This window comes from Planctomycetaceae bacterium (genome assembly GCA_039680605.1).
Lineage (GTDB): Bacteria > Planctomycetota > Phycisphaerae > SM23-33 > SM23-33 > JAJFUU01.
The window spans coordinates 57,672-115,342 of the sequence record JBDKTA010000039.1; the positions used below are offsets into that span (position 1 = coordinate 57,672).

Sequence of the window (57,671 nt, forward strand, 5' to 3'; positions counted from 1 at the left end):
GGCATCCCGGTCGTCGCCGGCACCGAGCACAACACGCTGGACCTGATCGGCATGTGGCCGACGTGCAAGGGCGGCAAGGCCATGCCTGCCGAAGTCCTCGACATCCTCTGGGAAGGCACCTGCGTGATGGCGGGGCATCAATTTCTGGCCTCGCACGGCCGGGCAGGATATGTTGACGCCGCCGGCAAACCCAACGCCGGTTACGCCGACGCTGAGGCACGCATCACGGCGTTCGCTTCGCTGGGTGCGGCTGTCATCGAACTGTATTTCCGGTCCGGCACGGGCCGATGAGGAGCAGCGCTGCGATGGACAAGACCGAACTGATCAACGTGATCGCCCCGGCGATGCGGGCGCTGGCCGCACAGGACAACCGCCTCAAGCTGGTGCGATTCGACGAGACCGCCACCACGCACGGCGGCATCGCGTTTGACCCGCCCGCCGGCGGCGACGCCGCGGCGATCATCGCGGCGCTTTCGGGCGTTATGACCACCCACGGAAAGAAGATCACCGCCGTGGCCGTCGACGGCTTGGGCATGTTCAGCGTCTACGATCATCCTGCCGGCGGGGCTGGGCGCGTGGCGGGCAAAGTCGCCCTGGTGACCGGGGCGGCGCAGGGCTTCGGTCTGGAGATCGCGCAGAACCTGGCCGAGCAGGGCGCGTGCGTCGTGCTCGGCGACATCAACGCCGCCGGCGCCCAGAAGGCCGCTGCGGATTTGATCTCCAAGCACGGGGCACAGTGCGCGATGGGCCTGGCGATCAACGTCACCGACGGCGCCTCCGTCGCCGCGGCGATTCACCAGGTCGTCCGGACCTTCGGCGGGCTGGACATCCTGGTCTCCAACGCCGGCGTCCTCAAGGCCGGCTCCGTCAAGACCCAGAGCGAAAAGGATTTCGATTTCGTCACGGCCGTCAACTACAAGGGCTTCTTCCTGTGCGTTCAAAAGGTAGCGCCCGTGCTGGCGGTTCAGCACCAGGCTCGGCCGGGGTACACCAGCGACATCATCCAGATCAATTCCAAGAGCGGGCTGGAAGGCTCCAACCGCAACGGGGCTTACGCCGGCAGCAAGTTCGGCGGGCTGGGGCTGACGCAGTCGTACGCGATGGAACTGGTGACCGACGGGATCAAAGTCAACGCGATCTGCCCGGGCAATTTCCTCGACGGTCCGCTGTGGTCGGACCCGGATAACGGCCTCTTCGTGCAGTACCTCCGCACGGGCAAGGTGCCCGGGGCCAAGAGCATCGCCGACGTGCGGAAGTTCTACGAAGGCAAGGTGCCCATGGGGCGCGGCTGCACCACCGGCGACGTGATGACGGCGGTGTACTATCTGATCGATCAGCAATATGAAACCGGCCAGGCCCTGCCCGTCACGGGCGGGCAGGTCATGCTCAAGTAAGCGGGCCTATGCAACGATTGGCTGTCATGGTGATCGCAGTGTCGCTGGCGGCGGCCGCTTTGTTCGCCGCGGGCGACGCCGTCGCGCCGGTCAACCGGCAGGCCAATCCATACGCGCAGTGGCGCCGCGGGCCCGTCGCGCCAGCCGCTGCCAACAACTACTTTCCCATCGCTGTCTGGTTGCAGCAGCCCAAGAACGCCGCCAAGTTCAAAGCCGCAGGCATCAACCTATACATCGGCCTGTGGAAGGGCCCGACGGACAAGCAGCTCGCCGAGCTGACAGGCGCGGGCATGCCGGTCATCTGCGACCAGAACGCCGTGGGGCTCAAGCACGTCAATGATCCGATCATCGTCGGGTGGATGCACGGCGACGAGCCCGACAATGCCCAGGCGCTCCCCGGCGGCAAGGGGTACGGCCCGCCGATCAGGCCCGAGAAGGTGCGGGCGGACTATCAGCGCATGATCAAGGCCGACCCCACGCGGCCGGTGCTGCTGAATCTCGGCCAGGGCGTCGCGTACGACGACTACATCGGCCGCGGCGTCCGCCGTGGGCGAATGGAGGATTATCCCCAGTACGTCCGCGGCTGCGACATCGTCTCGTTCGACATCTACCCGGCTGTGCATGACAAGCCGGCTATCGCCGGAAAGCTCGAGATGGTGCCCAGGGGCGTCGACCGCCTGCGGACCTGGGGCGGCGACGGCAAGGTCGTCTGGAACTGCATCGAGTGTACGCGCATCAGCAACACGCGCGTCAAGCCCACGCCCGCGCAGGTCCGCAGCGAAGTCTGGATGTCCATCATCCACGGCAGCCGCGGGCTGATCTATTTCGTCCACCAGTTCAAGCCCACGTTCATCGAGGCCGGGCTGCTGGCCGACGCGGAGATGCTCGCGGCCGTGACGAAGATCAACGCCCGCATCGCCGCCCTGGCGCCGGTGCTCAACAGCCCCAGCGTCGAGAAGCTCGTGACGGTCACGTCGTCGGACGCGGCCGTGCCTATCGACATCATGGTCAAGAAACTCGGCAAGCGCGTGTACGTGCTGGCCGCGGCCATGCGAGGGCGCGAGACGACCGGGGCGTTCAGAATCGAAGGCCTCGGCGCCGCCAGGGCGACGGTGCTGGATGAAGAGCGCACCGTCAATGTCACTGGCGGCGGTTTTTCTGACGAGTTCAAAGGCTACCAAGTGCATCTGTATGAGATAGAATGACGCGTCGCGCACTGCTGTGCGCGACGGTGCAATCATTAACGACGGAAGGAATCAGCATGGCACGCTCTAAAGCCAAGGCCAAGGCAAAAGAACCGGCAAAGAAGGCTGCAACGACGACCACCCGCAAACCCACTCGGAAGAAGGTGGGCACGAAGAAGGGCATTGGATCGGCCGCAACCAAGAAGGCGGTTCACGCGTCCGTCAAAGCCAAAGCCCGCGTGGTCAAGACGGGCAAGAAGAAAGCGGTTAAGGCTGTGAAGAAGGCGCCCGCCCGCACAACTTCCAAAGCGGCAGCTAAGGCTGCCGCACTCCATAAGAAGCCTGCCGCACGCAAGAAGGCCGCCGCGGCAAAGATTCCATCCCTGCAGCACGCGGTGCAGCTCATCGGGCCCGACAAGCTGACGCTCAACGCCTCCAAGGCGGTGCATGAGGTCGGGCCCTACGGCGTGCTGGCCCGCGTCGAGTCGGTGGGGCTGTGCTTCAGCGACCTCAAGCTGCTCAAGCAGTTCGACCAGCATCCGCGAAAGAGCGGGATCGTCGCCGGGATAGACCAGGCTGCTCTGCCGGCGATGCCCAGCTACGTTCCCGGCGATAAGCCCACCGTCCCCGGCCACGAGGCCACGTGCGTGATCGTGGCGGTCGGACCCAAGGTCAAGCGCCACAAGGTCGGCGAGCGCTGCCTCGTTCAGACCGACTACCGCTGGCTCAAGACCGACAAGTCCAACGCGGCGTTCGGGTACAACTTCGAAGGCGCCCTGCAGCAGTACGTGCTGATGGACGAGCGCGTGATCCTCGATCCCCAGAGCGGCCAACGCATGCTTATCCCCGTCGACCGCCAGCGCAGCGCCTCGGCGATCTGCCTGGTCGAGCCGTGGGCGTGCGTTGAAGATTCCTACGTCACCCCCGAGCGCCGCGGGATGATGGCCGGCGGCAAGCTGCTGGTGGTCGCCGAGGCCGGCTACAAGATCCAGGGCATCGCCGAAAGCCTCAATGCGGATGGCAAACCGGCAGTCGTGCTGGCCAAGCTCGCGCAGGGCGATCAGCTCGCGGATCTGCGGGCGGCCGTGGGCATGACCGTCGTCGATATCGAGTATCCCAAGACGCTCGAACCGGGCGTGTGGAACGATATCGTGTACTTCGGCACCGACCCGGCCGTCATCGAACTGCTCAACGACAAGCTCGCCCCCGGCGGGATCATGAACATTGTGACGGCCGGCAAGACCATTGGCCGGGCGGTCGAGATCAGCGTCGGTCGCGTGCATTACGGCATGTGCCGCTGGGTGGGCACCGCCGGCGCCAATGCGGCTGACGGATACAAGATGATCCCGGCCGACGGCGAGGTGCGCGACAACGACAGCGTGATCGTGATCGGCGCCGGCGGGCCGATGGGTCAGATGCACGTGATCCGCGACGTCTGCTCGGGCAAGAAGAACCTCTCGGTCGTCGGGACCGACTTCGACGACGCCCGCCTGGCGACGCTCGAGGCCAAGGTCGCCCCGCTGGCCGCGGCTAACGGTGTGACGCTGAAAATGATCAACCCCAACAAGCAGGGCAACACGGGGACCCACAGCTACCACGCCATCATGGCCCCCGTACCGGCGCTGGTCTCTGCGGCGATAGCCTCCAGCACACAAGGGGCGCTGATCAACATCTTCGCGGGCATCGCCGCGACGGTGAAGCATCCCATCGACCTCGACGCGATCGTCAGCAAGAGCATCTTCATGTTCGGCACCAGCGGTTCGACCATCCGCGACATGATGATCGTACTGGAGAAGGTGCAGGCCGGCACCCTCGACACCAACGCCTCCGTCGACGCTGTCAGCGGAATGGCCGGGGCTATCGACGGCATTGCGGCTGTCGAAAACCGCACGCTGGCCGGAAAGATCATCGTCTATCCGGAACTGGTGGACCTGCCCCTAACGCCCCTGAGCGAACTGAAGAACAAACTGCCCGCCGTGGCCGCCAAGCTCGACCCGCACGGCCAGTGGACCAAGGCGGCTGAAGAAACGCTGCTGAAGCAGCGGTAATCGATGTCGCTAGCCAGGAGCCTGGAAGAGAACGCCGGGTGCCATGGCGGCCGTTCTTCAGCCGCCATGCTTGCGCACCAAAGCTTCAGGGACATGGCGGCTGGACAACGGCCGCCATGGCACCCCAAGGGCGAAACAATGCCTTCGCTTTCCGTCATCGATCTAGGCCGCGTCTCGTATTCTGACGCTTTGGCGCTGCAGATGCGACTGGTCGAACAGATCAAATCTCGCGGCGACGACTGCGCCGAGGGCTATCTCATCCTCGTCGAGCACGACCCGCCTGTTATCACGCTGGGCAAGGCCGCCAAGCCGCAGAATGTCGTGGCGGACGAGGCGACCCTCGCGGGCGCGGGTATTGAGGTGCATCACGTCACCCGCGGCGGCGACGTGACGTATCACGGCCCGGGGCAGATCGTTGGTTACCCGATCATCAACCTGCGGGCATTGGACTCCGACGTGCGCGCGTACGTCGCGCGCCTGGAAGAAACGCTCATCCGCCTGCTGGGTCGCTTCGGCATCGAAGCGTTTCGCCGCAAGGGTCTCACGGGCGTGTGGGCGTTGGGACAGTCACCACTTTCTCGCGAAAAGCCGCGAGAAACTGGTGACAGTCCCTGTAAGATCGCCGCCATCGGCGTGGCGGTTTCGCGATGGGTTACGTACCACGGCTTCGCTCTAAATGTGGATCCCAACCTCGCGCACTTTGATCTGATTGTCCCCTGCGGCATTGCCGATGCCGAGGTGACCAGCATGGCTGCAGTCCTCGGCCAGCCGATAACCACCGCCGAGGTGAAACCCGTTTTGATAGAATGCTTCCAGGAAGTGTTCTGCGAGCTCCAACGATGACTGACAATGCCCCGACTCGTCGCCTGCCGCCGTGGCTCACGCGCCGCCTCGGGCCTTCGCGCCAGGCCGACCAGGTTGCCGCCCTGCTGGCTGACCTGCATCTGGTCACCGTCTGCGACGGCGCGCACTGCCCCAACCGCCACGAATGCTACAGCCGCCGCACGGCCACCTTCATGATCCTGGGCGAAACCTGCACCCGCAACTGCCGCTTCTGCGCGGTGTCTCCCTGCGCCGGCGCAGCGCCGCTGCCGCCGCGCGAGGACGAGCCCGCGGCCGTGGCCGAGGCGTGCAAACGCCTGGCGCTGCGCCATGTGGTGATCACCTCCGTCACGCGCGACGATCTGGCCGACGGCGGAGCCGGCCACTTCGCCCAGACGATCGCGGCTGTTCGCGGTGCGGTTCCTCATGCGATCATCGAAGTGCTCGTGCCGGATTTTCATGGGGACCACGCGGCCATCGAAACCGTGCTGGCCGCCGCTGGGCACGTGTTTAATCACAATGTCGAAACCGTCGACCGCCTGTACGCGACCGTTCGCCCGCAGGCCAATTACCACCGCAGCCTGGGCGTACTGGCGCACGCCAAGAGCCGCGGCGCGACGACCAAGAGCGGCCTGATGGTCGGCCTGGGCGAGACGCCCGGCCAGGTCGAGCAGGTGCTGCGCGACCTGCGCGCCGCCGGCTGCGACATCGTCACCATCGGCCAGTATCTCGCCCCGTCGAAGCATCACCTGCCGGTGGTGCGATACGTCGAGCCCGCCGAGTTCGCGGCGTATGAAGAGGCCGCCAAGGCAGTGGGTTTCGCCGCCGTGGCTGCAGGGCCTTTCGTCCGCAGCAGCTACCAAGCCGAAGATGTTTTCAACAAACGTTGTGCAAGCTCAAGAGACTTAGCCTAGACTGACGTAGCCGTTTTGCGGCTGACCAGCGAGACCAATAAAGGAGATACGATCGATGGCGCAACTGAAAGGCAGCAAGACCGAACAAAGTTTGAAGGATGCATTCGCCGGCGAAAGCCAGGCCCGCAATAAGTACACGTATTTTGCCTCGGTGGCGAAGAAGGAAGGCCTCGAGCAGATCGCGGCGATCTTCCTGGAAACCGCCGAGAACGAAAAAGAGCACGCCAAGCTGCACCTGAAGTTCCTCGACGGTATCGGCGATACGGCGGCGAATCTGGCTGCCGCGGCCGGCGGCGAGAACCACGAGTGGACGAGCATGTATCCGGGCATGGCCAAGACCGCCCGCGAGGAAGGCTTCGACGACATCGCCCGCCTGTTCGACGGCCTGGCCAAGATCGAGAAGGAACACGAGGCCCGCTACAAGAAGCTGCTGGCCAATTTCCAGGGCGGCCAGGTCTTCGCCAAGCCCGCCAAGACCAAATGGCTCTGCCGCAACTGCGGCTTCGTGCATGAGGGCGAAAAGGCCGTTGCGACCTGCCCGGTCTGCAAGCATCCACAGGCGTACTTCGAAGTGGCGGGGGACAATTTTTGACAGTGCTCTCGGTTGAGTCGCACGATGAAGTACAATATTGGGGCGGGAGTCGAATCGGCTCCCGCCCCTTTTTGTTGACAAGGACTTGTTATGAACATTGGAAAAACCAAGGCCATTTTGGCTGGCGTGGGGATGATCGCAGCTCTTGCCACTATCTACTTGACGAATGTCTGTCGCGGTGAAGTGGCCGCAACCAGGCCGGCCTCGGCGCTGGCGTATACCGTCAAGGACATGGAAGGCAAGGACGTGGTGCTGGCGGACAAGTACGCCGGCAAGGTCGTGCTGATCGTCAACGTCGCCAGCAAGTGTGGGTTCACGCGGCAGTACAAGGGGCTGCAGGAACTGCACGACCAGTACGCCGCCAAGGGCCTGGCGATTGCGGGTTTCCCGTGCAATCAGTTCGGCGGCCAGGAGCCCGGCGACAACAAGACCATCCGCGAGTTCTGCGAAAGCACATACAAGGTGAAGTTCGACCTGTTCGACAAGATCGACGTCAACGGCGACCAGGCCAGCCCGCTCTATAAGTACCTGACCGGCGAGACTGTCCCCGTGGCCGACAAGGGTCCGGTGAAGTGGAACTTCGAGAAGTTCCTCATCGGCAAGGACGGCCAGGTGATCGCCCGCTACCGCTCCAGAGTCAAACCCGCCCAGATCGCCAAGGACATCGAGGCGGCGCTGGCGAAGTAGGCGGGTGCGATGGGCAAACTTGCTTTAGCCCTTGTCTTGACCGGAACAGGCGACGGTTTATAATGTCAATATGAGCCAGGTTGCCAGTCAACTCGATCGTTCCCGCGACGGCGTTGCAAAGCGTCTTGCCCGGGCTCATTTTCGGGTTGATCCGTCAATTCAGGCGATTTACCGGATACTGTCTGACAAAGAAGAGAGCTTCCAGGAGCCCATCAAGCTATTGGAGGTCAATACAGAGACCATCATGTCTGGGATCATGCCCGTCTCGTTCGGGCCTCATTCGGCCAGCGGCATTTTCTATGCCTCCACAATTGTTGAAGTGCGGCCGGAAGAGTTTGAGCGGATTCAACGCGGCGATCTCCAACTTCCCGAGGGCTGGTTTCTTGGAGACCAGTACCTGCCGGAGGAGTGACCATGAGTTGGGCTGCTGCCTATGCGAGGCAGGCAAAGTCGGATCTCGATGCCCGCGAACAATTATTGAGTCTCAATCCCTGCCACCAACTCCATTATCTGCAGATGGCTGCAGAGAAGCTCTGCAAAGCACATCTGTCTTCACAAGGTCAACCTCAGAGCGTCTTGGAGACAAGTCATGCATTCATTGCCGGGCCGTTGCCGGTGATAGTGCGTCAGATCATCGCCCGGGATTCGGGCAGGAGTCGCCAAGGGTGGCTCTTGACCGCAATTCGAAAACTGACAAGGCAGATCGAGTTGCTGCATCCGCAGGTCGACGATGGCGGGCGCACTCCAGCGAACTGCATATATCCGTGGGAAGGGCCCGGCCGAAACGTCATCGCTCCCGTCGATCATCCGTTTGGTCTTAACTTGTTGCACGAGCAAGCCGGTACGACTCTGCTCAAGATAATGAGAACTGCAATAGATGAACTCATTGCCGAAGGCGATGATCTGTCATAGGCGCTCAGGGATGCGGCTGCCCCAAGTAAGCCGGCGTCACCGACAGCAGGTCGGATCCGCGGCGGCCTCGCGTTCGGCCGGCGGCAGAATACGCGAAGGGCTTGAATCCGATCTTCAACGCAGGGGAGTTCTCTTTCAGGTTAAAGTCGCCTTTGTCTGCATCGACGAATAGCGGGTCGGCGATGATGGAATGCGCGTCGCGGCCGGCGGCTTGCCACTGGGCGAAGGTCATGCCGGCGAAGTTCGGCTCGCCGCCGACCTGCCAGTAGCAGTTGTAGTCGAAGTCCTGCCGCCCGCCCCATTCGCCGATCAGCAGCGGGGCGTCTTTCCAGTAGAAGATGTTGTGTGTGTACTCGACGGCTTTGTAGTCTTCCTTGAGCTGGTGGAACATCTGCCCGCGGCGGCCCATCGCCACGATGTTGTTGCGAAAGACGATGTTCTTGCCGAAGTGGTGGCGGTGGCCGCCCTCGAAATTGTCCACCAGCAGATTGTTCTCGATCACCACGTCGGTGGTGGCCTGGTCGGTGTAGACCGCTCCTGCCCCGTGGCGATAGCCCATCACGTCGCGGATGACATTGTTGCGGATCGTCGTGCCCGGCGAAATGCCCCGCGTGTACACCCCGCCCATGTCGTTGAGCAGGTTCTGCCCGATCTTGTGTACGAGGTTGAATGCGAAATCGTTGTGATGCCCGAAGTGCGGGCCATACGTGCCCGACCAGCCCAGGTTCACCCCGCTGTAGTAGTGGTCGTAAATCTCGTTGTTCTCCAGCGTGTTGTGGTGGGCGTGGCCGACCCACAGGCCCACCGCGCCGGGATGCACGCGGCCGCCCTGGGCCAGCAGGCAGTTGCTCAGGACGTTGTGCGAGGCCACCGTCTCGTCGCTGAGCTGCGCCTTGGTGCCGTGGAGCGTGTCGGCGTCCCCGTACGAGCCGATCTTGATCGCCCCCGCGCCGGTGTCGATCACTTCGCAATCGACGATACGGTTGTTCTTGCAGCCCAGCCCCAGCTCGAGGGCGTACTCGCCCACGTGCTGGAAGACGCAGCGATTGAACAGGCAGTCGCGTATGCCCACGGCCATGATGGCGGCGGGGTAGGGCACTTCCGCCTGTATGACGCTGCGGCCCTGCGGTTCGAGCGACCAGTCGGCGTGTTCGAACGTCAGGCCTTCGAACTGCACGTGCTCGACGTCGTCGAGGCGCATGAGCTGCTTCAGTCGCGGGGCGATGACACAACTCCGCTGCGGCGTTTCGCCGTCCATCGGCACATACGTCAGCACGCCGCTGGGGCGGTCGAGATACCACTGACCTCTTTTTCCCAGGGCTTCCTTGACGTTCTCAACCAAGTAGCGGCGGTTGGCCTGCAGCGACATCCACCATTCCTGGATCGCCGTCGGGCCGGTGAAGGTCACGGCGTTGCCCTCGACGGCCGCGATGTGCAGGCGCGAGGTCGTCCACGAATGAAAGACGATCACCTCGATGTCGCCGCGATTGGCCCAGTCAGCTTTGATGTCGCCGACGGCGAAGCCGAAGCGGTCGTAGCCTTTGCCCGCGGCCGCGGGGGTTTCCTTGAGTGTGCGCTCGATGAGATAGAAGCCCTTGCCGGGCAGGCGCGGGCGGAATCGCCGCTGCCCGTCGACGAACAGCTGCATGAAGGCCCACCTGCCCTCGGCCACTTCCGGCAGGCGCGTCTGCCACCACCCGCGCGGGTCGACGGTCCAGCCGCCGACAATGCGGCCGCCGCTGATCCGGACCTTGTCCTGCGGCCAGGGGCAGTAGATCGTTGGTGACTGGGCGGTGCCGCTATCCTGGCGCCCGAGCTCGAGCGTCTGGTCAAGCTCGTATCGCCCCTGGCGGAGCATGACGATGACAGGGGTCTTGCGGGCCGGTTCGGCGGCGCGAAGTTTGCGAACGGCGTCGTGCGCGGCGGCCAGCGTCGCCAGCGGCCCATCGGTGAGATCGGAATTGCGGTCCGGCAGAGTGCCGCTCCACGTGTCGCGCCCGTCGGGGGAAAGGAAGATGTCAGCCGTGGGAGGTTCCTCCGCAATCGCGGCGGCAGTCATTGTCGTCGCCAGAATTAGAGAAATCATCGTCAGGTTGGAACGGATCATCCCACTATTATGCGCTGAAGCCGCAGTCGTAGCACGGGCATCTTGCCCATGCATCCCCGATCCTTCAGCGATCGGGGACACGCACAACGGAGTTGTGCGTGGCACCCGCGCCTCGCCATCGCGCGACCGTGCTACTCACGGCCGAGCCGCCCGTACTCCATACGCGCCAACGGTCTTGCCATCGTCAGTGCGTTTGGCCGTCGAGCAGGGGTGAACATATTCGAAAGTCGGGACAAGGCTCATGCCCTCGACGGCCGGCAGTTGAACGGCTTTGTTGACGCACGGCGAGTCGGCTGCCACGCGCAGGTCCCATGCGGCGCGGTCGATGAATTTCGGATCATCGGTGACGTTGGACTTCAGCTCGGCCTTGGCATAGCTGCACAGTTCTCCGCGACCCCGGAAGATGTTGTTGGCGACCCGCACCGGCGGCTCGATCTTGCCCGGGCGAATATGCACGAAGACGCCCTTGCCCAGATCGTTGATAAACGTGTTGTTTACCACGTATACGGAGTTGTCCGAGTACTTCATGCCCTCCTCGCCATAGGCGAAGATGGCGGAGTTCTGGGTCTTGGCGCCCTGTTGGATCACGTTGCCCAGGATCACGGCGTTGCCGCCGTTGGGTAGGTTGATCTCATAGCTGCCCGATCCGGTCTCCTCTTCGGCGATGCGGTTATACAGGATGTGGTTCACCCGTGCCCGCGACTTGAGCAGGTGCCCTTCCTTGGCGTGGTGCGTGTAGTTGAAGCGGAACGTCAGCTTGCCGATGGCGGAGATGTACAGATTGTGCGACTGCCCGCGCAGCCCGCAGCCGGCAAACTCGCAATGCTCGATCAGCATCTCGCTGCGGGGGTCCTTGCCGCCGCCGAGGACGCCGTTCTCGCAGTCGCTGAACTTGCACCCGCGCACCGTGAGGTTGCGCCCCTCGGCCCGAATGCCCGCGCCGTTGTGATCCTTCACGCGGGCGCCTGTAAAATCGACGTTCTCCACCGTTACATTGTGGCCGCTGATAACCCAGATCGCCTTGCCGTTATTGATGCTGCCGGAGCTCTTGAGCAGCGGCTTGCGGCCCTGATCGTCCACCAAGCCGCGCAGCGTCAGGCGGTCGCGACGGACATAGCACCAGTCGTTTTCGTAGGTGCCCGGGGCGATCTCGACGATGTCGCCCTTGTAAGCCGCGGCGATGGCGGACGAGGGCTTGGCATATTTCTGGCCGGGCCCGACCTTCAGCGTCCGCGGCGGCGCGGGCTGCTCCTGCGGCTGTGTGTCCTGAGCCCAGAGCAAGCCCGCCCCGAACAGTGCGGCCACAACAACGTACACGACGATCTTGATCGGGTTCATATAAGCCTCGCTGGGTATTGTATGCCGCGCGCCCGTGGCGCCCCGCTGAACAACGCGTGTCGCCATGCCGCCCCCGGCGGGAATAAGTCGCGATCCCCCCGTTCTTAAGGCACATTTTCCGCCGGAATTCGCACTCTATTGGTATATTGGATACTGAATGTCCTCTCACAGCAACAGCATGGCCACCGAGATCCGTAAGGCGGTGGTGAAGATGCAGCGCCGCGGGACCAATGTCGGCTCGGCGATGTCGGTGGCCGACATCCTGGCAGTGCTGTACTTCGACGTGATGCACATCCCCTCGCCGGCGGACCCTGCTCGCGACCGGCTGGTGCTCAGCAAGGGGCACGCCGCTTCGGCACTGTATGCGGTCTTGGCGCTGAAAGGTTTTCTGGAGCCGGCGCTGCTGGAGAGTTTTCTGCAGGACGGATCGGACCTGACGGGCCATCCCTGTGCGGCCAACGTTGCCGGCGTGGACGTATCGACGGGGTCGCTGGGGCACGGGCTGCCCATCGCGGTGGGGATGGCGCTGGCAGCAAGGCATGACGGTCTGGCGCATCGCATCTTCGTGGTGCAGGGCTGCGGCGAGATGCAGGAAGGCAGCGTCTGGGAGGGGGCAATGTTCGCCTCGCGGTTGGGGCTGGACAACCTGACGCTGATCGTCGACGCCAACAACCTGCAGGGATACGGGCGGGCGCAGGATATCCAACCTATCGAAACGTTCGCGCCCAAGCTGCGGGCGTTTGGGTGGGATGTGCTTGAGGTTGACGGGCATGATCATGCGGCGCTTTGCGAAGTCCTTAAACGAACGCCAAACGGCAAGCCGGTGGCGGTGGTGGCTCGGACGACCAAGGGTAAGGGCGTGGCGGAGATGGAAGATGTGCTGGGGTGGCATTATTTCTCGGTACCGCCGGAGAAGGTGCAACCGTTTCTGGACGAACTGGATGAAGGACGATGAGGAAGGCGCTGCTGGACATCCTGACGCAGTTGATGCACGCCGACCGGTCGATCTACATCCTGACGGCCGACACGGGCTTTCACGTCTTTGACGAGTTCCCGCAGCGTTTTCCGAATCGTTTCATCAACGTGGGCATCAGCGAGGCGGCGATGATCGGCATGGCGGCGGGGCTGGCCATGGCGGGCAAGCAGGTCTTCACGTACGGGATCGTTCCGTTCGTGACGATGCGATGCTTCGAGCAGATCCGCGTGGACCTGTGCTACCCCAATCTGCCGGTGAAGGTCATCGGCGTCGGCGGCGGGCTGACGTACGGGCCGGCGGGCATGACGCATCATTCCATCGAAGACATCGCCCTCATGAGCTGCCTGCCCAACATGTCGGTGGTCTGTCCCGGCGATCCGGTCGAGACCGGCCTGGCGATCGAGGCGTCGATGGTGCTGAAGGGCCCGTGCTATCTGCGCCTGGGCAAGAGCGGCGAGCCCGCGGTACACCCGCGCAGGCCCGAAGGCTTTGCCATCGGCAAGGGCATTGCGCTGCGCCGCGGACGCGACGTGGCGCTGGTCGCCACGGGCAACATGCTCGCCACGGCCGCCGCCGCGTGTGACCTGCTGGAGCGGCGAGGCCTGTCGTGCGAGCTGATCAGCATGCATACCGTCAAACCTATCGACGCGGACTTGATCGCCGAGGCAGCGTCGCGATGCCCCGTCATCGCCACGCTGGAAGAGCACAGCATCATCGGCGGGCTGGGCAGCATGGTCGCCGGCGTCGCGGCCGACCGCGGGCTCAAGGTCGCCCTGCGGCGCTTCGCCCTTCCGGACCGATATGAACACAAGGCCGGCAGCCAGGAGTATCTCCGCGGGCAGTATGGTCTGACGGCCGAAGCCGTCGCCGCCGACCTGCTGAAGATCGCCGCCGCGGCGGACTGACGAAACCAACGATGTCACAGGTGTACAGCAACGCGAAGATCTTTCACTTTCACCAGAAGCTCTCGGCCATGCAGGCCGGGCGGTTGACGGCGCCGCTTCACGTGCGCCTCAAGCCGACCAACCGCTGCAATCACCGCTGCAACTATTGCTGCTATCGCAGCGAGGCGCTGCTGCTGAGCGAACTGATGCGCGTGCAGGACGAGATCCCGCGCGACAAGATGCTTGAGATCGCCGCCGACCTGTCCGGCATGGGCGTGCGGGCCGTCACCTTCACCGGCGGCGGCGAGCCGCTGGTGTATCCGCACATCGTCGAGGCGATCGAGCAGCTTACCGCCGGCGGCGTGAAGGTGGCCATGCTCACCAACGGGGCGCTGTTGGCCGGCAAGGCGGCGGACCTGCTCGCCCGCCGCGCCGTCTGGGTGCGCGTCTCGATGGACGCCGCCGACGCCGGGACTTACGCCGCCAGCCGCGGCGTCGGCGCCGGCGAGTTCGACCGCGTCTGCGGCAACATCGCCGATTTCTGCCGCATCGACGGCCGCACGTGTACGATAGGGCTCAACCTGATCGTCACCAGCGAGAACAATCGGCAGGTGCTCGATTTCCTCCGCATGGCCAAGGGCCTGGGCGTCGAGCACGTGAAGGTATCGTGCGCGGTCATCAGCACGCAGCCGCATGAGAACGCCCATTATCAGGAACCGTTTTTCGAGTCGGTCAAGGCGCAGATCGCGTTAGGCCAGGCGGAACTGGCTGGCGACGGTTTTGAGGTGATCGACAAGTTTCACCGCCCCGACAGCCGCCAGGAATCGTTTGCCCGCTCGTACACCTCGTGCCCGTTCGCGCAGTGTCTGACGGTAATCGCGGCCGACCTGAACCTCTACACCTGCCAGGACAAGGCATACTCGGCGGCGGGGCTGCTGGGGTCGATCCGCGATCAGAGCTTCCGCCAGGCGTGGTCAAGCGAGGGGCTGCGGCGGAAGTTGGCGGCGATCAACCCCAGCGTCCACTGCCGCCACCACTGCGTGGCCGAGGGCAAGAACCTGGCGCTGCTGGATTACTTTGGGGCCGACCCCGAACACCTGGATTTCGTCTGAGTGGAGAGTCGATGGGTTACGTGGATTTCATTTCGTCGCTGCACAAGAAGACCTCACGGAACTATCTCGAGCGCGTCGCGCGGGGCGACAAGGCCGCCTGCGCCGAAGTGGCGCGGCAGTTCGGGCGCGACTACTGGGACGGCGACCGCAAGCATGGTTACGGCGGGTTCCGCTACGACGGGCGCTGGGCGGGCGTGGCGGCGGAGATGATTCGGCACTACGGCCTGAGGCCCGGCCAGCGCGTGCTCGACGTCGGCTGCGGCAAGGGCTACCTGCTGTACGAGCTGATGACGGCCTTGCCGGGGCTGGAGGTGTGCGGCCTGGACATCTCCGCCTACGCGATCGCCAACGCCAAGGAGGAAGTGCAGCCGCTGCTGACGCAGGGCCAGGCGCAGGCGCTGCCTTATGAAGACGGGCGGTTCGACCTGGTGATCTCGATCACGACGCTGCACAATCTGTACATTTACGACCTGGCCGCGGCGCTGGGGGAGATCGAGCGGGTCAAGGCTCCCGGCGGCGGCAGCTATGTCGTCGTCGAGTCGTATCGCAATCAGCAGGAGAAAGACAACCTGCTGAACTGGCAGCTTACGTGCGAGTGTTTCTTCACGCCGCAGGAATGGCAGTGGCTGTTCGAGCGGCTTGGATATCGCGGCGATTATTCGTTCATCTATTTCGAGTAGGACGGCAAGAGTCTCATGAGCATCGAACGACGCAAGATTCTCATTGTCAAGCTGGGCTACTCCGAGACGCTGCTGCCGATCGTCGGGCAGACATGCAGCCTCGGCGACGTCTTTCGAACCACGGCTATCCTGCACCTGTTCAAGGACGACCACGTCACGTGGTTGACGGACCATGCGGCCGTGCCATTGCTCGAGGGCAACCCGCTCATCCACCGCCTGCTGACGTTCGACCTGTTGAGCGTGCTGCAGTTGCTCAGCGAGCGGTTCGACAAGGTGATCAACCTTGAGAAGGTTCCTGGCATTTGCTCGCTGGTCAACCGCGTTTCGGCCTGGAGCAAGTTTGGGTTCCGCCTCGACGAGGAAAGCGGCGACGCCCAGGCCTTCGAGATGGCACACGAGGCATTTACCCTGGCGACGGTCGAATCGGCAAAGCGGCTCAACGACCGCCCTTGGGTTGACGTGCTTTACAAGCTGTTGGGCGCCACGTGGAACGGCGAGAACTACGTGCTGGGTTACCGCCCGGCCAGCCCGGTGCAGTACGACCTGGGGTTCAACACGCACGTGGGCAAGCTCATTCCGCAGAAGGCCTGGCCGATGCGGCGATGGCAGGAACTCGAGCGCCTCGTCCAAGGCCGCTTCACCTACAGCTATCAGCAACACCTCAACGACCTCAAAGGGTACATGGACTGGATCCATTCCTGCCGCATGCTGGTGACGGGGGATACGCTGGGTCTCTACTTGGCCGTCGCGATGAACAAGAAAGTGTTGGCCTTGTTCGGCCCTACGCCTACCAGCGAGCAATCGCCATGCGAGAATCTGCGGTTGATGATCTCGCCGGCAGCGCCCAAGACGGTCTCGGTCATGCCCGCTCCCGCGCAGGACGACACCTGCATGGCCGCCCTGTCCTCCCAGAGCGTCTTCGACCAGATCACGCAGTGGATGGAACCGTAATCAATAGACGCCTTGCCAAGGAAACAATTGTCTATTTTTGTCTGTTTTTGAGTGATTCAGAAAAAGGCGTGTTATATAAAACCTTTACTGGCAGTAGGTTATAAGAATAACATCATTGTCTGCTGCTGGAGACCGGACAATCCCTCCGGCAGGGCGATTTCGCCACTTACCGGAGGGCGTAGGGGGCTTTGGCTGTGATGGCCGTTGCGATGCGGCGCAGGGCTCCGACGGTGCGCTCCAGGTTCTGCGGCGGTTGATCGGGTCCGCTGGGGAGGATCAGTCCTGCGTCGCTCCAGAACGCTGCGCGGGGGAAGTCGCCCGGGCATTGCAGGTGCGGCGAGAGGCTCAGCGGCGGATGGAACGGCCGCGTCTGGATGCCCTGCTCGGCCAGCAGCGTCATCACGCGCGGGCGGTCGGCGCAGAGGACTTGCGTCCACAGGGGCGCCTCGCCACCGGCTATGTTCGACTCGATCAGGCGCAGGTAATGCAGGTCTTTCAATTCGCGGCGGTAGAACTCATAGACCCGCGTGACGCCGGCGATGCGTTCATCCAGGCGGTCGAGTTGAGGCAGCACCAGGGCGGCTTGCATGTCGGTCAGGCGCAGGTTGAAGCCCGGCTGGGGGAAGACGTTATCGGCGATGGCGAGGGTGCCGTGGTTGCGGAACCGCAGCGCCTGCTCGTGCCGCCGGTCGTCGGCGGTTGCGACGAACCCGCCCTCGCCGCTGGTGATGAGCTTGGTGATGCCCATCGAGAATGCCCCAGCGTCAGCGAGCGTGCCCAGCGGCCCGGAGGGTCCGGCGCTGGCGAACGCCTGGGCGGCGTCTTCGATGACGGCAATGCCGCGCGGCGCGGCGATACTCTTGATGGTGTCGATGTCGCACGCCGCGCCGCCGAGGTGAATCGCGACGATGGCCTTGGTGCGGGGCGTGACGGCTGCGGCAACGGCGGCGGGGTCGACCAGCGGGCGGTCGGCCCGAACGTCGGCCAGGCGAACCGTCGCCCCGGCCAGCAGCGCCGCATGGGCCGGGGCCACAAACCCCAGCGCGGGGATGACGACCTCGTCGCCGGCGGCGACGCCGCAGGCCTTGATCGCCGCCAGCAGCGCAGCGCTGCCGCTACCGGTGACGGTCACGTGCGGCACGCCCAGGCGTGCGGCCAGGCGCGCCTCCAGCTCGCGACAGACCGGTCCGCCGTTGATGTGGCGTCCGCGGATCGCCGCGGCGACCGATTCGATCTCCGGACCGCCCAGGTCCGTCTTCCACCAGGGAACTGTCTGCGTTTCCATCGAGTGCCATTCTACCGGCGCCGCGGGGTTACGGGCAGGTGAAATTCCCGGGCTCATCCCCGTGAGTTTTCATCCGCCGCAGATGATCCTTGCCTTATAATGGCCGCATCGACTTGCCATGTTCGACACCAACTTCGACAACCAGAAGCTGATGTATCATCCCGCCGAGGTGGCCCGATGGCTCAGGACCGGCCGTACGCGCGGGCCGCTCTACACGGAGATGGAATTGTGCAGTTCGTGCAACTGCCGCTGCGTGTTCTGCGCGGTCGATTACCTGGTCAACAAGAGCCACGACCGCATCGACGTGGACCTGGCGCACAAGGTCATCGACGGCCTGCATGCCCTGGGCAACAAGTCCGTGATGTTCTGCGGGCATGGGGAACCGCTGCTGCACAGCCGCGCGGGAGAGATCATCGCCGACTGCTCGAGACGGATGAGCACGTCGCTGACGACCAACGGTCTGGCGCTGACCGCCGATCGCACGGAGATCATTGACGCTCTGGAGTGGGTGCGGTTTTCCATCAACGGTTGCAGCGCGGAGAATTATGCCGCCATCCACGGCGTATCGGCGGAGATGTTCGAGCGGGTGATGGGTAATGTCGCCGCGGCCGTCGAGCGTAAGCGCCGCGATAAGCTGGACGTGGTGATCGGCGCCCAGCTCGTGCTGCTGCAGGACAACGCCGACGGCGCCGTGGACCTGGCGCGTCGGCTCAAAGACATCGGCGTGGACTACTTCAGCGTCAAGCCGTACTCGCAGCATCCCCTTCGCCCGCAGCGCCTGGAGGTCGACTACAGCCGCTTCGAGAGCCTCGGCCAGGAGCTGGCGTCGCTGCAGAACGAGCGGTTCAAGGTGATCTACCGCCGCGGGTCGATGTCCAAGGCCGGCGCCGCCAAGCCGTACCGCCGCTGCTACGGGACGCACTTTCTGTCATTCGTCTCGGCCACGGGCGACGTGTGGGAGTGCAATGTTTTTGCCGGCGACGAGCGGTTCCTGATCGGCAACGCCCAGGCGGAAACGATGAGCGAGATCTGGACGGGTCCGCGTCGACGCCAGGTGTTGGCGTACATCGCTAATGAAATGAGCATCGACGGTTGCCGCGACATCTGCCGCATGGACGAGTGCAACCGCTACCTCTGGCGCCTCCGGCACCCGCGGCCTCACGACAACTTCATTTGATAATCGGCGGGGTCGCCAGGTTATTCAGACGCGGGTTGCTCGGGCGCGCCGCCCTGAGGCGCCGGCGGGGGAGCGTTGCCCGCCGGACCGCCGCCTTGAGGATTATTACCCGGCTTGCCTTTGCGTCGACGGCGACGGCGTTTCTTCTTGCCCTGTCCGTCGGCGGCGCCCGGCGCGGGCGCCTCGGCGCCTTGAGCGGGACGCGGGGCGGCAGCGGGCTGCGTTTCGGCCGGCGCCGGCGCCAGTGCGGGGCGGGGCGGCGGGACCGGTCGCGGCGCCGCGGCGGCGCGGGCGGGCAAACCTGGACCCGGGCGTCGCACGGACCCATGGCCCAACTGCGGACGCGGCGCCAGGTCCTCGGGCGGGGCCTTCATGTTGCGTTCGATGATGCTCTCGTTGGGCACGGCGATCTGCGTACCGTCGGCCAGCGCCAGCAGGACCATCTGGCTGAGAATCTCCCCGTCGAGCACCTTGCCGAACACCTCCGCGGTGCGGACGAAGGTCTTGCGCTTGGGCAGGAGCTTGCGCAGATCTTCATACGTATCGTCCTCGTACCGCATGCAGCACATGAGCCTGCCGCAGCGACCGGAAATCTTCGTCGGGTCCAGCGAGGCCTTCTGCGTCTTGGCCATGCGCATCGAGACGGGCTTGAGTTCCTTGAGGAACGACTGGCAGCAGCACTGCTGGCCGCACTTTTCGTAATCGGCCACCAGGCGCGCTTCGTCGCGCGCGCCCACCTGCCGCATTTCGATGCGGGTGTGGTATTCGCCGGACAGCGCCTGGACGAGCTTGCGGAAGTCGATGCGGTGCTCGGAGGTGAAGTAGAAGATGATGCGGTCGCCGCCGAGGACGTGATCGACGCCGACGATCTTCATCGTCAGGCCCATCTTCCTGGCCTCGGCGCGGCAGAAGATCGCCTCCTGGCGGGACAGGTCCTTGATGCGCTGGGCGTCGACGAGGTCCTGGGCGTTGGCCACGCGCAGCACCCGCCCCTCCTCAGGAATCGCGTACTCCTCGCCTGGGAAAGCCACGTACGCCGCGAGGTCGGCCCGGGTCATGCAGCCGCGACGGCTGTGCTGACCACCGCCGCAGCCCTGACCGCAGAGACCTTCCAGGGCCGCCGGATCGACTCGGTACTCGGGGGCTTCAGTGGATTCGGCGGCCTTAGGGGCGGTGGCGGGCGGGTCGCCCGGCGTCTGGGGCGCCGCGTCGGAGGCCTCGGGCACGACCGCCCCGGTGACCTCGCCGATCTCGATGCCCCGGGGCGTCCGGATCACCACGCGCGTCCCGCACGGCGGCGGCGACGACAGATTGTGACGAAACTGCCCGACGCCCCGCATCACCCCGAACCGAACCACGACCATCGGACCTTCGATGATCGCCGGAACCTTCGTCCGCGGTTTGGCCGCCTGCGCCAGCTTCGCACGCTGCGCCCAGGCCGCGTCCTGCTGCTGGGCCTTGATCTGCTCGGCCGTCAGGACCGGCGCGGCGGGGTCTTGCTCCCACAGCGGGTCCGGCGCGGGCGCGACCAGCGGCTCGGGCGCCGAGACGGGCGCCTCGACCGCGTCCCGCGTGGGCAGGGGTTCCTCCTCGCCGTGAAATATGTCGTCCTCCTGGATATCCACGGCCGCCAGGGCCGGTCGAGAGTCCGAGATCTCGGGCAGGTTTTCGAAAGCGATCAGCGGCTCGTCCGCGGCGTTGTCGGGGCGGTTGGCCGCCTCCGCCTGGGCGCGAATGGCCGCTTCCTTGACCCGTTCCTCAAACGACTTGTCCGCGTCGGGCGGGGCGTCCTGGGGCGGCGCGGGCGGCGGCTGCAGAAGCTGGTTTTCGCTTTCAGCGGGCAGCCCGCCGGCGAGCATCGCCTCCAGCAGCGTAGGCCTGCGGGAGGGCGTTTGGGCGGGTTGATCGGGCGGGGCAGAGGTCTGATCGCCGCGCGGCGCGTGCGAATCGCCTGTCGAAGCCGTTGCATCGGACATGGCAAAATCCAATATCTTCAGCCGCGGCGGCCCGCGGTTACAGTCGGTTCCAGTCTCCGGTCCGTCGCCGGAGTTTCAAACGCCCGCAAGGGCTGATCGGCCAGGCCGATTGTCGCAACACCCGCAAGCGCGGCAGCGGCGACAGGGACATTGTACCGGGGTGGCGGGGAAATTGGAACAGGAGTTTGGCGGTCACGGTCCGATGCGGGTCTTCCAGCCGTCGATGACCTTGAGCCGCTCGGCGCGCGAGGCCTTGATGTCGTAGCCTTTGAGGTGCGGCGCCAGGCGGGCCAGCAGCGCCAGGATCGTCTTTTCCGATTCGGGCTTGGCGCCGTCGTCGGAGATGGATTTGGCCATCGCCTCAACCAGCGGTTTGACCGCCCGCGGTCCGAGGTTCTGCAGTTCGACCTCCGCCGCCTTGGCCGCAGACTCGTCGCCGCCGAGCATTTGCCCCAGCAGTTGACGGACGCGCTGCTGGTCGTCGAGGCGCTGCTTGGCCGAGGCCAGCGCCAGCAGATTCTGCATCCGCTTGAGCTGCTCGCTGGTGAGGCGCTGGGCGAGGCGGTCCACCGCCTGGCGGGCCAGCAGCACCACCAGGTCGAACTTGCCGTCGGCATTCAGGGCCGACATGCGGTGATTCAACTGCTCCAGCGCCGCCTGGAAGGCCTCGGCGTCGGTCTGCTCGGCCATCGCCTTGACCGCCGAGACGTCGTCGGCGAGGATCATGGCCTCGACCCACTGTCGCCAGGCGGGGCGGGCCTGGGCATCGCCGGCGGCCAGCAGCGCCTTGTGCGCCTTCTCGAAGGCGACGGCGGCTTCGGCGGCTCGGGAGGCCTTCATCAGCGCCTCGCCCATCTCGCGTTGAACCGCCCAGGCCTGCGGGCTCTTCGCCGCCACCAGCGCCTGGACCAGCATGTCCAGCACCTTGATGCGCTGGACGAGGGCATCCTCGCGCGCGGCCAGGGCGGTCGCCGTCTCGCGCAGGACTGCGACGTCGGCCTTGGACAGCAGGCTCATCATGGTCGACCAGGCCTGGTCGCGCACGGCGGCGTCGTCTTCGGTCTCCACCCGCGTACGCTGCGAAATGGCGCCGAGATACTTCTGCCCGCCCAGGGTGCCCAGGGCGAGGATGGCCGCACGACGAACGCCGCGGTCGCTGTCGCCCATCAACGGGGCGATCGTCTCGGCGCCGTCGCTGAATCCCTGTTGCGCCATCGCGTTGAGCGCCGCCAGGCGGACGGTGGCCGCCCGGTCGCTCAGCGCCCGAGCGAGGGTCTTGCAGACCGCCGGGTCGTTCAGCGGTCCCATCGCCGTGATCAGTGCCTCGCGCAGCGTTTCGCCGTCGTCGGCCTTGTCGGCCTGGTCATACCGAGCCAGCAGCGTGGCCACTGCCGTGGCGCGCTCCTGACCGTTGAGCGGCTGGCTGCCGGCGATTCGCGCCAGTGCCCCGGCCGCGGCGATCACCGTCCGCTCGTACGTGGAGTCCATCTCCTTCAGGACCGCTGGAAGGGCCTTGGGGTCCCGCAGGCGCCCCAGCGCCGTCAGCAGCCCCTGGCGCACGGTCTGGACCTTCTCGCTGTCCAGTTGCGTCAGCAGGGTCGGGAGAATCTGCGCCTCGCCCAACTGGGCCGCCAGCAGCGCCGCCGAGCGGCGCACCTCGCCGGTGGCGTCGGTCAGCATCCCGCTGATGCGCTTTCGCACCGCGGCGGGTAGTTCCTTGCCGCCGGCGACGCGGCGGTCAGCCAGCGTCAGCCCCGCCAGGCGAACGTCGGCCATCCGATCGCTCAGCAGCGACAGCAGCATGGATTCCTGCTGGGTCTGGCTGGCAGTCTCGTACAGGTCGGTGATGGCCTTGGTCAGGCGCTCGCGAAGTTGGGCGTTTTCGATTTCGAGGGCGGCCTTGGAGCGGCTGAGACTGTCGGCCAGTTCGTTGAGCCACAGCAGTGGGTCTTTGTCTTTGTTTCGCTGCCACCAGGCGGCCCAGGCGGCGCGATCCTTGCCCAGGCTCTGGTTGTTGGTCATCGCCGCCAATGACAGCATCGCCGCGTCGCGGATCACCGCATCGTCGTCGTTGGTCAGGGTGATCAGGGCCTGGGCGGTCTGCTTGTCCAGCAGCGAGCCCATCGCCTCGGTGGCCACCTGCCGCACGGGCCTGTCCTGCTTGACGTCCAGGGCGATAGCCGTCAACTTGCCCGAGGCGCCTTTGGCGCGGTACGTGGCCAAAGCCTTGGCCGCCGGGCCGCGCACCGACGCGTCCTGCCCGGTCAACATCGACACCAGCGGCGCGATGAAGTCCGGATGGGCCGGACCATTCTCGGCAATCGCCTGCGCGATGGCGATCTGCGCCGTCTGGTTCGCACTGTTCTTCAGCACGGTCAGCAGCGCCTCGGCGGCCTGGGGATAGCTGCGCGTCAGCAGCAGCGCAGCGGCTTCCTGCTTGGTCCTGGCGCTGCGCTGGGGATCGTTGAGCTGGGCGGTGTAGGTGGACAGTTCCAGCGACTGGGCATCGGTCAGCGGCGTTGGGGGGCTCTGGGCGCCGGCTGAACCGGCGGCTAACAGGCAGCTCACCAGAAATATGCAGATGTTTCGCTCGTACATCGCCCTAGCACCCATCCTCGGCCTCGGCCGCCACGCCGAGGAAAGAAGGATCCCTTTTATAAACCGCCCTCTGGACCTACTGTACCGTCGGCGTTGGCCAAATGCCAGCAGAAGAAGCTCAAATGCGGGGAAAATCACAGAATTCACGCGCGGCGACTCCTTTTTCGGGACTCCACAGATCGTACTCGCCGGATATGTGCCATGGGGGCGGTAGCGGTTACATGCGTTACGCGAATTCCCACTACGGGGAGGGAAAAGTCGCGGCGGAGGCACTAAATGAAGAAGTAATTCGTTGTGTGAATTACTTCTTCATTTCGGGCCGTGTACCCCTGTTCATCGCAAGTATTCATCAAAGCCGCACAACGGCTTTGATAAATACTTGGTGCCTTCGCCGCGACTTTTCCCGCGCGGCGGAGGCAACGCGAAAAACAACAAGGCGTCTCGCCATGTCACCGCCGCCCGTCCCATTCACGCCTTACAACCCACAACTCACAGCGGCTGCACTGTTGCATTCTCCCGCGCGACTGCTACCATACTGGCCATGACATCATCCGCCGCCATGACCTACAAAGCCGCCGGGGTGGATATCGACGCCGGCGACGAAATGGTCGACCTGATCGCCCCGCTGGTCAAGCGCACGCACACCCCGCGCGTGCTCGACCGCTTCGGCGGCTTCGCCGGCCTCTTCAGCCTGGACTTTCAGGAGGACCTCCTCAAGCGCGACTACCGCGACCCGGTGCTGGTGGCCTGCACCGACGGCGTGGGCACCAAGCTCAAAGTCGCCCTGGGCATGAACGTGCTGGACACCGTCGGGGTGGACCTGGTGGCCATGAACGTCAACGACCTGATCTGCACCGGCGGCGAACCGCTGTTCTTTCTCGATTACCTGGGCGTGGGCAAGCTCGATCCGCAGCGCATGGCCTCGATCGTCCGCGGCATGGTCGACGGATGCATGCAGGCCAGTTGCGCCCTGCTGGGCGGCGAAACGGCCGAGATGCCCGCCTTCTACAAGCCCAAGGAGTTCGACCTGGCGGGCTTCGCCGTCGGCGTCGTCGAACGCAAGAGCATCATCGACGGCAGCCGCGTCGAGGCCGGCGATGTGGCTATCGCCCTGGCCAGCAGCGGGCTGCACTCCAACGGATACGGTCTGGCGCGCAAGGTGCTTCTGGGCAAGGGGCAGTTCAAGCTCACCGATCGCCCGGCCGCTTTGGGCGGCGCCAGCGTGGGCGAGGAGATGCTCCGCCCGACGCGCATCTACGTCAAGAGCGTGCTGGACATCCTGCACCGCTACCGCGTCAAGCGCCCCGTCAAGGCGCTGGCGCACATCACCGGCGGGGGCATCGAGGGCAACCTCCTGCGCGTGATCCCGCCGGGCCTGGGCGTCCGGGCCAAACGCGACAGTTGGACTGTCCCGCCGATCTTCAGTCTCATCGCCGAACGCGGACCGGTCGATTCGCTGGAGATGTTCCGCGTCTTCAACATGGGCGTCGGGTTCGTCCTGGTGGTCTCGCCGGCCTTTGCCGAACCGATCATGAACCGCCTGGCCGCACTGGGCGAACGACCCTGGATTCTCGGTCGAGTCCGAAAAGGCCCCAGCGAGTTGCAGTGGTCTTAGAAGCAGCGGTGAGTGGTGAGTGCGGAGTGGTGAGTATGGAGTGCGGCAGCCTTAGCTGCCGCTTTGGTTGTTGTTCGGATGCTGCACAAAGTGGCCAGTCGCGAATGGTAAGTGGCAAGTTCTGATTGTGGAGTTTCTCACTCACCACTCACCACCCACAACTCACCACTACAATAAAGCATGCCTGACAAACCGCAAATCCTGGTCGTCGGTTCCATTGCCATGGACATGGCCATGCACTGCCCGCACCTGCCTTCCGTCGGGCAGACCATCCGCGCCGCCAACTTCGTCACCAGCCCCGGCGGCAAGGGGCTGCTCCAGGCCACCGCCGCCGCCCGCATGGGCGGGCAGGTCCGCCTCATCGGCTGCGTGGGCGATGACGTGCTCGGGCGCCAGCTCATCGACGCCCTGCAGGAAGAAGGAATCGACACCGCCGCCGTCTGCACCCGTTCCGGCTTGCCCACGGGCGTGGCCGTGATCCTGGTGGATTCCAAGGGCGAGAACACCAGCATCGTCTCGGCCGGCGCCAACGCCGCCGTGACGGCCGACGACCACCTCTTCACGCACGAGGATATGTTCAAGACCGCCGATATCGTCCTGCTGCAACTGGAGCTGCCCCTGCCGACGCTTCGGGCGGCCGCCAACCTCGCCCGCAGCCACGGCTGCACGATCGTGCTGGACCCTGCCCCGGGCATGCAGGGGCTGTGCAGCGAGCTGTCGCACGTGGACGTGATCTGCCCCAACGTGATCCAGGCCGAGCTGATCACCGGCAAGCAGACCGGCGAGGAGCGCGGCGACATGAATATCGGGCTGGACCTGATCGCCCAGGGCGCCCAGGCCGCCGTGCTCAAACTGGGCCCGCGCGGATGCCTGGTCGTCACCGGCGGGGGCGAGTTCGAACGCGTACCGCCGTACAAGGTCGACATCGCCGACACCAGCGGCGCCGGCGACGCCTTCACCGGAGCGCTCGTCGTAGCCCTGGCCCGAAAGCACGACCTGGCCACAGCCGCCAAATGGGCCAACGCCGCCGGCGCCCTGGCCTGCACCCGAATCGGCACCCTCGCCGCCCTGCCCACCTACGACGAAGTCCGCCTCCTGATGGCCGACAACAACAAGTAGCAAGTACCCTGGGAGTAATATGAGATTGCGGCCCAAAGTCGTCTCGGAAGATGGTAGAGGTGCCCCTTGGAATCATTGCCGGCGCGATCATCTTGAGCATACTCTTAGTCGCGATCGTCTCCACAAATTATGAGTGGGAGCGATGGACGAGTCAGAAGGTCCGGCGCATCCTGGGGCAAGAGAGAGTGGAGGAACACTGCACGTCTGATCGGGTGCCACGCACAACTCCGTTGTGCGTGCCAATGTGTCTGGTCCTGAGAAGATCGTTGAAGGGAAACAGAAGCGACCTTCAGGATTGCGATGTCCCGAGGTTCCCGGGGACACGCACAACGGAGTTGTGCGTGGCACCCCGTCCATATTGCTCACTTCTCCATCAGGGCAGTTGCGCGAACGTAATCGGCGATGCCGCGGAAGCCTTTGGTGCGGCTGCGGGATTCGAGGATGGCCTTTTCTTCCGGAGTCAGACGCAGATTGACCTGTTCGGAGCGAACATTCTGGCGGGCCGGGACAGGGGGCGTGTTGCCGTCTTCCAGCATCGAGGCCACGCCGGCGATGAGCGACTTGCGCGTTTCCTCCATGCACTTGCCGACGGTCTTCCCGACGCCGATGCCTTCGGGATATTCCAGCGCGTGGCCGACCCAGTCGCCGCCCTCGCGGCGCATCACGATGTCATATGCATCCACGACGCGCTCGGCCCTGACCAGAATGGATTCGTCAAACGGAACTGATTTGAGCTTGGTCTTGGTTGCCATAGTCATGCCTCCAGCTTTTGTATCATCCGCACGTAAGCCGGATGCACCTTGCCGCGATGCACCGGGATGGGCAAGCTGCGGACGCCGGGTTTCTTGAAAATGTGGTGCGAGCCTGAAATCCGCTCCAGGAAGTAACCCTTCCGTTCCAGCATCTTCTTGATTTCCGCGAATCGGACTTCGCTTGCCATTATTGAAGTATAGCGTGGGATATCGAGGAGAACAAAGCATTTCTATCGGGTGCTGCCTTGCCGCAGTTGCCTGGGCGAACGCAGACCAGTGTTCAATCCCATGTTAGTCACTTTTCCATCAAAGCCGTTGCGCGAACGTAATCAGCGATGCCGCGGAAGCCTTTGGGGCGGCTGCGGGATTTGAGGATGGCCTTTTCTTCCGCCGTCAGGCGGAGGTTATAGCGCCTTCTTCGTCCTATCAAGCGGACGCCGCTGCGTGGGTAGCCGCCAAGCGGTATTTCTCCAAGGTGGCGGGCACCTGGTCGGCCGTGATGGGTCCGTGGACGTTGCCGTCGATCATGATGACCGGCGCCAAGCCGCACGTGCCCAGGCAGCGGGCTGGCTCGAGGGTGAACATGTTGTCGGCGCTGGTCTGGCCGAATTCGACGCCCAGTTCGGCCCGCAGCCTGTCGGCGATGGCCTGAGCGCCCTTGACGTAGCAGGCCGTGCCCAGGCAGACGCTGACCTTGTATCGCCCCTGCGGCTGGAGGCGGAAGAAGTGGTAGAACGTCGCCACGCCGGTGACGCTGGAGGTCGGCACGCCCAGCAATTGGGCCACCGCATCCATGTGCTCCCGCGACAGGTACGAGTAGCGTCCCTGGACTCGATGGAGGATCGAGATCAGGTGGCTCTGCGGTCTGTCGCTCTGGGCGCACTGGCTGATGTACGTGACGATGTCGGCCTCGAGGGTGGCCTCGGCGGCGGCGCGAACGTCATTCCAGTTATCGGTATGGGTGCAGGTGCAGGTGTGACTCATCGAATGCCTCGTGGGAGCCTTGCCTTGTAATGGGTGTGGAGCAGGGTGTGCGCGATTTCGCTTCCGGGCTGGCCCAGGAACTCGCTGTAAAGTTCAGCGATGGCCGGATTCTCGTGCGAGCGGCGCATCGTCTTGTCCTGGTCGATGCTGTACAGGGCCGACGCCCGCTGCGCCAGCAGGGCCGGATCGAGCACCTTAACGCCTTTGGGCGGGTACGGCTGACCGCCGCCGCCGATGCATCCGCCGGGGCAGGCCATGACTTCGATCACGTCGTACTTCTCGCCGGCCAGGACCTTGTCGAGCACGATCTTGGCGTTATTGAGGCCGTTGGCCACTGCCAGGCGCACCTCGCGCCCGCCGACCGATAGCGTGGCCTCTCGCAGGCCCTCGACCGCCCGGACTTCAGTGAACTCGATCTTGTCGGCGCGCTGGCCGGTAATCTTCTCGATGGCGGTGCGGAGAGTCGCCTCCATGACGCCGCCGGTGGTGCCGAAGATGTCGCCGGCGCCGCTTGAGACTCCCATCGGCGAATCGAAAGTGTCCTTGGGCATTTCCCAGAATTCCATCGTGGGCAGTTGCCAGTAATCGATCCCGAAACTCTTGATCAGCCAGATCGCCTCGCGCGTGGTCAGCACCGCGTCGGTCAGCGGGATGCCTTCCTGGAGGTAATGCTCGGGGCGGCGAGCCTCGAACTTCTTGGCCACGCAGGGCATGACCGCCACCACAAAGATGTCCTTGGGATCGACGCCGATCTTCCTGGCGTACCAGGTCTTGAGCAGGGCGGACATCATGCCCATCGGCGAGCGGCACGTGGAGGCGTTGGGAATCATCTCGGGGTAAAACTTCTCCAGAAAATTCACCCAGCCCGGCGAGCACGACGTCAGCAGCGGCAGCGGGCCATTGCCAGCCAGCCGCTGCAGGAACTCATTGGACTCTTCCATGATCGTCAAGTCGGCTGTGAAGTTGGTGTCGAAGACAGCCTCAAAGCCCAGGCGCCGAAGGGCGGCGACCATCTTGGACGTCGAAGGCGTTCCCGGCGGCAGGCCGAACCCTTCGCCGATGGCGGCACGGATCGACGGGGCCGTCTGCACCACCACGTGTTTGGTCGGATCGGCCAGCGCCGCCAGGACGGCCTCGGTGGCGTCCTGCTCGAGGAACGCGGCGGTGGGGCACACGTTGATGCACTGCCCGCACTGGATGCAGACCGATTCGTCCATCGGGGCGTCGTGCGCGGGCGCGACGCGCGTGAGGAACCCGCGGCCCTGCTGGCTGAGGTTGTGGACGCCCTGCACTTCGTCGCACACGCGGACGCAACGCCCGCAGAGGATGCATTTGTTGGGGTCGCGGACGACGGCCGAGCCGCTGTCGTCGCAAGGGAAGTCTTTGCGGCTTCCCTCGAAGATCCGGTGCCTCACGCCCAGCGAGTACGCCAGGTTCTGCAGCTCGCAGTTTCCGTCGCGTTCGCAGGTCTGGCATTCCTTGGGATGATTGTCCAGCAGCAGCTCGACGATGTCGCGACGGGCCTGGCGGATCTCCGGCGAGTTGGACCGTACGATCATGCCCTCCCAGACCTTGGTGGCGCAGGCGGCCATGTAGTAGCCCATCTCTTCGACGTCGACCACGCAGACGCGGCAGGAGCCCGAAAGGCTCAGGTCCGGATGGTAGCACAGCCGCGGGATGCGGATCCCCAGCATCTCGGCCGCTTCCATGATGGTCGTGCCGGCCGGGACGGTGACCTTCTGGCCGTCGATGGTGAACGTGACCGTTTTGGTTTCAGTGGTTTGTGTCATGGGTATTTATTCCGCTGGATCAGGCCCTGGCAATAGCATCGAAGCGGCAGGCTTTGAAGCATGCGCCGCAGCGAATGCACCGCTGCTGATCGATCTGGTGAACCTTTTTGGACGAACCGGTAATGCACGCCGCCGGGCACTTGCGGGCGCAGGCGGTGCATCCCACGCACTTGTCAACCACCACGGTGTACCGCAGCAGGGCTGCACATCGTCCCGCCGCGCAGTGCCGCTGGTGGATGTGTGCTTCGTACTCGTGGCGGAAATACTTGAGCGTGCTGAGCACCGGGTTGGGCGCCGCCCGCCCCAGGCCGCACAGCGAACTCTTGCGGATGAGCTTGCCCAACCGCTCGAGCTTTTCAAGGTCTTCGATCACGCCCTTGCCTTCAGTAATGCGCTCGACGATCTCAAGCATGCGCCGCGTGCCTTCGCGGCAGGGCGTGCATTTGCCGCACGATTCGTCTGCCGTGAAGCCCAGGAAAAACTTGGCGATGTCGACCATGCAGTCATCTTCGTCCATCACGATCATGCCGCCCGATCCCATGATCGAACCGAGCTTGCCCAGGGTGTCGAAGTCGACCGGCGTGTCGAGGAACTGTGCCGGAATACATCCGCCGGCGGGGCCGCCGGTCTGGATGGCCTTGAGCTTCTTGCCGCCGGGCACGCCGCCGCCGACATCAAAGACGATCTGCCGCAGCGAGGTTCCCATCGGCACTTCGACCAGTCCGGTGTGGCTGACCTTGCCGGCCAGCGCGAAGACTTTCGTGCCGCCGCTGGCGGGCGTGCCCAGGGAGGCAAACCACTGCGGCCCGTACAGGAACACCACCGGCACGTTGGTGAACGTCTCGACGTTGTTGATGACGGTGGGCTTGCCCCACAGGCCTGCTTCGCTGGGGAAGGGCGGGCGCACTCGCGGCTGGCCGCGCAGGCCTTCGATCGAGTGGATCAGGGCTGTCTCCTCGCCGCAGACGAACGCCCCGGCGCCCAGCCGAATCTCCAGGTCCAGGTCGTACCCGCTGCCGAGGATGTTCTTGCCCAGCAGCCCGTTCTTGCGGCACAGCTCGATGGCGTTCTCCAGGCGGCGGATGGCCATGGGGTATTCGGCCCGCACGTACAGGAAGCCTCGGTGGGCGCCGATGGCAAAACCGCCGATGATCATGCCCTCGATCACGCTGAAGGGATCGCCTTCAAGCATGCTGCGGTCCATGAACGCGCCCGGGTCGCCTTCGTCGGCATTGCAGATGATGTAGCGAGTGGTCTCAGGGCTCCTGGACGCGTTGGCCCACTTGGTGCCTGTGGGGAAACCCGCTCCGCCGCGCCCACGAAGCTTCGCCTGGGAAACCTGCTCGATCGCCCACTGCGGATCGTTCCGCCCGAGCACTGCGGCGGCGGCCTCGAAACCCTTGACCGCCACGTATTCGTAAAGGTCTTCCGGGTCGATCAGGCCGCTGTTGCGCAGGGCGATGCGGCTCTGGCGATGGAAGAACGCCACGTCTCCGTAGAGTGCGAAAAACCGCTGGCTGATGGGCTGGTCGTGAACGACCAACTCCTGCACAACCTGCCCGCCGACAACCTGCTGGCGGATCACGCGCTCCAGGTCTGCCTCGCTGGCCAGACGGTAAATTGCCTGCCAGGGCCGCACCATCATGTGAACGGCGTTTCCCTCATGGTTCGCCGGGCACAGGCCAAAACAGTTGGCATGGACGATGCAGTAGTCTTGCTCGCTGACGCCGGCGGTCTTGAGCTTGGCGGCAAGCAGTTCCGGCAGGTCGGGCAGGACCTTGCGTCCGCAGCGGGCGCCGGAGCAGAAGAGGAACTCGAACTTCCGCAGCCCCGCGGTCTCGACGTCCAGAACTTCCTCCGTCAGCGGCTTGCCTGCCATGACGTGCTGAGTGAAGATGCGGTGGACTATCTCGCGATTCACCCGCTCGTACTTCACCGGAGCTTGGCCGGCCACCAGCAGCGAGACGATCGGCTCGCAACTGCATCGACCGGTGCAGCCGGTTCGGCGCAGGCGGATGTCCGAGCGTCCGGAGGCCTCAATGTGCTTGCGGAACTCGTCAAAGACTTCGTTGGCCCCGGCGGCGTCCTCGCAGGTGGCCGAGCCAACCTGGATTCGGATGAGGTTGCCACTATCGCGCTGGGCGAGAATCCTGCGGGACTCCTCCACCAGGGCTTGATAGTGTATTGAAACCGACTGCTTAGGCATGGACGTCAGGCGCTCCTTTATCGCATCTCCGGTGTGTCTCGCCGAGCCGCTGAGGGGCTCGGCGATCGAGTGGATCATATAGATAACCTACGAACATGCAGATGTCAACCTGATAGTGTGAAAACTTTCACAGAGTGAAACATTTCACAGGCAGCCCCATGGCGACGGGGCAGTGGCTGTCGCCACTTAGCTTAAGTGACCACAGACTTATGATTTACGATCGGTTTATCGGTATGTCCCTGCTCCTGGTTCCCTCTGCCATGGCGGCCGTTGTCCAGCCGCCATGTCGTCCAAGACATGGCGGGTGAGAAACGCCCGCCATGGCACCAGGCTGCCGGTTCCCTTGTTCCCGGCTCCCGTCTACTTCTTCAGCGACTGCGGGCCCACTTTGCGCTGCAGGCCGATGCCCTTCTGGTCGATGGGCACGAAGCCCATCTTCAGGGCGGGGGAGGTCTTCTTCAGGCGGAAGTCGCCCTTCTCCAGATCGACGAACTCGGGGTCGGCCGCGACGGAGTGGCTCTCGATGCCGTACTGGCGTTCCTCGTCCAGCAGGCGCTGGCCCCACTTGGCGTCGGCGGCGTTGAAGTAGAGGTTATAGTCTGCCCGCGTATCGCGCAGCCACACGTTCATGCGGTAGTAGGTCATGCCCTGGCCGATGGCCTTGTCTTTGCGAGACACGGCGTAGTAGATGTTCCGTTCGACCAGCGACCAGTTGATCGGGGCGCACTCCAGCGAGAGCATGCCGCGCATTGGCGGCTGCACGGGCACGGCCATGATGTTGTTGACGACGTCGTTGACGCCCTTGATGGCGATGAAGCTGGCCAGCCCTCCGATGCGCCAGAGGATGTTGCCTTCGATGAGCGTGGCGTGCTGGTCGTCGTCGCAGCGGATGCCCTCGGCCATGTGGATGCTTTCGCAGTGGTGGAGGAAGTTGTTTCGCACCACGTTTCCGCCGCCGGCGCCGGAGATGTAGATGCAGTTGCCGTCCTCGAGTACTTCCATCACGTCGCGGATCTCGTTGCGTTCGATCTGGTTTCGGCGCGAGTGCATGAGCGGCTCGCGGTTGTGCCAGGTGTGCGGCTTGTCGCCCAGAAGAGCGGCGACTTCCTTAGTTCGCACGCTGCGCGAGCACTCGGCGACGCCGTTGGGGTCGGGGCAGATTCGCCCGCTGGCGACGATTCCGGTGTAAGGCATGTTGTGGATGAGGTTGTTGGCGATGACGTTCTCGCCGCTCTGCCAGGCGAAGATGCCGCTGCTGTGCCAGTACGTCTCGCCCACGTGGTGAATGTGATTGTTCACGACGGCGTTGCGCTTGTTGACGTCCTTGGTTCCCAGGCCGTAGCCCGCCAGCAGCACCCCCGCGCCGCCGACGTGCTCAATGACGCAGTCGGTCACCCGGTTGTCCATGCAGTGCAGGTCGAGGCGCACGGCGGTTCCGCCGGAGGCGGTAAAGCGGCAGGCCTCGACGGCGCATTTCTCCACCCCGCGAAACCGCAGCATCGCCGAGGGGGCGTCGTACATTTCCCAGTCATGCTGCAGACCCCAACCGACGTGGTCCTTCGTCCAGGTGAACCGCTCACCGTGGGCGAAGGTGAGCCCGCGCAGGACGATCCCGCGCACGGGCGTGTCCTGCGGCGCGTCGACATCGATCTTGCCTTCGACGCGAACCAACTCCGTCAGACACGGAGCAAAGATGTTCTCAAGGTCTACGCGAGGCTCGGCTTTGGACTTGTCGTTTGGCGTTAGTTTCCCCGATTCCGCCCAGAGATAGACCTTCCTCGCCTTGGAGTCGACGACCCACGTCCGGGGTTTGTTCATGCCTTCAAAAACATTCTCGACGAAGACGCTCCCGCTCTGGAACTTTCCGAAGCGGGGTTTGGTCAGCGCATAGGTGCTCATGAACGCGGTGCGCACGATGTTCTTCTGGGTGTCGATCGACTCGACGGGCAGCACGTTCATCGTCCACGGGGCCGCCGGGACGATCGAGAACTCGACGTCGGCAATGTTCGCCCAGTTCTTCATCGCCCCGGGCGGGAAGGGCATCTGCGTGCGGGCGTCGGCCGTCTCGCCGGTCCATCCCGTCGACTCCACCGGCGGCGTGAAGCCTTCGCAGCGGGCACGCGGCAGGCGGGTCAGGCCGCAGAACAGCGTGTGGAACGTCCCCAGCCCCTGCGGCAGGTCGGCCTGGTACACCTTGCCGCGGGCCTTGGCGGGAAGGCCGGGCAAGTCGCCCTCGACCTTGCGCCATCCTGCGATGCGCACGCCGGCAGAGAGCACCGGCTCCTGCCCCGGAACGGCTGAGTAGACCACGCGCCCGCCGGCGGCGGAGTCTTCCAGACCAAAGACGACCGTCTGGCGAATCGGATACGTTCCGCCGGCGATCCAGACGGTGATGTCGCCTTTAGCGGGCTTCTTGAGCTTTCGCACGGCGTCGCGGGCGGCCGCCAGCGTGGCCAGTGGTTTGCTTTTGGTTCCGGGATTGGAGTCGTTGCCTTGGGGTGAAACGAAAAGCTCGGTGGTCATGGGGTCCTCGGTGCTAGTTTGCGGGGTGGTGGGTCCACAGGTCGTCGCTGCGAAGGTCCAGGGCGGCAAGCAATCGCTCGGCGGGTACGCCCAGGGCGTGATCCCGAGGCCGCAGGCGGAACAGATCGCGATCAGACAGGCGCAGGCGGTCCAGCACCATCTCGATCGCAGAGAAATTCGTGTTGTAGGGATTGCCATGATGGTCGGTCCCTGCCGAGAGCGTGATCCCGCGGCTGCCCAGTTCAACCAGGTAGTCGAGGTACTGGTTGCGGAATGTTTCGCCGTGCGAGGGCGACAGGGCCCAGGGGCTGACCTCGACGGCCTTGCCGTTATCCAGGCAGGTGGCGGCGAACTCGTCGTGGTAATCCTCTGGAATGACGGAGAAGTCGTCCATCCACGGGCCCGGGACGAACGAGCCGTCGGGATAGTAGAAGTGATTATGCCACCACCACGGGTGGGCGATGATCCGCACCAGCGGGTGCTGCGCCAGGTACATGAGCTGGCGGTGGAAGAAGTCGATGATCGCCCGCGGCGTGGGCTCGATGCCCCGCGCCCAGTGTACGCCGCCGATGACGTACTCGATGCCCAGGATCGCCGCGTCGGCCTCGGTCAGGGCGATGGCCGGTTCGCTGACCGGTCCGTCCTGCCCGCGGCCGTAGATCGGCGGCTCGGCGTAGTTGCCCGCGTCGATCTGGTCGAGTTCCCAGCGTCGCATGCAGGTGACCTCGACGCCAAAATGCACGCGCGGCGAGGGATTGGCCGACAGGAACTCCAGGCGGCTGGCCGCCAGGTCCGGCAGGTTATAGCGGCTGTGCAGATGGTCGGAGATGCCCATATCGGCGACGCCCTGCGCGGCCGCGGCGGCGAGGATATCGGCGATGGGGGAGCCCATCTGGTGGCATTCGCAGGAATGTCGGGAGTGTACGTGCCAGTCGGTGGTAATTTTCATAATAGACAAAATCCGAGACGACAAAATCGAGATCCGAAACAAACAGACAAAGAAACAAGGAACAAATCAAGAAGAAAGAACCGTCAAGGCATGGGTACCTGTACCGCAGTCAGTTCCTCCTTTGTGGTTCGCTCCTTGTTTCGAATTTCGTATTTGTCGTTTCGGATTTGTTCTCTATTTGCCTCTGTGCTCGTAGTGATAACGCGTGATGACGGGCCCGGAAAGTCTCCAGAAGGCTTTGTAGTATTTGATGAGCCGCTCGCGCTGAATGGCCGGGTCGGAACTGGTCTGGCCGGGCTCGATCCCGCAAATGCGGGCCAGCGACTTGTGTACCTGTCGCACGACGACCGGCTCGGGGTCTTTCAGCGCGGTGATCAGGTCCGGAACGTGATCGCAATCCCAGGCCTCGCCGATGGCCTTGGCGGCGTCGGCGCGGGCCTCGGGGCTGGAGTCTTTTGCCAGCATGACCGCGGCCGGCCCCATTTCCTTGCCATTATGGACGAACCGCGTACGGCAGGGCGGTTGTCGCTGGCTCGCTCACGAAGCACCTGCAGGGCCAAGGGCGTCCGGACATTGGCCAGCGCTTTGACGGCGCGGCAAGAATCGAGCGTGTCGGCCGATTCGGCGACCTTCGCCAGACCCTCTACGTCATTGCGATCGGCCATGCGGGCGATTTCATCGTGACCGCCGCCCAGGCCAGTTCGAGAGATCCAGACCCCGCCGGCGACCAAAAGGACCAGTGCGATCCAGATCCAGGGTCTGCCAAACGCTCCGTGCATGCTCCAGTTCAATTCCAGCATCTTAAGGCAGCCAATACCGGGCTTCGGTGCCCGGGATCGTGGGATCGATCTCGGTAGGATTCATCATCTTGACGGTTCCGCTGCGCATCAGCACGTTGACGTTGCCGTTGTGGCGGGCGAAGCTGGGATTCGTGTCGGCCCAGTCTTCATCGTTGTTCTGGACGATCAGATGCTCGTAGTCAATCGCCATAATCTTGTCAGCGCCCAGCCCGGCCACGTCCACAAGGTGGGGATTGATGCCGTAGCTGATGGTCAGGCTGTTGGTGTCGCCGGGCGTTCCTTCGCCGCCCGTGCTGCCGGGGGTGCCGATCGACACCTTGGGATATCCTTCGCGATCCGGGGAGTTCCAGTTGGCGGTGGCAAACGCGGGGTTGGATGGGTCGCCGTAACCGTTGGGGATGACGACCACGTCGTCAGGCGTCAGATCGCCCTTCTTGACGAGATTGGGCTGGCCATACATCATCTCCGTGAAGATGCGCACGCCGATGGACGTGGTGCCGTCATCCTTGTGCGTGATCCACAAGCCCACGTTCTGACACGGCGACTCGCCCTGGGGGCCGAAGTACTTGTAACCGGCGCGTCCGCCCCACCACCACGTCTGGCCGGTGCTCTGGTCGACGCCGGTGTCATAGTAGCCGCCGGTATTCTTGAAGCTTTGCCACACTCCGGCGGGGTCCGAGTCCGGAGGGATGACGCCCGATTCGGCATAGATCCAGTTGCAGTAGGGATTGCTGCCAGGATCATAGTTGAACTTGAAGCACCATTGCGGGGCGTTAGCGCCATAGCCCGAAGCGCCGAAAGTATCCAGCAGCATGGTCAGCGGATTTCCATAACGGTCCTTGATGATGGCGCCGTTGTATTCGCCGGCAGGAACCGTCAGCAACGACTCCCGCTCTGGATCATTGATCTTTCGGGCAAAGTAGCTTGTACCGTCAAGGGGGATGTAGACGTCCCGAAACGCCGTCTTCCACAGCACAACCGGGTCGGTCAGCCACGGCGCCCAGCCCGGAATGCCGTTGGTGATCCGTTGTCGATAGTCCCGCAAGAAGGTTCGCATCGCCTCTTCGGCCAGCGACGTGCCGCCCGACGGCGGCGTACCGCCGGAGGTGACCACGACGTTAGCGGCGCTCTCGGGGCACAGCAGGATGCTCTTGGCGTTGTCGGCGTCTTTGAGAACGACCTTGTACCAGTCCTTGGGATCGGCCAGCGTTGCGGCCACGCTCCTGTCCATGTCACGCAATTGCAGCGAGGGGCACTGGCCGATGCGCATGAGATTGCTGCGGCAGACCGTCATGCGGGTGCGAGACAAGACTCCGCTCATGGTGGGAAACAGCAAAGTCACCAGAATGGCAAGAACCGCGACAACGACAAGCAACTCGGTGAGAGTCATTCCTCGATAGCGCAACTCAGCGGAGTTCATTTTCACCATGGCGAATGCTCTCCTGTCCGTCTCACGCCGGCCTGTCTTGACGATCTATTATATGAAATAGATCCAACGGGGCCCCTATTCTATTGCTTCTTGTCATCCCGGCCGAGGTAGTCGCCGTGGTAGCGTTTGAGGATGTCTCCGTAGACTTTCCAGCACCGGTCGTAGAATTTGACGGCCCTGGCACGGCGGGTGGCGAGGTCGGTGGCGGATTCGTATCCGGGTTCCATCCCGCAGATGCGGGCGGCCGAGCGCTGGGCCTGGCGGAAGACCTCTTCATTGGAGTCTTTTTCCATGGCCGTGATCAGCTCGGGCATGCGTTTGAAGTCCCAGCTCTCGCCGATCGCCCGCGCCGCGACGGCGCGGACATCGGCTGATTCGTCATTGAGAAGCTTGTCGGTCAGCAGGGTACCATACTTGCGAGGGGCGGCCCGGGCCACCGCCAGGACTGCGTGCTGGCGGATGACCTGGCGCGGGTCGGCGGTAGCGGAGACGATGGGGGCGACGGCTTCGTGTTTGCCCATCGCGCTCAGGGCCTTGATGGCCCGGCAGGCATCGGTTTCGTTGCCGGCGGCGATAACGCGTGCCAGTCCGCTGATGTCCTGCGCGCGGCGCATCTGCTCGATGTCGTCGCTCTCGCGTGACATGGAGAAAGCCGCGGCTACTGCCGCAATCACCAGCGCACTCACGATCCAGAACCACGGTCGTTTCAGCACTGCCGCATCCTTCATGCAAAACCGCGCCCCTGGTCAGGGACGCCAATACTGCGCTTCGTACAGGTTGGGGTCAATCTCCGTCGGCCACTTCGTCGCGACCGATCCGTCGCGATAGAGGACGTTGACTTTGCCGCTGTGGCGGGCAAAGGCCGGCTCGGGGGCGGTCCAATCCTCGTCGGTCGGCCGCACCACCAGGTGGTCATAGTCGATGGCCAGGATCTTCTGCTGGCCCAGCCCCGCCTGGTCGGTGATGGAGGGATTGATGCCGTAGCTGACCTTGAAGGACGTGGTGGATCCCGGGGGGGTGGTTCCGCCGGTGGCAGAGCCGATCGTCACCGTCGGAAGCGACTCGATCACCGCCGCGTTTGGCGCCCAGGCGTCGTTGTTGGGGTGCCCGAATTTTTCGACCACCAGCACGTCGTCGACGCCAGGGGTGGTGGTGTTGGAATGGCGTACGATATTGGGGATCCCATGGTTGCGGTCGGAGGTGCTCCACATGCGGCGGATGCGCATGACGGTCGTGCCATCCTGTTCGTGGGTCACCCAGAAGGCTACGTCTTGTGCGGGATCGTCGCTGAAGCTCTTATACGTCGCCGATCCGCCCCAGAACGCGTAGATGCCCCAATAGGTGTCCATGTTCTGCTTGAGGCGGTATCCCGAGAACGTCGCGCGGACCATCGCCTCGTTCGAATCCGGAGGCACGGCGCCGGTGCCGGCATAGATCCAGTACGTGTAAGAATCGGCGCCGGGCGAATAGAGGAAGTTGTAGCAGTACTCCGGGCTCCAGGCCCAGTTGTTGGGAAGATCGTGCAGGAGCCTCTGGGGCGTGCCCTGAAAAGTGGGCGTGTTACCGGCCGGGGCGAACTGCGCCACGCTGGGATGGAGGTAGTCGTTGTTCCCGCTGGCGTCTTTGTGGTCCCGCATCACCATGTATTCCGTGTGCGATATCTTGCGGGCGAAGTAGCTCGTCCCGTCCAGCGGGAGATACAGGTAATTTGACGAGCACCCGAAGGCCGTAATCGCATCTTTGCCGTTGAAATTGCACGACATCCGCAGGCGATAGTCGGCCTTGAACGCCTGGAGCTTCTCCTCGGCCAGCGCGGGCCCTTCATGGCCGCCGGAGGTGGTTTCCGTCAGCACCGTTGCGCCTTCGGCGCATTGCAGGATGCTCTTGGCGTCATCGCTGTCTTTCAGGACCGCCTTGTACCAGTCGCCGGCCTCGGCAAAGGCGGGCCGGGCGGATTTGTCCATGTCGCGAGACTGCAGCGAAACGCTTTGCCCAATTCTTTTGAGATTGTTCTGACACATCAGCGCCCGCGTTTTGACCAGGAGGTTGCCTGTCGCGGGTACCAGAAGAGTGACCAGGATCGCCAGGATGGCGACCACAACCAGCAGTTCCGTCAGCGTCATCCCCCGAATTCCACAAGAGGTCCGTGTTTGTGTGCTAAGCATGGTGAATGCTCTCCTTTATTTCACACCGGGCATTCCCTTTGCACGTTTTATTATATTGGATATCTTCCCTATCGGAAATAGGTAATCCAATGATTAATCAAGAGGCGTCTGTCGTCCCAAAGCGCCGGCCAACGCACGTTTCCAGCAGACCATCGGCCAGGACTTGCCGATAAGTTTGGCTTGCGCCTTGGCTTTGGCAGTCAGAGCTTTGCGCGATCTGGCGTCGGCGGCTTTGCCTTCGATCAGGTCGGCGAACAACAGCAGCATCTTGGATAGGTGCGTCGCCAAGGGCGGCGTCCAGTGCTCGGCCGAGTAGTCCTCCAGCAACGCGCGGTGTGTGCGCACGGCGGCCAGGAACTCGTCGATGCGCCCCAGGCGCAGGGTGGTTTCGCAGAGCACGATGGCCTGAAACCGCATCGTCTGGTCGCCGCGCAGATGCTGCAGCACGTCGCGACTGGTGGCGTAGAGCTCTTCAAGGTCTTCTTTGACGCCTTTGGCCTTGCGGAGCGAACTGGAATAGTTGGCGATGGCCCACATCTCAATGCCGTCATGCTCGCGCCAGTCGCACATCCACCGGCGGATCTCGGCGGCCGCGGGAGGTTTGCTGCATGAGAGCATGTACCCGATCTTCTGCCATACCGGCGTCTGGTGGCGGCAGGAGTCTTTGTGGTCTCGCCAGTACTTCATTGCGGCAGGGCGCGAATGCGTGTCGTGCAGGACTTCGAGTACCTGGGCCTTGCAGGCGCCGTTGTCCCAGCCGCCGCGGTCGAGGCCTTCCAGCAGCATCAACAGCTTTCGTGCCGACGCCGACGGAGCCAGACCCAGCGCCTGCCTCAGCCGCAGCGCCAGCGGGGTAGGCACCTTCACCAAGGCCACAGCCGCGGTGAGCTTGACCATCGCCGCCCGCCGCACACGTCGGTTGGAGAGGACCCTGTCGAACAGCGCCTGGGCGGCCATCGGCGCGCGCCGATGTTTCTCGAAGGCCTCCCAGGCGGTCTGCTCTGGCCAGACCTCGTCCTCGCCCGGGGCCTGCCAGACCCGGCAGGCGGTATCCAGGGCCAGGTCCCACTGCCCCGCCTCGGCAAAGCACTGCACCTTGCGGGCCAGGAGGTACGTGGATTGCGGATAGAACCGCTCAATGGCGGTGATGACGCCCTGGGCGCGGTCCAACGACCCGCGCTTCAGGAGCTGGTCGAAACGCCAGATGTGAACCGCCTCGTGGCGCGGGAAATCCTGCAGAAGCTGGTCCCACTGCGAGTCGAGTTCGTCCGACGTCACACCTGCGGCCTCCAGCAGCAACAGGCGCCGCGCGGCCAGGCGCGGGTCTTCCATGATGACGGGGTGGACGCTGTGGAGAATTTCGCGGGCGCGTGTCCAGCTCTGCTGGTTCTCCATCCAGTCCATCAACTGTTCCCAGGCCCACTTGTGGGTGGGCCACTGGGCGACAACCTGGGCCATTTCGTCGATGGCCTGCTGGGGTTTCTCCTGCACCCAGGTGATCCATGCCAGTCGCGCGGCGATGGCCGCGGGCGGTCCATCGAGTTGGCGCTGCTCGGCGATGAGTTGGCGGGCTTGGTCGCAGCGGCGCGTCTGTGCCAGCAGCGTCGCAAGGCGGTCGGCGGCATCGAACAGCGCGGCGTTGTATTCGAGGGCCTTGTTCAGGGCGTTTTCGGCCTCGACCAGGTCGTTGTTGACCTCGCAGCGCAGCAGCGCGTCGCCCAGAAGGTACCAGAAGTACGCGCCGTTTTCCATCAGGGCGGTGGCCTGGCGTGCCAGGTCGAGGGCCTGGTGGTGGTGCTGGAGTTCGAGGGCGAAGTCGATCGCGCGGCGGCGCAGCTCAACGCTCAGGGGCGTTTTGGCCAAGCCGTCGATGCACGTCTGCAGGGCCTGGTCGTACTGCTGGGCGTTCCACTGCATGTCCGCCAGGTAGCCCCAGGCATCCTGGGCGTCGGGGCGGAGTCGCACGCTCTGGCGGAGGATGTCGAAGGCCTCGTCCCGCTGCCCGCGGCGCTCCAGGACGCTGGCCAGGTTCGCCCGGGCCGCCAGGTTCACCGGCTGGCGGCGGATGATCTCGCGCAGGACGGCGATCTCCTTGTCTTCCTGCAGCAGGCTGCGATAGGCGTCGGCCAGCGAGAAGCGCAGGTCGAAGTGGTTGGGGAAGCGGCGGATGGCTTCTTCGAGCACCTCGACGGCCCGCGCCGCATCGCTGCGCCCGCGACCGTAGGTCAACCACAGGTCCACTTGCGCCTCGATGACTTCCGGATCGGAGGCGTCGCGGCTGAGCCATTCCTCCACGCACTGCTGGGCCTGCTGGCAACCGAATTGTTCGGCCAGGCGGAACGCCAGAATGCGCGCATGGTGCAGCGGACCGATGGTCCGCAGAATCTGCTGGCACAACCGCGCTCGGATGCGCTCGACGACGTCGGGCGCCAGGTGGTCGACGCACATCCAGATTCGGTCGTAGCAGTACCCGTTGCCCGGGTCGGTCGTGACGGCCTGGAGCAGCATCTCGGCGGCCGGGGCATGCAGCCCCCGCGCCTGCGCGGCCTGGGCGGTGAGAATCATGGTCGTCGCGTCGTGAGCGGCCAGCCCCTGCACCCGCCGCACGATGGCGTCAACCTCGTCGAACAGCGCCGCCGCGGCAGCGCCTTTGCGCTGGGAGGCCTCGTTGAGCAGGCTGTAGCCCAGTTCGCGCCAGGCCCAGGCGTCCAGGGGGTTGCGCTGGACGCGCCGGCGCAGCACCTGGGTGTACGCCTCGTCCTGAAAATCCGCCCGGAGCTGTTCGAGATAGATCTGCTCGAACATCTCGTGGTTCTGTCGCTGCCCGAGCCATTGGGCCGCCAACTCCACGCACGCCTTGCGCCCGTGTGCCACGGCGTACTGGCGCAGGTACGCCGTGCGCGCCTGGGCGTTCTCGCTCTCCTCGGTCATCCACTGCCCGCTCAGTTCCAGGGCCTGCTCCCATTGGCCGCTGGCCTCGTGCAGATACACCGCCGCCGAAAGGTACAGCCCGCGGTGTCCCGCGCGGGAGGCACATTCCAAAGCCGCCCACGCCCGGTCCCAGTCGCCCATGCGCACCCAGAACTCGGCGGCGAAGGAATGAACCTCGCCGCCGGCGTCGCTGTGCTGCTGCGCTGCGAGCATGGCCGCGATCGCCTCGTCGGCCCGACCATAGTCCTCCAGCGCCATCACCCACGTGCGCCAGGCCCATCCGCCCCGGACCAGCCCCCCGAGGCGCTGGCAGCGGCGGTGCAGCCACTCCAGGGCCTCGCTTTCGCGACCCGCCAGGCGCAGGGCGTCGGCGTAGCTGCGGGCGTAATGGTCGTGCTCGTATTCCAGGCACGCCGCCAGGCGGAAGGGCAGCAGGCTTTGGTCGGCCTGGTTCTGCCAGATGCAGATGTCGCCCAGCACGTGATACGCCCCCGCCGCTGCCGGTTCGTAGCGAACCGCCTTGAGCAGCAGCCGCCGGGCGCGGGCGAACCCTTCGCTGGTGACGCCGAGATAGTCGGCATAGCGGGTGATGATGGCCGCCGGGACATAGCGCCAGAACTGGCGGTCGCCGACGGCGGCGACGCGTCCGCGGTCGACGATCTGTCCCAACGTCGCCAGCACCCGCGCCGTGTCGCGGGTGCCCTCCAGGCTGCCCAGAAACTCCTCCTGCACCGCCGCGCTGTGCGGATAGCGTTCAAGCAGACGCTGCTGGATCTCGATGGCGGCAAAGCGCTCGCCGATGCGGTCGAGGTACATCGCGTGGAGGCGCTGGACCAGCGGCTCGTCGTCTCTCTGGGCCAATAGCGACTCGACGAGCCCGGCGGCCGACCGCGCCCCGCGCGTCTCCAGGAGTTTGGTGAACTCGATCATTCCCTCCATGGCGCGGCATTGGTCGGGGTCGATCACCTCCAGCCGCGCCGCCTGGTCCTGCGGGACCATCGCCACCCCCTGCGGACCAAAGGGCGCCTCTTCACTATGCACGTGCTCCAGCAGCACGCGCGACCATCCGCTCGAGGACGGGTCGTGGATGATCAGCACGCCGGCGGCTTCGTCCAGCCCCACCACCGCCGTAGCGTGGGCCGATCCCATCCGCCGCGTCGAGAGCAGAAACGGGATGCCCGCCCGGATCAGCGCCGAGGCCCGCTCGGGCGTCACGGCGAACGCCCGCGTGGCCCAGCCGTTGGCTTTAAGCCAGTCCACCGCCCGCCAGATGGCCGTTCCACCGTAGGTCAGCGCCTCGGCCAGGGCGTCCTGGTCTACCTGGCGTGCGAAGACCCCTGCCGCCGCGGCAATGCTGGTGGGAAGGCACGTGTTGTGTTTCTGCAGCAGCGGGCGATAGGGCAGCAGGATCAACCGCCCGTCGGGATTCTTCTGCAGATTCTCGTGCGCGAGGCGATAGAACGGGTGGCGGGCCTGCTGGGAATACCGACTCAGACGCCCGCGGTCGCCCGTGGTCATCGCCACGTCGGCTCGCATGTAAGCCAGTTGGGCCTTGGTCTGGCGATCAGCCAGCGGGGTCAGGCGCGTTTCGATGTCTTCCAGTATCGCCCAGGCGTCGGCCGCCAGGCTCTCACGCGCCGAACCGCTCTCGCGCTCGGCCAGGTCTGCCAGGTACGCCACCGTCACCTGGGCGGTTTCGTACGATTGCCCGCCCCGGGCGGCTTCGAGCAGCCGCTCATGCACCAGTTCCTCCAGCCGCCCCAGACGTGTCAGGATCAAACCCAGCACCTGGGCGGTGGCGGGCATGGCCGGACGGCTCTGCCAGGACCGGTCGGCGAAATCCAGCGCCTCGTGCCAGCGGTCCTGGTGGAACAGCACCCAGGCGCGGCAGCAGAGCACCCAGGCGTCGATGGGGGCTGTCCGCTCCGAGGCCGCCAGCAATTCGTGCGCGCGGTCGAAGTCTCGCAGCAGGCTCCACGAGACCGCCATGTTCGCCAGCCAACTGGCTTCGAGATCCGCATCGGCGCCTTCAAGGCGCGGATGGTCCTCGAACTGCTGCAGATCGGCGAAGAAATTGTGCCCGCCCCTGGTGTCCGAACCGACGTAATACCGCACCAGCGGATGTGTCGCGTCGTGCGAGCGGGCCAACCGCAACAACCACCGCCGCAGGCGCTGACCGCCCAGGCGCCCCCCCAGCTTGGCCGCGTGTACAAGCTGCTCGACCGTCATACGGTCCGTCACGTCAGACCGCGACCACCATGAACGCGTCAACTCATAAGCGTCCAGGTACCGCACCTGGTCGTACAGTCGCAGAACCTGCGGCAGATCTACGTCCGGCCCCGGCATACGATGCGCCTTGATTATGAACAGACAGCCCGATCGTCTCGCCGCGCGCGGCGGCAGGTGCAAATCATAATCGCCGCCTTGCGCCGGTCAAGGGCGCGCGTCACCATGTCGGCGCGGCGCTGAGGCGGCGGGCGCTGAAGGTCAGGGCATAACCCTCCAGGACCCGCGCCCGCCCGAGAATGTTGTACTGCGGCATCGCCGCCAGTGGACGCGCCGCCGGCGCCTCGTCGGCGACGTTCCGCGGAGGCACGATCACCGGCACCATGAACGGACGGTCGTCGAGATACACCTGCACCCACCGCCGCAGACCGATCATCGGCGCCCCGCCGGCGTCGCGAACGACCGCCGCCACGTCGCCGGGATGCATCGCCCGCTCGATCCCCAGGTCGTCGGCAGACGACGCCGTCAGCGTGCTCACGTCGGCGCCGGTGTCGACCAGCACCAGCACCTTGCGCGTGACGGAGGTCTGGATATTCTGCATGTCCAGCAGGACCACCGGCATGGCGTTGCGGCTGGCGGCCGCCCAGATCATCCCATAGCGGTGCGGGTCGCGCGCCAGCAGGCCCGCCAGTTCGCCCGCCGGCGGCAGCGGCGGCGAGGGCGCTACCGGCGCCAGGTATTCGTGCGCCCATCGGCGGCGCCGACCGCGGCGGCGCGGAGCGAGTTTGACGGTCTTGCCCTTCATTTGGCAGCCGCCTCCAGCACGTCGAGAATGACCGGCATCGCCCGGCGAAAGGCGGCGCTGCGGAGAATGCGGCGGGTCAACTGGGCGTTATCCGCCGCGGCGAAGACCACCCGCTCGCCTAGGCGCACGCCGCCGGTGAGCTTCTGCCGCCGCGCCTGTGCCGCCTCGACGACGGCCACGCTCTTGCCCGCGAAGCGCCTGGCCAGTTGGGCATAGTGTCGAGCCAGCCAGGTCTGGTTGGGATCCAGCTCGCGGCGGCGTTTTTCTTCGACAAGTCGGGCGCACTGGGCGACGAGCTGGTCAGCGGTGTTGCCCCCGGGAAGGGTCTTGGGCAGGTAGTAGGCCCCCGCGCGGGAGACCTCGATGGCGTCATGCACGCTGGGGTAAGCGGTGAAGACGAAGATCGGCGTGTCCGGGTCGACCAGGCCGTGGCGGCGGATCGAACGGATTTCTGCCAGCGTCCGCAGCACCTGCAGCGCGGCGTCGGGCTGGTCGCGCCCGGACCGCCCGGCGTCCAGGGGCATGCGCATGTCGAGCACGACTACGTCGTAGCGCCGCTGCAGCAGGCGGCGGACGGCCTGGTCGACGTTGGACGCTCCGGCCGGTGCGAACCCCGCCAGGCGGAACAACGTGGCCAGGCTCCGCCGCAGCGCCGGGTCATCGTCGGCGATCAGCACGCGGGGCGGCGACAGGCGGCGGGGGCGGACCTTCATTGCGTCCTCCCGTTGCGCTGGGGCAGGACGATCCGGAACCGCGCCCCGCATCCGGGGCGCCCCACTTCCTGTGCGGTGCCTCCATGGACTGCCGCCACGCGCCGCACGATGCTCAGCCCCAGCCCGAAGTGCCCGCAATCCTGCGAGTGGTACGGGCGGAAGACTTTCCGCTTCATCGCCGCCGGAACGCCCGGACCATTGTCGCAGACTTCGATGACCACATGCGAGCCGGCGCCCCGCCGCGACATGCGCACGCCGATGCGACCGCCGCGCCGCGGCACGAACCGACGCGCGTTCTCGAACAGCTCCACCACCGCCCGCTCGATCAGGTGCGGGTCGCCCCAGATCACCAACCGCCGCGGCAACTGCCACAAGAACCGCCGCCGCGCGTACTGGCGCCGCAACCGCGCCGTCAGATCGGCCAGATCAAATCGCACGAATTGCGGTTTCTGCCACGCCCGACCGTACCACATGGCGCTGGTCGCGGCGCCTTTGAGCATCTCGATCGACCGCGACAACTGCCCCAGCGCGTCCTTGCAGGAGGAGGCGGCTTGGCGCTGCAGGATTCCCATCGCCGCCTCGACGCCGGCGATGCGCCCCAGGAGGATGTGGCCGGCTTCGCGGGAGAACTCCGCCAGCGCGCACTCGATGCGCCCATTGAATGGAGGCTCGCAGAAACCGTCGATGCGCCCGCCGGACCGGCTGGGTCGCCCATCTTTGCACGCCATAATGCACAACCCAAAGATGGACAACAATACCCTGGATAGGAACAATACCTATGCGACCACGGCAGGGCAAGCAAAATGCAACCAGTCGTAGACGCGGCATGTCGGAACTTCGCCCCCAAGGGCGGGTTTTTATAGCAGGTCTTTTACCGGAAAGGTTCTCTATGATCACAATGTTGCTGGCAAAACGTATTCTGTTGGCTGTGGCGATGCTGGTAGCCGCCGCGGCGCTGGTGTACCCCTTCGCCCCCGCGGCCAAGGCCGACGGCGAGGCCAAGGCCCACAAGACTGACTGGCTGTACAAGGCCAAGTGGGGCGTCATGTTCCACTACACCGACCCCTGGCAGGGCGCCGGCACGATCGAGGAATGGAACAAGCGCCTGGATGGTTTCGACGTGGACGGTCTGGCCAAGCAGCTCAAGGAACTCGGCGCCGGCTATCTGATGATCACCAGCAAGCACGGCGGCAAGTTCACGCTGGCGCCCAACGCGGCGTTCGAGAAGGCCAACCCCGGCTGTACGCCCAAGCGGGACCTGATTGGCGACCTGGCCGAGGCGCTGGACAAGCAGGGCATCGGTCTGATGCTCTATTACGCTACGGGCATGGGCATCGACAAACCCAAGGTGGCCAACGTTACCGCCGAGGTGATCGGCGAGTGGTCGAAGAAGTACGGCAAGAAGGTGCGCGGGTGGTGGCTGGACAATAACGTCGGCGACCAGGACCTGCAGAAGCTCATCGCCGACGCCGCCCGCAGCGGCAATCCCGACACCGTCGTGGGTTTCAGCCCGCCCAAGGCCCCCAGCCCGAGGCGCAACAGCCCCCAGGACGATTACACCGCCGGAAATACCCACGCCCCGGGCCCGGCCCGGTGCTCCGGCCGCTTCGTCGACGGCGCCCAGTGGCACATCCTGACGTACCTGGGCAACAACTGGGCCGGCGTTCACAAGAAGGCCGGCATGCGCTTCAGCCCCGAGCGCGCCGCGGGCATGACGGCAGGAGCGCTGTCCAAGGGCGGCGTGGTGACCTGGGACGTCAAACCGCTGGCCAGCGGCCTCATCGACCCGGCGTACCTGCCCGGTCTCAAGGCCATTGGTGAAGCGGCCGCCAAGATCCAGCGATAAGGCCTATTTGGGATATCCCAGGTTTGGCAAGGTCGCCTCGGCCGAAGGCTTCAACGGCCAGACGGTCGCTTGCTTCAGTTGCGCCTGACCGCCTTCGGCGAAGAACGTCACCTCGCTGAAGGGGCCGATCTTCGCCCGCTTGTGCAGGCGGATCAAATTGTTGGCGTAGACGATGACGAAGTCTTTCGAGGCCGCCACGTGCAGGCTGAGCGTGTTCTTCTGCTCGGGCCAGGGCTTGAACGGAATCGCTACGCCGTCGACGGTCAGCGTGTCGCCCTCAAAGACGATCTCACTTTGCCCGATCTTGATGCCGGTTCGCTTGGCCGAGCCGACCTGGATGTCGGCGTCGATCTCCACTGGCGCGCCGCCGGTGGAAACGGTTTCCTTGCCCAGCGGCTTGTCGGCCAGCACCGTGGCCTTGGTCCGCAGCGGCGTCAGCTTGGGCAACACCACCAACCGAAGCTGGCTGTAGGAACAGAGCTTGCTGTGATAGTTGCGATCGGCTTTGCAGCCGGGGCAGCGGTTGACGACGGCAAAATCATTTTCGGTGACCACCGTCACGTTGCTGGACCCGTTGCCGACACAGTTCTTGGCGGTGACCGAGGGGCAACCGTAGTTGTACTCGGCGAAGCGGTGGTTGTGCCCGCCGTAGGCCTGCGTCACGCGCTTGACAACCTGGTGATACTCCCCGACGCCGGTGGGGAAGTGTACGAACTGGAAGATCCGCGCGCCGTCCTTGAGGCGGGCGAAGTCGGCCTTCATGAAGTCCGCCGCCGCCTGAGGCGCCTCGTCACCCCAGAGCCCTTGGGCCTTGGGGTTGCGCCAGTCAACGCCGACGAAATGGCAGCCGCCATAGTTGAACGACCAGCGGTGCGGACCGACGTACTTCGTCCACACGCCGTGACAAAACAGCGGGTGGTCCGGATGGTGCTTGTCCGGCGAAACGGTACAGCCGGTATTGTCGTGGTTTCCGGGGACGGCAAAAGTGGGCACGGGAAAGTTCGCCCGCTTGATGTTGGCGGCCAGGCGTCGGAAACTCATGATCGACTCCGGCGGCTGGGAGTAGTTGGCGTAGAGAACGTCGCCGGTCTCGAAGTGCATTCTGAGCATCGGACCCATCAGGGCGATGTCCCGGGCGACGCCGGGATATTCCCCGCCGGTGCCGTGCCCGTCGGTGGTGTGCATGAACGCGAAGGGCAGCGTCTGCTTGTCCTCCCGCAAACCGAAGTCCACGCCCTTGCCGGTGGGCACCTCGCTGAGGCGATAAAACCACTTGCCCGTCGGCCAATAGTTGCTCGGCCAGGTCATGCTGACGCACCGCGCCGGGTTCCAGGGAATCGCCGGGTCGGGCACGAGCGTCAGGGTGTAGGCCCCATCCTCGCCGGTGACGGCGAAGTGCATGCCGTCATTGACGCCCACGCCGGCCAGGCCCTTCTCGCCCGCATCCCGTTTGCCGTTGGCATTGGCATCGAGGAAGACGACGCCCTCGACCGCGGCGGGGGCTTTCTCGTTGAACGAGGCCTTTACCTCGTCGAGCACGTCTTGGGGAACCACAACCTTCGAGTCATCGACCGGTGGAGCTTCCTCGGCGGCCGGGGCGGCCCATAGCGGCGCGCACAAGACCAGAATGGCCACGATCGTCCATTTTTTCATAGCATGTTCTCCTGCAAACAGTTCAGCGGTGAGCGAGTTCGGCTGAGCGATCGAAGTAACGTTTGATTCCGGCCGGCGTGACATTCCAGGGAATGTGGTTACCGATACACATCATATAACCCCCGGTCATCCGCGCGGTTTCGATCATCGAGTCGACCATCGCGTCGATCTCGTCGGGGTTGTTGCGGGTCAGGACGCGGTTGTCGCCCTCGCCGGCCAGGAACAGGTTCTTGCCGGCGTGGCGGCGGGCGATGGCCTTGTAGTCGGTGTAGGGCTCGGAGATGATCCCGCGGGCGCCGCAGGCGATCACGTCGTCGGCGTAGGCGTCCATGTTGCCGTCGGCCATGAAGATCACTTCCTTACCCGCCGCGCGAACGATGCCCCAGAACTCTTCGTAGCGCGGGAAGACGTACTTGTGCATCCACTTGGGCGAGCAGACCGGTCCGCGCGAGGTGACGATGTCGTCGTGGCAGGTGACGAACTTCACCGGCAGACGCGCGAAGACGCGGAACAGCCGGCGGTTGATCTCGGCAAACTCGTTCATGATCCGCTCGAAGCGGTCGTCCAGGCAGCACTCCAGAAACAGCTCCCATCCGAACGTCAGCAGCGGCCACATGAACATCGTGTTGTAGAACCCGCATCCGGCGTCGGAGCCCTCGGGGGCTTTGTCGCCCCACTCGGCCGGGTAGCCGCGGCGGTACTCCTGGTACAGCCGCTGCTCGTCGCGGAAGTCATGGCCGTCGACGATGGGCCATTTGGAGAAGTCGCCCACCTCGAGCGGGCTGAACTTGAAGACGTCCTCAGCCGACTTGAACATCGATTCGCCGTGGACCCACGAGGCGCTCTCGCCGTCGCCCCAGCGCACGGTGTGGCGATCGGGGTCGGAGCTCTTTCCGGTCAGATCCATCTCGGGGCGCGGGCGTGGGTCGTCCTTGTCGGGAATCCACAGCCCCAGTTGCGGATACAGCTCGGCGAGCTTCTGGCGGCAGAGTCGCGGGTGGTCGTAGTAGTCGATCCCCGTCATGTACGACTCGGCGTCCGGGCACGACCAGTGTTCCCAGTGCGGAATCCGCCGCGGCGCCAGTCCCATCAAGGCCAGATAACGATCGGAGGGTTTATTCTGTTCGCTCATACTCTTCCTGTATCAAAGCCGGCACGGCGCCGGGGCTTTCCGCCGCGCCGGCAGGGCGGGCGAATCGCGCTGCGAGTATAGCGACTGCAGCCGCGGCACGCGACGCAGTTTTGTGCTGAGCATCCACCGCCGGCGCGGCCGCGGCGGCAGCGGCGTCATCGATGTGGCCCCTCGGCGGGCGCGGTTCTATTTCCAGATGACCTTGAACTTGCCCAGCGTCAGGGAGCGTCTGAAGCGCGTCAGGCCCTGGCGGTCGGTCGTGAAATGTTTGAGTTGCCACTCCGGCGACTTGATCTCCAGGTTCGTCCGGTTGTTGATGATCGAGAGCTGGAACTCCAGGCGGTAAGACTGCATCGCCTCGCGGTGGCGGTAAGGGGTGTGGTACACCAGCCGCCGGTTGGAGATGAGGATCCCGCTCATGCCGTCTTCGGTGCGCTGCAGGTCGCGGTCGGGCACGTAACCGATGAACTCCTCGCCGTCCTGGCACTCGAACCATTGCTGGATGCGGTTCTGGACCGTCAGGGGCACCAGCGCCCAGCGCGACTCGCTGGTGTGCTCGATGAACTCGTGCAGCTTGGCGTGTTCGGGGCTGCCGCCCCCGCCGGCGGCGACCATGAACTCCTCCGCCCGGCGCAGGTTGCCGATCTGCAGGCGGCACCAGCCCTGGGCGGTGTCGCTGTTGACCTGGATCTGGGCGGAGATGATCCCGCTGCTGCCGCACATGTCGCACAGCCAGTAGGGCATGGCGTTGTCGGCCGGGCGAGGCACGTTCGGCACGCGTGGCAGGCGGGCCAGCACGTCTTTGGTCGAGACATCTTTCACGTCGTGGCTGCGGAGCACCATTTCGCCGGCGCTGCGCTCGGCTTCGAGTGAAATACTCGTCGTCAGTTGCGGCGCGAAGATGATCACGTGCGCGTCGAGGTGATGGCCGGTGCTGCACTGCAGGCACCGGCGGGGCATCGTGCAGCGGAACGACTCGTCCAGCAGGCGGTCGGCGGGAAACTCGAACAGCGCGCTGGTGCGTTCGAACTGCACCAGCCGCAGCGGTCCGTTGGAGATCGCGTGCGTGGCGGCAGGGGAAGGCTGGTCGAGGTCGATGGGCCTGTGCACCGGCGGCGCCGGCGCCGAGGCGTCGTCTTCCTCGTCCTCGTCGCTGAGCCAGTCGACGATGATGTCCTCGGGCGCTTCGATGACTGGAAGCTGAAATCGCTGGCGGCAGTTTCCGCAGCGCGCGTTCTGGCCGCTGTATTCCGGCGGCACGTTCAGGATTGTTCCGCAGTGCGGACACTGCGCCTGGCGCTGACGAATCAATACGTCTTCGCTCATGGGTAACCCTCCAGCAGGCATATCTTGCGAACCGGTCATAGCCCTCTCCGCGGTCGAACGCCGGCGGTGCTCTTTCGCCCGGACCCGTTATCCGAGGCTGCCGCCGTAACGCGACACTGTCCACGCCCTGGTCTGACACGAAAACCCGGCAAAAAATGCACAATTTCAGGCGCCAGAACTGCCCTCCGAAACGACCGGCCGGCGGCACCTCGCACCGTCTGGGTCGCTCAAGACCCTTCCTTGCCGTCGGGTCTCGACTCACCTTACACACGTGATTCTAGTCTGAAGTCGGAATTCTGTCAATGAGGTAAAACGGCCACTTACCGGTCAGCTTTCCTCGTAAGCCCGCAGACAGGTGATTGCTTCCCACGTCAGATCGACCAGCGCCTCGGCGCGATGTCCGCTCTCGTCGCCCCAGATCTGGCCCATCAGGCGAGCCAGGTTTTCGCGGGCGGCGGGGGCCTGTTCCACCACCGCCCAGGGCAGACCGGCCGAGAGGCCTCTCTGGCGGGCCATCATCAGCACCGCCGCGGCGGCGCCCAGGGCGAGGTTGCGTGGTTTGATCCCCGCCTCCATCGCCAAAACCATCGTGCCATAGAGACGGTCGTGGTATCCCAGTTTGCGCAGCGGGTCCCGCGTGACGCGCGAGACCAGATCGTTGAGATGCAGGCACGCCATCCGCTCCAGCAGGTCTTCGGCGTATGCGCGATACCCCTCGGGCGTGAACAGCGCATCGCCCAGCCCCGCGTGACGCTTCAGCAGGGCCTGGCCGCTCTCTTCCAGGAACGCCGCACGGGCGATGCGCATGATCCACTCGTCCGCACCGGCCGCGGCGATCGTCTGATACCCGCGGAACTGCGCCAGGTACCCGATGAGCGAATGGACGGCGTTGTGCCCGTAGAGCTTGGCTTCCTCGAAGGGCAGCAGGTCGTCCTTCTCGACGAAGACCTCGATGCCCCGCCGCGCCGGCGGGCGCACGCGGGAGACCAGGATGTGGTTGAACTCCTCGACGAGGACGGCCTTGGTCAGTCCCGGCGTCATCGGCGCCAGGTTGAGCCGGTCGATGGTTTCGACGTCGCTGATGACGCCGCTCATTTTCCCGATGACGGTGTTGAGGGTCTGCACCTCGGCCAGCCGCTGCGGCGATCCGTGCCGGGCCAGCGCCTCGGCGAGGCGTTCGGCGGCGTGGTTGTGATTTTCGGCGGCGTAGATCAGCGTGGGCAGGTGGTTTCCCCGCCCGTCGAGCCCGGCGGCGATCATCGCTGCCACGCTGGCCGCTCCGGCGGCGTCATAGAACTTCACGCTGGGAAGGGCGGTGGCCATCTCGCAGGACTCGCGCACGGCTTCGACGATCCGCCGCCGCCCCGCCGACTCGGAAGGGTTGCACAACTCGACGCCGGCCACGGCGATCTTGTCGATCCCGTCGCTGCGGGCGACGTTGATGGTGTAGCAGTTGCCAGCCGCCCGCACCGCCGCGACCAGATCGGCGTCGACCTCGGCGACGACATAGCGCCCGAAGTTGCCCGACAGGTAGGCTTCCAAAAGGAACAAGCCGCTCTGGATCGGTCCAAAGCCGAAGCCGACGAACGTTCTGTTTTCATGGCCGCTCATGATGGTCGCCGCCGAAACGGGTGGGCACATTATACGTTTCCGTATCCCGGCAAGCCCCTTTAGAATACTAGCGTAATGTCTTTTCGAGGATGTGCCATGGCTGTCACGCGCGGAAAATTCGTTCCGGTCAAACTGTCGCTGGCCGAGTTGCTGGGAAAGGATTACGTCCAGGCGGTGGCGGCTGCCCGGTCGGCCCTGACGGGCGAACCGGCGGCGCCGCTGCGGGCGGCGGCGCGGCGCAGGATCGACTTCTTCCCCGTCGCGATGCAGCGGGCCCTGGCGGCCCGCCTGGCCGACGTGGGGCGCCGCGTCTCCAGACCTTGCGCCAGCACTGCCGCCGGGGCCTCGACGGCGACCTTCGAGGCCGTCACGCGAACGCAGGCCTCACCCGCCAGCGGATGGGGGTACTACCGCATCGGCGAGGACGGGCGGTTGTACCTGCTGTCCAAGAGCGAACACTATCACACGCCGCTGGGGCACTCGTTCCCCGGGTACGAGCTGGGGCGGCTGGCCCAGACGCTGGGCATCTGCCAGGCCACCCACAACAACACGCGCGGGCACATCACGCGGCTGCTGGAAGGGGAGTTGCTCCGGGCCGCCAACGGCGCCGCCCGCGGCGGGCTCAGCGAGGTGCTCAACCTCCAGACCGGCTCCCTGGCATGCGAGGCGGGCATCAAGATGATGCTGGCGCGGTTCTACCAGTCTCAGGACGACTCGCCGCCGGCGCCGCAGCGCCGCGTGCCGGTGATGATCGTCATCGGCGACAACGAAGGCGGACGCGGCGCCAACTATCACGGCACGACGATGTTCGGCCAGATGCTGCGCGGGATGTGGCCGGGCCTCGAGCGGCGGCTGGATCGGGCGGACGTCTGGAAGGTCGTCGCCGTGCGGGCCAACAACATGGCCGAACTTGAGGCCGCCTTCGCCAGGTACGACCGCGGGCGGTACAAGATCGCCGGAATGAGCCTCGAACTGGTGCTGATGAATTACGGCGGGCTGCGGTTGACGCCGGCATTTGCCCGAGCGGCCCAGCGTCTTTGCCGCCGTCACGACGCGCCGCTGATGATCGACGAGATCCAGACCTGCCTGTGGAGCCCCAGGCTGTACATGTACCGCGAGTACGGTCTCAAGCCCTCGCTGGTGGTGATCGGCAAGGGCTTTTCCGGCGGTGAATACGCCGCCTCGCGGTTGCTGATCGACAGGAGCCTCGACCGCCTTCCGCAGTTCGGCGCCCTGGTGACCAACGGGCAGGAAGAGCTGGCGTCGCTGGCGTACCTGGTGACGATGCGATGGGCGGCCGCCAACGCCGAGGCGACGGCGGCTGTGGGCGATTATTATCAGTCGCGCCTGCACGAGCTGGCTGCGCGCTATCCGCGGCTGATCTCGACCGTCGAGGGCAGCCGGCACCTGGCGTCGGTCTACTTCCACGATCTGGAGATCGTCAAGCGGTTCGTGGCGACGTTGGCCGGGGGCGGGCTGGATATTTCCGTCCAGACCTACAAGGCCGCCTGCCCGCCCGGAGCGCTGACCAAGCTGCCGCTGATCGTCGACGCCAAGGTCGTCGACCTGGTCATCGCCCGAATGGATGCCGCCCTGAGTTCAGTAGCACGGGCGTCTCGCCCTTGAGGAGCATGGGCGCGACGGGTGCCACACACAACTCCGTTGTGCGTGTCCCCGACCGCAAAGGCGGAGAGCATGGGCGAGACGCCCATGCTACTCACGGGCAGGATGCCCGTGCTACTCTATAACGTCCGTGCTACGCCGGAGAATCCTGATGCCCCAAGACGTGCTGCTGGGAATCGACCTGGGCACCACCGCGCTGAAGGTGGCGGCCGTCGGCGCTTCCAACGGTCGTTTGCTTGGCGTGGCGTCGGCGACACTTCCCGTTGACAGCGCCCCCGACGGTACGCGCGAGCAGCGCCTGGCGGATGTCGATGCGGCGTTGGCTCGCCTGAGCGGCGCCCTGCGGCGCAAGCTCGGCAAGGACTGGCAGCGCGTGGCGGGGGTCGGTCTGGCCGCCCAAGGCGGCAGCGCGATCATCGCCGACGCCGCTACCGGCGAGGCTTTAACGCCCATGCAGCTCTGGAACGACTCGCGTCCGCTGGGCCTGCTGCCAGCCATCGCGGCGTTGAAGCCGGCGCCCTACTGGCGGCGGCTGTCGTATTTGTCCGATCCGGGCGCGGGGCTGGCGCGGATCGCCTGGCTGCGGCGCCGCCGCGGCGGCGAGAGGCTCTTTCGCAAGGGCAACATCTATGTCGGGGCCGGGGAGTACGTCTACTTCAAACTCACCGGTCAGTGGCGCCAGGATGCCGGCAACGCCCTGCAGATCGGCTGCTACGACGCGCGGCGGGGCGAACTGGTGGACGAGCCGCTGTCGCTGGTGGGGCTGGACCGATCGTTCGTGGCCCCGATGCGCCAAGGGCACCAGACCCATCCTCTCGGCGCCGCCGGCGCCAGGCTGCTGCATCTGCCGCCGGGCCTGCCGGTAGCGGGGCCTTACATCGATCAAGAGGGTGGGTATCTCAGCGCAGCGGCGGCATCGTCGCGGCCGTTGCAGCTTTCGCTGGGTACGGCGTGGGTGGGCAACTTCGTCTGCCCGCACCAGGCGGTTCCCCGCGATGGGTTCAATCTCGTGCTGCCCTCGCCGGCGGGGTCCGGTGCGATGGTCATCCGCGTGATGCACGCCGGGGCTATCACCTGGGACTGGGCGGTGCGCACGTGCGTGGGCAGCGGGCGCGGGGCGATGTCGGCCGCCGAGGCGATCTTCCGCCGCCGGCTGCTGGCGCCGCCGGCTCTGACAGCCATGCCGTGGCTGACCGCGCCCAATGCGATCGACCGCGCCGCCGCCGGCAGTGGGGGGCTCGTCGGCATCTCGCCGCACACCAGTTCCGACGACATGCTGCGGGCGATGGCCGAGGGTTTATGCTATGAACTGGCGCGCGTATTTGAGAGTGTTTTGTGGCATGGGCGCAGCGCCCGTGCCGCCATTGACGCGGTGGTGCTGACCGGCGGAGCCGCCAACGGCTGGCAGTTCCGCCAAATGCTCGCGGGCCTGCTGGCGCCGCTGCCGGTGCTGCAGGTCGGTGCTGACGAGCCCGCTGCCGCACGCGGAGCGCTCTGGGCCTTTAGCAGAAAAGCCGCCGCCGTCGCGGTGCGCCCCTGCCCGCCGCCGCCCGTTGCCGTGCGAAGAGCCCTGGGCGAGGGACTGCACCGCTATCGCCGACTGTGTGAGGTCTTATCCAAAGGTCTGGGCCCCGCGGCCGCCGACCTGCTGACATAGTGGAGTGCCTTCGATGAAGCCCCGTGCCGGACTGCTGCCGCTGTATCTGAAACTCTACGACGACGCCCTGCCCGAGATGCGGGCGGTGCTCGAACCGCTGCTGGACAAGATCCAGACCGGCTTGCTCAGCGCCGGACTGGACGTGACCCGCGCGCCGATCTGCCGCGTCGCCGGCGAGT

47 protein-coding genes (2 of these 47 cut by a window edge) are annotated in these 57,671 nt (G+C 65.1%); 22 read left to right on the forward strand and 25 right to left on the reverse strand.

Annotated features, from left to right (window positions below; all coding sequences use genetic code 11):
* The 10 genes from ABFD92_11235 to ABFD92_11280 form a co-directional block, all read left to right on the forward strand.
* Positions 1–291, forward strand: partial view of a hypothetical protein gene (locus tag ABFD92_11235; GenBank protein ID MEN6505106.1) — the final stretch only. 990 nt of this gene lie to the left of the window's left edge; 291 of the gene's 1,281 nt are visible here — the last part of the coding sequence; its start codon lies off the left edge, out of view; the stop codon is at positions 289–291.
* A 14-nt stretch (positions 292–305) separates the two neighbouring features.
* Positions 306–1,394: an SDR family NAD(P)-dependent oxidoreductase gene (locus tag ABFD92_11240; GenBank protein ID MEN6505107.1), complete on the forward strand. Its 1,089-nt coding sequence runs from the start codon at positions 306–308 to the stop codon at positions 1,392–1,394.
* Between the two features lie 26 nt (positions 1,395–1,420).
* On the forward strand, positions 1,421–2,599 hold the full coding sequence (locus ABFD92_11245; GenBank protein MEN6505108.1) for a hypothetical protein: 1,179 nt from the start codon (positions 1,421–1,423) through the stop codon (positions 2,597–2,599).
* 56 nt (positions 2,600–2,655) lie between these two features.
* The gene (locus tag ABFD92_11250) at positions 2,656–4,626 is read left to right on the forward strand and encodes an alcohol dehydrogenase catalytic domain-containing protein (GenBank protein MEN6505109.1); all 1,971 of its coding nucleotides are present in this window, start codon (positions 2,656–2,658) and stop codon (positions 4,624–4,626) included.
* A 138-nt stretch (positions 4,627–4,764) separates the two neighbouring features.
* Positions 4,765–5,469, forward strand: coding sequence for a lipoyl(octanoyl) transferase LipB (gene lipB, locus ABFD92_11255; protein ID MEN6505110.1), 705 nt, complete (start codon positions 4,765–4,767; stop codon positions 5,467–5,469).
* Positions 5,466–6,362 (forward strand): lipoyl synthase, encoded by an 897-nt coding sequence (gene lipA / locus ABFD92_11260; protein MEN6505111.1) that lies wholly within the window; start codon positions 5,466–5,468, stop codon positions 6,360–6,362. The genes lipB and lipA overlap by 4 nt, the downstream gene beginning before the upstream one ends.
* Before the next feature lie 55 nt (positions 6,363–6,417).
* Positions 6,418–6,954, forward strand: coding sequence for a rubrerythrin (gene rbr / locus ABFD92_11265; protein MEN6505112.1), 537 nt, complete (start codon positions 6,418–6,420; stop codon positions 6,952–6,954).
* Between the two features lie 90 nt (positions 6,955–7,044).
* Positions 7,045–7,641: a glutathione peroxidase gene (locus tag ABFD92_11270; protein MEN6505113.1), complete on the forward strand. Its 597-nt coding sequence runs from the start codon at positions 7,045–7,047 to the stop codon at positions 7,639–7,641.
* Between the two features lie 70 nt (positions 7,642–7,711).
* The gene (locus ABFD92_11275) at positions 7,712–8,053 is read left to right on the forward strand and encodes a hypothetical protein (GenBank protein MEN6505114.1); all 342 of its coding nucleotides are present in this window, start codon (positions 7,712–7,714) and stop codon (positions 8,051–8,053) included.
* A gap of 2 nt (positions 8,054–8,055) precedes the next feature.
* Entirely contained in the window at positions 8,056–8,553 is a 498-nt protein-coding gene (locus ABFD92_11280; GenBank protein ID MEN6505115.1) for a hypothetical protein, read from the forward strand.
* A 4-nt stretch (positions 8,554–8,557) separates the two neighbouring features.
* On the opposite strand, the gene ABFD92_11285 is transcribed toward ABFD92_11280, so the two are convergent.
* On the reverse strand, positions 8,558–10,660 hold the full coding sequence (locus ABFD92_11285; protein MEN6505116.1) for a right-handed parallel beta-helix repeat-containing protein: 2,103 nt from the start codon (positions 10,658–10,660) through the stop codon (positions 8,558–8,560).
* A 135-nt stretch (positions 10,661–10,795) separates the two neighbouring features.
* On the reverse strand, positions 10,796–11,998 hold the full coding sequence (locus ABFD92_11290) for a right-handed parallel beta-helix repeat-containing protein (protein MEN6505117.1): 1,203 nt from the start codon (positions 11,996–11,998) through the stop codon (positions 10,796–10,798).
* A 157-nt stretch (positions 11,999–12,155) separates the two neighbouring features.
* On the opposite strand from ABFD92_11290, the gene ABFD92_11295 reads away from it, so the two are divergent.
* From ABFD92_11295 to ABFD92_11315, 5 genes are read left to right on the forward strand one after another with little or no spacing between them, the layout of a single operon-like run.
* Positions 12,156–12,953 (forward strand): transketolase, encoded by a 798-nt coding sequence (locus ABFD92_11295; GenBank protein MEN6505118.1) that lies wholly within the window; start codon positions 12,156–12,158, stop codon positions 12,951–12,953.
* The gene (locus ABFD92_11300) at positions 12,950–13,879 is read left to right on the forward strand and encodes a transketolase C-terminal domain-containing protein (GenBank protein ID MEN6505119.1); all 930 of its coding nucleotides are present in this window, start codon (positions 12,950–12,952) and stop codon (positions 13,877–13,879) included. The genes ABFD92_11295 and ABFD92_11300 overlap by 4 nt, the downstream gene beginning before the upstream one ends.
* A gap of 11 nt (positions 13,880–13,890) precedes the next feature.
* Positions 13,891–14,970: a radical SAM protein gene (locus ABFD92_11305; protein ID MEN6505120.1), complete on the forward strand. Its 1,080-nt coding sequence runs from the start codon at positions 13,891–13,893 to the stop codon at positions 14,968–14,970.
* An 11-nt stretch (positions 14,971–14,981) separates the two neighbouring features.
* Entirely contained in the window at positions 14,982–15,650 is a 669-nt protein-coding gene (locus ABFD92_11310) for a methyltransferase domain-containing protein (GenBank protein MEN6505121.1), read from the forward strand.
* A 15-nt stretch (positions 15,651–15,665) separates the two neighbouring features.
* Positions 15,666–16,601 carry a glycosyltransferase family 9 protein gene (locus ABFD92_11315; protein MEN6505122.1) on the forward strand — a complete coding sequence of 312 codons (936 nt, stop codon included), beginning with the start codon at positions 15,666–15,668 and terminating at the stop codon, positions 16,599–16,601.
* Positions 16,602–16,767: 166 nt separating this feature from the next.
* Here ABFD92_11315 and ABFD92_11320 read toward each other — a convergent pair whose 3' ends face one another.
* Positions 16,768–17,886, reverse strand: a complete 1,119-nt coding sequence (locus ABFD92_11320; GenBank protein ID MEN6505123.1) for a DegT/DnrJ/EryC1/StrS family aminotransferase — start codon at positions 17,884–17,886, stop codon at positions 16,768–16,770.
* A 118-nt stretch (positions 17,887–18,004) separates the two neighbouring features.
* Here ABFD92_11320 and ABFD92_11325 point away from each other — a divergent pair, with 118 nt between their 5' ends.
* Complete coding sequence (locus ABFD92_11325; protein ID MEN6505124.1) at positions 18,005–19,063, forward strand: radical SAM protein; 1,059 nt, start codon at positions 18,005–18,007, stop codon at positions 19,061–19,063.
* A 20-nt stretch (positions 19,064–19,083) separates the two neighbouring features.
* Here the strand turns inward: ABFD92_11325 and ricT are convergent, their stop codons facing one another.
* Both ricT and ABFD92_11335 read right to left on the reverse strand, forming a co-directional pair.
* On the reverse strand, positions 19,084–21,039 hold the full coding sequence (gene ricT / locus ABFD92_11330) for a regulatory iron-sulfur-containing complex subunit RicT (protein MEN6505125.1): 1,956 nt from the start codon (positions 21,037–21,039) through the stop codon (positions 19,084–19,086).
* Positions 21,040–21,231: 192 nt separating this feature from the next.
* Positions 21,232–23,637 (reverse strand): HEAT repeat domain-containing protein, encoded by a 2,406-nt coding sequence (locus tag ABFD92_11335; protein ID MEN6505126.1) that lies wholly within the window; start codon positions 23,635–23,637, stop codon positions 21,232–21,234.
* A gap of 541 nt (positions 23,638–24,178) precedes the next feature.
* Here ABFD92_11335 and purM point away from each other — a divergent pair.
* Together purM and ABFD92_11345 are read left to right on the forward strand one after the other, a co-directional pair.
* A complete protein-coding gene (gene purM, locus ABFD92_11340; GenBank protein MEN6505127.1) occupies positions 24,179–25,252 on the forward strand; it encodes a phosphoribosylformylglycinamidine cyclo-ligase in 1,074 nt (357 codons plus the stop codon).
* 180 nt (positions 25,253–25,432) lie between these two features.
* Positions 25,433–26,371, forward strand: a complete 939-nt coding sequence (locus ABFD92_11345) for a ribokinase (GenBank protein ID MEN6505128.1) — start codon at positions 25,433–25,435, stop codon at positions 26,369–26,371.
* Between the two features lie 362 nt (positions 26,372–26,733).
* Here the strand turns inward: ABFD92_11345 and ABFD92_11350 are convergent, their stop codons facing one another.
* The 15 genes from ABFD92_11350 to ABFD92_11420 all read right to left on the reverse strand — a co-directional run bounded on the left by ABFD92_11350 (position 26,734) and on the right by ABFD92_11420 (position 47,372).
* Positions 26,734–27,123: a hypothetical protein gene (locus ABFD92_11350; protein ID MEN6505129.1), complete on the reverse strand. Its 390-nt coding sequence runs from the start codon at positions 27,121–27,123 to the stop codon at positions 26,734–26,736.
* Between the two features lie 2 nt (positions 27,124–27,125).
* Positions 27,126–27,311: a type II toxin-antitoxin system HicA family toxin gene (locus tag ABFD92_11355; GenBank protein MEN6505130.1), complete on the reverse strand. Its 186-nt coding sequence runs from the start codon at positions 27,309–27,311 to the stop codon at positions 27,126–27,128.
* A gap of 238 nt (positions 27,312–27,549) precedes the next feature.
* A complete protein-coding gene (nuoE, locus tag ABFD92_11360; protein MEN6505131.1) occupies positions 27,550–28,107 on the reverse strand; it encodes an NADH-quinone oxidoreductase subunit NuoE in 558 nt (185 codons plus the stop codon).
* A complete protein-coding gene (locus ABFD92_11365) occupies positions 28,104–29,897 on the reverse strand; it encodes an NADH-dependent [FeFe] hydrogenase, group A6 (GenBank protein MEN6505132.1) in 1,794 nt (597 codons plus the stop codon). The genes nuoE and ABFD92_11365 overlap by 4 nt, the downstream gene beginning before the upstream one ends.
* Positions 29,898–29,916: 19 nt before the next feature.
* Positions 29,917–32,103, reverse strand: coding sequence for an NADH-quinone oxidoreductase subunit NuoF (locus ABFD92_11370; protein ID MEN6505133.1), 2,187 nt, complete (start codon positions 32,101–32,103; stop codon positions 29,917–29,919).
* Positions 32,104–32,463: 360 nt separating this feature from the next.
* Positions 32,464–34,626: a right-handed parallel beta-helix repeat-containing protein gene (locus tag ABFD92_11375; protein MEN6505134.1), complete on the reverse strand. Its 2,163-nt coding sequence runs from the start codon at positions 34,624–34,626 to the stop codon at positions 32,464–32,466.
* 13 nt (positions 34,627–34,639) lie between these two features.
* Positions 34,640–35,575 (reverse strand): hypothetical protein, encoded by a 936-nt coding sequence (locus ABFD92_11380; GenBank protein ID MEN6505135.1) that lies wholly within the window; start codon positions 35,573–35,575, stop codon positions 34,640–34,642.
* Between the two features lie 174 nt (positions 35,576–35,749).
* Positions 35,750–36,040 carry a HEAT repeat domain-containing protein gene (locus ABFD92_11385; GenBank protein MEN6505136.1) on the reverse strand — a complete coding sequence of 97 codons (291 nt, stop codon included), beginning with the start codon at positions 36,038–36,040 and terminating at the stop codon, positions 35,750–35,752.
* Between the two features lie 336 nt (positions 36,041–36,376).
* Positions 36,377–37,684 carry a hypothetical protein gene (locus tag ABFD92_11390; protein MEN6505137.1) on the reverse strand — a complete coding sequence of 436 codons (1,308 nt, stop codon included), beginning with the start codon at positions 37,682–37,684 and terminating at the stop codon, positions 36,377–36,379.
* Between the two features lie 200 nt (positions 37,685–37,884).
* Entirely contained in the window at positions 37,885–38,517 is a 633-nt protein-coding gene (locus ABFD92_11395; GenBank protein ID MEN6505138.1) for a HEAT repeat domain-containing protein, read from the reverse strand.
* A 33-nt stretch (positions 38,518–38,550) separates the two neighbouring features.
* The gene (locus ABFD92_11400) at positions 38,551–39,927 is read right to left on the reverse strand and encodes a prepilin-type N-terminal cleavage/methylation domain-containing protein (GenBank protein ID MEN6505139.1); all 1,377 of its coding nucleotides are present in this window, start codon (positions 39,925–39,927) and stop codon (positions 38,551–38,553) included.
* A gap of 135 nt (positions 39,928–40,062) precedes the next feature.
* A complete protein-coding gene (locus ABFD92_11405; protein MEN6505140.1) occupies positions 40,063–45,246 on the reverse strand; it encodes a tetratricopeptide repeat protein in 5,184 nt (1,727 codons plus the stop codon).
* Positions 45,247–45,346: 100 nt separating this feature from the next.
* Positions 45,347–45,931 carry a hypothetical protein gene (locus ABFD92_11410; protein ID MEN6505141.1) on the reverse strand — a complete coding sequence of 195 codons (585 nt, stop codon included), beginning with the start codon at positions 45,929–45,931 and terminating at the stop codon, positions 45,347–45,349.
* The gene (locus tag ABFD92_11415; protein MEN6505142.1) at positions 45,928–46,644 is read right to left on the reverse strand and encodes a response regulator; all 717 of its coding nucleotides are present in this window, start codon (positions 46,642–46,644) and stop codon (positions 45,928–45,930) included. The genes ABFD92_11410 and ABFD92_11415 overlap by 4 nt, the downstream gene beginning before the upstream one ends.
* Positions 46,641–47,372 (reverse strand): ATP-binding protein, encoded by a 732-nt coding sequence (locus ABFD92_11420; GenBank protein MEN6505143.1) that lies wholly within the window; start codon positions 47,370–47,372, stop codon positions 46,641–46,643. Before ABFD92_11420 ends, ABFD92_11415 begins: the two co-directional genes overlap by 4 nt.
* A gap of 161 nt (positions 47,373–47,533) precedes the next feature.
* Between ABFD92_11420 and ABFD92_11425 the strand changes: the two genes are divergently transcribed.
* Positions 47,534–48,490: an alpha-L-fucosidase gene (locus tag ABFD92_11425; protein MEN6505144.1), complete on the forward strand. Its 957-nt coding sequence runs from the start codon at positions 47,534–47,536 to the stop codon at positions 48,488–48,490.
* Between the two features lie 3 nt (positions 48,491–48,493).
* Here the strand turns inward: ABFD92_11425 and ABFD92_11430 are convergent, their stop codons facing one another.
* The 5 genes from ABFD92_11430 to ABFD92_11450 form a co-directional block, all read right to left on the reverse strand.
* On the reverse strand, positions 48,494–50,143 hold the full coding sequence (locus ABFD92_11430; GenBank protein MEN6505145.1) for a hypothetical protein: 1,650 nt from the start codon (positions 50,141–50,143) through the stop codon (positions 48,494–48,496).
* A 22-nt stretch (positions 50,144–50,165) separates the two neighbouring features.
* Positions 50,166–51,275, reverse strand: a complete 1,110-nt coding sequence (locus ABFD92_11435; GenBank protein MEN6505146.1) for a uroporphyrinogen decarboxylase family protein — start codon at positions 51,273–51,275, stop codon at positions 50,166–50,168.
* 12 nt (positions 51,276–51,287) lie between these two features.
* Positions 51,288–51,434 (reverse strand): hypothetical protein, encoded by a 147-nt coding sequence (locus ABFD92_11440; GenBank protein MEN6505147.1) that lies wholly within the window; start codon positions 51,432–51,434, stop codon positions 51,288–51,290.
* Positions 51,435–51,461: 27 nt separating this feature from the next.
* Complete coding sequence (locus ABFD92_11445; protein ID MEN6505148.1) at positions 51,462–52,601, reverse strand: hypothetical protein; 1,140 nt, start codon at positions 52,599–52,601, stop codon at positions 51,462–51,464.
* A 327-nt stretch (positions 52,602–52,928) separates the two neighbouring features.
* Complete coding sequence (locus ABFD92_11450) at positions 52,929–54,242, reverse strand: hypothetical protein (protein MEN6505149.1); 1,314 nt, start codon at positions 54,240–54,242, stop codon at positions 52,929–52,931.
* Positions 54,243–54,308: 66 nt separating this feature from the next.
* Between ABFD92_11450 and ABFD92_11455 the strand changes: the two genes are divergently transcribed.
* The 3 genes from ABFD92_11455 to ABFD92_11465 all read left to right on the forward strand — a co-directional run.
* Positions 54,309–55,838, forward strand: coding sequence for an aminotransferase class III-fold pyridoxal phosphate-dependent enzyme (locus ABFD92_11455; protein ID MEN6505150.1), 1,530 nt, complete (start codon positions 54,309–54,311; stop codon positions 55,836–55,838).
* A gap of 148 nt (positions 55,839–55,986) precedes the next feature.
* Positions 55,987–57,492 (forward strand): FGGY family carbohydrate kinase, encoded by a 1,506-nt coding sequence (locus ABFD92_11460; protein MEN6505151.1) that lies wholly within the window; start codon positions 55,987–55,989, stop codon positions 57,490–57,492.
* Positions 57,493–57,505: 13 nt separating this feature from the next.
* A protein-coding gene (locus ABFD92_11465; GenBank protein MEN6505152.1) for a hypothetical protein crosses the window boundary here: on the forward strand, positions 57,506–57,671 show its start. The gene runs 1,223 nt beyond the window's last position; only the first 166 of its 1,389 coding nucleotides appear in the window; it begins with the start codon at positions 57,506–57,508; its stop codon lies off the right edge, out of view.

Excerpts from the sequence above, each read along its gene's own strand:
- ABFD92_11300 (MEN6505119.1), top strand. The coding sequence starts at position 12,950 with ATGAGGAAGGCGCTGCTGGACATCCTGACGCAGTTGATGCACGCCGAC.
- nuoE (MEN6505131.1), bottom strand. The coding sequence starts at position 28,107 with ATGAGTCACACCTGCACCTGCACCCATACCGATAACTGGAATGACGTT.
- ABFD92_11320 (MEN6505123.1), bottom strand. The coding sequence starts at position 17,886 with ATGGAAACGCAGACAGTTCCCTGGTGGAAGACGGACCTGGGCGGTCCG.
- ABFD92_11415 (MEN6505142.1), bottom strand. The coding sequence starts at position 46,644 with ATGAAGGTCCGCCCCCGCCGCCTGTCGCCGCCCCGCGTGCTGATCGCC.
- ABFD92_11315 (MEN6505122.1), top strand. The coding sequence starts at position 15,666 with ATGAGCATCGAACGACGCAAGATTCTCATTGTCAAGCTGGGCTACTCC.
- ABFD92_11450 (MEN6505149.1), bottom strand. The coding sequence starts at position 54,242 with ATGTGCCCACCCGTTTCGGCGGCGACCATCATGAGCGGCCATGAAAAC.
- ABFD92_11435 (MEN6505146.1), bottom strand. The coding sequence starts at position 51,275 with ATGAGCGAACAGAATAAACCCTCCGATCGTTATCTGGCCTTGATGGGA.
- ABFD92_11425 (MEN6505144.1), top strand. The coding sequence starts at position 47,534 with ATGATCACAATGTTGCTGGCAAAACGTATTCTGTTGGCTGTGGCGATG.
- ABFD92_11405 (MEN6505140.1), bottom strand. The coding sequence starts at position 45,246 with ATGCCGGGGCCGGACGTAGATCTGCCGCAGGTTCTGCGACTGTACGAC.
- ABFD92_11270 (MEN6505113.1), top strand. The coding sequence starts at position 7,045 with ATGAACATTGGAAAAACCAAGGCCATTTTGGCTGGCGTGGGGATGATC.
- ABFD92_11250 (MEN6505109.1), top strand. The coding sequence starts at position 2,656 with ATGGCACGCTCTAAAGCCAAGGCCAAGGCAAAAGAACCGGCAAAGAAG.
- ABFD92_11385 (MEN6505136.1), bottom strand. The coding sequence starts at position 36,040 with ATGCTGGCAAAAGACTCCAGCCCCGAGGCCCGCGCCGACGCCGCCAAG.
- ABFD92_11345 (MEN6505128.1), top strand. The coding sequence starts at position 25,433 with ATGCCTGACAAACCGCAAATCCTGGTCGTCGGTTCCATTGCCATGGAC.
- lipA (MEN6505111.1), top strand. The coding sequence starts at position 5,466 with ATGACTGACAATGCCCCGACTCGTCGCCTGCCGCCGTGGCTCACGCGC.
- ABFD92_11310 (MEN6505121.1), top strand. The coding sequence starts at position 14,982 with ATGGGTTACGTGGATTTCATTTCGTCGCTGCACAAGAAGACCTCACGG.
- purM (MEN6505127.1), top strand. The coding sequence starts at position 24,179 with ATGACATCATCCGCCGCCATGACCTACAAAGCCGCCGGGGTGGATATC.
- ABFD92_11240 (MEN6505107.1), top strand. The coding sequence starts at position 306 with ATGGACAAGACCGAACTGATCAACGTGATCGCCCCGGCGATGCGGGCG.
- ABFD92_11280 (MEN6505115.1), top strand. The coding sequence starts at position 8,056 with ATGAGTTGGGCTGCTGCCTATGCGAGGCAGGCAAAGTCGGATCTCGAT.
- ABFD92_11420 (MEN6505143.1), bottom strand. The coding sequence starts at position 47,372 with ATGGCGTGCAAAGATGGGCGACCCAGCCGGTCCGGCGGGCGCATCGAC.
- ABFD92_11335 (MEN6505126.1), bottom strand. The coding sequence starts at position 23,637 with ATGTACGAGCGAAACATCTGCATATTTCTGGTGAGCTGCCTGTTAGCC.
- ABFD92_11305 (MEN6505120.1), top strand. The coding sequence starts at position 13,891 with ATGTCACAGGTGTACAGCAACGCGAAGATCTTTCACTTTCACCAGAAG.
- ABFD92_11445 (MEN6505148.1), bottom strand. The coding sequence starts at position 52,601 with ATGAGCGAAGACGTATTGATTCGTCAGCGCCAGGCGCAGTGTCCGCAC.
- ABFD92_11380 (MEN6505135.1), bottom strand. The coding sequence starts at position 35,575 with ATGAAAATTACCACCGACTGGCACGTACACTCCCGACATTCCTGCGAA.
- ricT (MEN6505125.1), bottom strand. The coding sequence starts at position 21,039 with ATGTCCGATGCAACGGCTTCGACAGGCGATTCGCACGCGCCGCGCGGC.
- ABFD92_11400 (MEN6505139.1), bottom strand. The coding sequence starts at position 39,927 with ATGACGCTGACGGAACTGCTGGTTGTGGTCGCCATCCTGGCGATCCTG.
- ABFD92_11275 (MEN6505114.1), top strand. The coding sequence starts at position 7,712 with ATGAGCCAGGTTGCCAGTCAACTCGATCGTTCCCGCGACGGCGTTGCA.
- ABFD92_11325 (MEN6505124.1), top strand. The coding sequence starts at position 18,005 with ATGTTCGACACCAACTTCGACAACCAGAAGCTGATGTATCATCCCGCC.
- lipB (MEN6505110.1), top strand. The coding sequence starts at position 4,765 with ATGCCTTCGCTTTCCGTCATCGATCTAGGCCGCGTCTCGTATTCTGAC.
- ABFD92_11285 (MEN6505116.1), bottom strand. The coding sequence starts at position 10,660 with ATGATCCGTTCCAACCTGACGATGATTTCTCTAATTCTGGCGACGACA.
- ABFD92_11350 (MEN6505129.1), bottom strand. The coding sequence starts at position 27,123 with ATGGCAACCAAGACCAAGCTCAAATCAGTTCCGTTTGACGAATCCATT.
- ABFD92_11375 (MEN6505134.1), bottom strand. The coding sequence starts at position 34,626 with ATGACCACCGAGCTTTTCGTTTCACCCCAAGGCAACGACTCCAATCCC.
- ABFD92_11440 (MEN6505147.1), bottom strand. The coding sequence starts at position 51,434 with ATGACGCCGCTGCCGCCGCGGCCGCGCCGGCGGTGGATGCTCAGCACA.
- ABFD92_11355 (MEN6505130.1), bottom strand. The coding sequence starts at position 27,311 with ATGGCAAGCGAAGTCCGATTCGCGGAAATCAAGAAGATGCTGGAACGG.
- rbr (MEN6505112.1), top strand. The coding sequence starts at position 6,418 with ATGGCGCAACTGAAAGGCAGCAAGACCGAACAAAGTTTGAAGGATGCA.
- ABFD92_11245 (MEN6505108.1), top strand. The coding sequence starts at position 1,421 with ATGGTGATCGCAGTGTCGCTGGCGGCGGCCGCTTTGTTCGCCGCGGGC.
- ABFD92_11460 (MEN6505151.1), top strand. The coding sequence starts at position 55,987 with ATGCCCCAAGACGTGCTGCTGGGAATCGACCTGGGCACCACCGCGCTG.
- ABFD92_11430 (MEN6505145.1), bottom strand. The coding sequence starts at position 50,143 with ATGAAAAAATGGACGATCGTGGCCATTCTGGTCTTGTGCGCGCCGCTA.
- ABFD92_11370 (MEN6505133.1), bottom strand. The coding sequence starts at position 32,103 with ATGCCTAAGCAGTCGGTTTCAATACACTATCAAGCCCTGGTGGAGGAG.
- ABFD92_11365 (MEN6505132.1), bottom strand. The coding sequence starts at position 29,897 with ATGACACAAACCACTGAAACCAAAACGGTCACGTTCACCATCGACGGC.
- ABFD92_11410 (MEN6505141.1), bottom strand. The coding sequence starts at position 45,931 with ATGAAGGGCAAGACCGTCAAACTCGCTCCGCGCCGCCGCGGTCGGCGC.
- ABFD92_11295 (MEN6505118.1), top strand. The coding sequence starts at position 12,156 with ATGTCCTCTCACAGCAACAGCATGGCCACCGAGATCCGTAAGGCGGTG.
- ABFD92_11455 (MEN6505150.1), top strand. The coding sequence starts at position 54,309 with ATGGCTGTCACGCGCGGAAAATTCGTTCCGGTCAAACTGTCGCTGGCC.
- ABFD92_11290 (MEN6505117.1), bottom strand. The coding sequence starts at position 11,998 with ATGAACCCGATCAAGATCGTCGTGTACGTTGTTGTGGCCGCACTGTTC.